The 41,909-nt window shown below is 65.8% G+C and carries 34 protein-coding genes, 1 tRNA gene and 1 pseudogene; 24 read left to right on the forward strand and 12 right to left on the reverse strand.

Annotated elements, in window-relative coordinates:
- The 6 genes and pseudogenes from LC066_RS21060 to LC066_RS21085 all read left to right on the forward strand — a co-directional run.
- A pseudogene (locus LC066_RS21060) lies at positions 1 to 106 on the forward strand (IS5/IS1182 family transposase); the annotation flags it as partial.
- Between the two features lie 461 nt (positions 107 to 567).
- Positions 568 to 1,521 (forward strand): ABC transporter substrate-binding protein, encoded by a 954-nt coding sequence (locus tag LC066_RS21065; RefSeq protein WP_224903413.1) that lies wholly within the window; start codon positions 568 to 570, stop codon positions 1,519 to 1,521.
- Between the two features lie 4 nt (positions 1,522 to 1,525).
- Positions 1,526 to 3,217 carry an ABC transporter permease gene (locus tag LC066_RS21070; RefSeq protein WP_224903416.1) on the forward strand — a complete coding sequence of 564 codons (1,692 nt, stop codon included), beginning with the start codon at positions 1,526 to 1,528 and terminating at the stop codon, positions 3,215 to 3,217.
- 3 nt (positions 3,218 to 3,220) lie between these two features.
- Positions 3,221 to 4,207 carry an ABC transporter ATP-binding protein gene (locus LC066_RS21075; protein ID WP_224903420.1) on the forward strand — a complete coding sequence of 329 codons (987 nt, stop codon included), beginning with the start codon at positions 3,221 to 3,223 and terminating at the stop codon, positions 4,205 to 4,207.
- Between the two features lie 12 nt (positions 4,208 to 4,219).
- Entirely contained in the window at positions 4,220 to 5,146 is a 927-nt protein-coding gene (locus LC066_RS21080) for a LysR family transcriptional regulator (protein ID WP_224903423.1), read from the forward strand.
- 93 nt (positions 5,147 to 5,239) lie between these two features.
- A complete protein-coding gene (locus LC066_RS21085; RefSeq protein WP_224903426.1) occupies positions 5,240 to 5,761 on the forward strand; it encodes a metallophosphoesterase in 522 nt (173 codons plus the stop codon).
- Positions 5,762 to 5,779: 18 nt separating this feature from the next.
- Here LC066_RS21085 and LC066_RS21090 read toward each other — a convergent pair whose 3' ends face one another.
- Positions 5,780 to 6,577, reverse strand: a complete 798-nt coding sequence (locus LC066_RS21090; protein ID WP_224903429.1) for a phosphodiesterase — start codon at positions 6,575 to 6,577, stop codon at positions 5,780 to 5,782.
- A 324-nt stretch (positions 6,578 to 6,901) separates the two neighbouring features.
- Here LC066_RS21090 and LC066_RS21095 point away from each other — a divergent pair, with 324 nt between their 5' ends.
- The 7 genes from LC066_RS21095 (at position 6,902) to LC066_RS21125 (ending at position 13,260) form a co-directional block, all read left to right on the forward strand.
- Positions 6,902 to 8,203, forward strand: a complete 1,302-nt coding sequence (locus LC066_RS21095; protein WP_224903432.1) for an ABC transporter substrate-binding protein — start codon at positions 6,902 to 6,904, stop codon at positions 8,201 to 8,203.
- A gap of 70 nt (positions 8,204 to 8,273) precedes the next feature.
- The gene (locus LC066_RS21100) at positions 8,274 to 9,176 is read left to right on the forward strand and encodes a carbohydrate ABC transporter permease (RefSeq protein ID WP_224903435.1); all 903 of its coding nucleotides are present in this window, start codon (positions 8,274 to 8,276) and stop codon (positions 9,174 to 9,176) included.
- On the forward strand, positions 9,176 to 10,066 hold the full coding sequence (locus LC066_RS21105; protein WP_224903438.1) for a carbohydrate ABC transporter permease: 891 nt from the start codon (positions 9,176 to 9,178) through the stop codon (positions 10,064 to 10,066). The genes LC066_RS21100 and LC066_RS21105 overlap by 1 nt, the downstream gene beginning before the upstream one ends.
- Before the next feature lie 22 nt (positions 10,067 to 10,088).
- Positions 10,089 to 11,150, forward strand: a complete 1,062-nt coding sequence (locus LC066_RS21110) for an ABC transporter ATP-binding protein (protein ID WP_224903440.1) — start codon at positions 10,089 to 10,091, stop codon at positions 11,148 to 11,150.
- A gap of 11 nt (positions 11,151 to 11,161) precedes the next feature.
- A complete protein-coding gene (locus LC066_RS21115) occupies positions 11,162 to 11,938 on the forward strand; it encodes a DeoR/GlpR family DNA-binding transcription regulator (RefSeq protein ID WP_224903443.1) in 777 nt (258 codons plus the stop codon).
- Positions 11,935 to 12,714, forward strand: a complete 780-nt coding sequence (gene hisN / locus LC066_RS21120) for a histidinol-phosphatase (RefSeq protein ID WP_224903446.1) — start codon at positions 11,935 to 11,937, stop codon at positions 12,712 to 12,714. Before LC066_RS21115 ends, hisN begins: the two co-directional genes overlap by 4 nt.
- Before the next feature lie 291 nt (positions 12,715 to 13,005).
- Complete coding sequence (locus LC066_RS21125; RefSeq protein WP_224903448.1) at positions 13,006 to 13,260, forward strand: hypothetical protein; 255 nt, start codon at positions 13,006 to 13,008, stop codon at positions 13,258 to 13,260.
- Here the strand turns inward: LC066_RS21125 and LC066_RS21130 are convergent.
- Positions 13,239 to 13,315 (reverse strand) — tRNA-Met (locus LC066_RS21130). The two genes, LC066_RS21125 and LC066_RS21130, sit on opposite strands and share 22 nt — an antisense overlap.
- Positions 13,316 to 13,683: 368 nt before the next feature.
- Between LC066_RS21130 and LC066_RS21135 the strand changes: the two genes are divergently transcribed.
- The 5 genes from LC066_RS21135 (at position 13,684) to LC066_RS21155 (ending at position 23,666) form a co-directional block, all read left to right on the forward strand.
- Positions 13,684 to 15,057, forward strand: a complete 1,374-nt coding sequence (locus tag LC066_RS21135; protein ID WP_224903451.1) for a sigma-54-dependent transcriptional regulator — start codon at positions 13,684 to 13,686, stop codon at positions 15,055 to 15,057.
- A gap of 33 nt (positions 15,058 to 15,090) precedes the next feature.
- Positions 15,091 to 17,019, forward strand: coding sequence for a cache domain-containing protein (locus LC066_RS21140; RefSeq protein WP_224903489.1), 1,929 nt, complete (start codon positions 15,091 to 15,093; stop codon positions 17,017 to 17,019).
- Between the two features lie 299 nt (positions 17,020 to 17,318).
- Positions 17,319 to 19,043, forward strand: a complete 1,725-nt coding sequence (locus LC066_RS21145) for an OFA family MFS transporter (RefSeq protein ID WP_224903454.1) — start codon at positions 17,319 to 17,321, stop codon at positions 19,041 to 19,043.
- 273 nt (positions 19,044 to 19,316) lie between these two features.
- Complete coding sequence (locus LC066_RS21150) at positions 19,317 to 20,558, forward strand: efflux RND transporter periplasmic adaptor subunit (protein ID WP_224903457.1); 1,242 nt, start codon at positions 19,317 to 19,319, stop codon at positions 20,556 to 20,558.
- A gap of 6 nt (positions 20,559 to 20,564) precedes the next feature.
- Complete coding sequence (locus LC066_RS21155) at positions 20,565 to 23,666, forward strand: efflux RND transporter permease subunit (RefSeq protein ID WP_224903458.1); 3,102 nt, start codon at positions 20,565 to 20,567, stop codon at positions 23,664 to 23,666.
- A gap of 88 nt (positions 23,667 to 23,754) precedes the next feature.
- Here the strand turns inward: LC066_RS21155 and LC066_RS21160 are convergent, their stop codons facing one another.
- Entirely contained in the window at positions 23,755 to 24,090 is a 336-nt protein-coding gene (locus LC066_RS21160; protein WP_224903460.1) for a zf-TFIIB domain-containing protein, read from the reverse strand.
- A gap of 346 nt (positions 24,091 to 24,436) precedes the next feature.
- Here LC066_RS21160 and LC066_RS21165 point away from each other — a divergent pair, with 346 nt between their 5' ends.
- The 3 genes from LC066_RS21165 (at position 24,437) to LC066_RS21175 (ending at position 26,555) form a co-directional block, all read left to right on the forward strand.
- On the forward strand, positions 24,437 to 25,138 hold the full coding sequence (locus LC066_RS21165) for a response regulator transcription factor (RefSeq protein WP_224903461.1): 702 nt from the start codon (positions 24,437 to 24,439) through the stop codon (positions 25,136 to 25,138).
- A 209-nt stretch (positions 25,139 to 25,347) separates the two neighbouring features.
- Entirely contained in the window at positions 25,348 to 26,004 is a 657-nt protein-coding gene (locus LC066_RS21170) for a hypothetical protein (RefSeq protein ID WP_224903463.1), read from the forward strand.
- Positions 26,005 to 26,060: 56 nt separating this feature from the next.
- Positions 26,061 to 26,555 carry a HugZ family protein gene (locus LC066_RS21175; RefSeq protein WP_224903464.1) on the forward strand — a complete coding sequence of 165 codons (495 nt, stop codon included), beginning with the start codon at positions 26,061 to 26,063 and terminating at the stop codon, positions 26,553 to 26,555.
- Positions 26,556 to 26,626: 71 nt separating this feature from the next.
- Here the strand turns inward: LC066_RS21175 and LC066_RS21180 are convergent, their stop codons facing one another.
- The 4 genes from LC066_RS21180 to LC066_RS21195 form a co-directional block, all read right to left on the reverse strand.
- Positions 26,627 to 28,918 carry a glycosyl hydrolase family 28-related protein gene (locus LC066_RS21180; RefSeq protein ID WP_224903466.1) on the reverse strand — a complete coding sequence of 764 codons (2,292 nt, stop codon included), beginning with the start codon at positions 28,916 to 28,918 and terminating at the stop codon, positions 26,627 to 26,629.
- 164 nt (positions 28,919 to 29,082) lie between these two features.
- Entirely contained in the window at positions 29,083 to 29,493 is a 411-nt protein-coding gene (locus LC066_RS21185; protein WP_222480584.1) for a DUF4864 domain-containing protein, read from the reverse strand.
- 44 nt (positions 29,494 to 29,537) lie between these two features.
- Positions 29,538 to 30,269 (reverse strand): DUF4336 domain-containing protein, encoded by a 732-nt coding sequence (locus LC066_RS21190; protein WP_224903468.1) that lies wholly within the window; start codon positions 30,267 to 30,269, stop codon positions 29,538 to 29,540.
- Between the two features lie 220 nt (positions 30,270 to 30,489).
- The gene (locus LC066_RS21195) at positions 30,490 to 32,070 is read right to left on the reverse strand and encodes a lysine--tRNA ligase (RefSeq protein ID WP_224903471.1); all 1,581 of its coding nucleotides are present in this window, start codon (positions 32,068 to 32,070) and stop codon (positions 30,490 to 30,492) included.
- Positions 32,071 to 32,193: 123 nt separating this feature from the next.
- Here LC066_RS21195 and LC066_RS21200 point away from each other — a divergent pair, with 123 nt between their 5' ends.
- Positions 32,194 to 32,619, forward strand: coding sequence for a tellurite resistance TerB family protein (locus LC066_RS21200; protein ID WP_222480579.1), 426 nt, complete (start codon positions 32,194 to 32,196; stop codon positions 32,617 to 32,619).
- Between the two features lie 259 nt (positions 32,620 to 32,878).
- The gene (locus LC066_RS21205; protein WP_224903473.1) at positions 32,879 to 33,058 is read left to right on the forward strand and encodes a hypothetical protein; all 180 of its coding nucleotides are present in this window, start codon (positions 32,879 to 32,881) and stop codon (positions 33,056 to 33,058) included.
- Between the two features lie 38 nt (positions 33,059 to 33,096).
- Here LC066_RS21205 and dacB read toward each other — a convergent pair whose 3' ends face one another.
- From dacB to LC066_RS21225, 4 genes are all read right to left on the reverse strand, one after another.
- Positions 33,097 to 34,581, reverse strand: a complete 1,485-nt coding sequence (dacB, locus tag LC066_RS21210; protein ID WP_224903476.1) for a D-alanyl-D-alanine carboxypeptidase/D-alanyl-D-alanine-endopeptidase — start codon at positions 34,579 to 34,581, stop codon at positions 33,097 to 33,099.
- A 117-nt stretch (positions 34,582 to 34,698) separates the two neighbouring features.
- Positions 34,699 to 35,313, reverse strand: coding sequence for a nicotinate-nucleotide adenylyltransferase (locus LC066_RS21215; protein WP_224903478.1), 615 nt, complete (start codon positions 35,311 to 35,313; stop codon positions 34,699 to 34,701).
- A 141-nt stretch (positions 35,314 to 35,454) separates the two neighbouring features.
- Positions 35,455 to 36,654 (reverse strand): AI-2E family transporter, encoded by a 1,200-nt coding sequence (locus LC066_RS21220; RefSeq protein ID WP_224903481.1) that lies wholly within the window; start codon positions 36,652 to 36,654, stop codon positions 35,455 to 35,457.
- Between the two features lie 422 nt (positions 36,655 to 37,076).
- A complete protein-coding gene (locus LC066_RS21225; protein ID WP_224903484.1) occupies positions 37,077 to 38,465 on the reverse strand; it encodes a methyl-accepting chemotaxis protein in 1,389 nt (462 codons plus the stop codon).
- 553 nt (positions 38,466 to 39,018) lie between these two features.
- Between LC066_RS21225 and ettA the strand changes: the two genes are divergently transcribed.
- Positions 39,019 to 40,674, forward strand: a complete 1,656-nt coding sequence (gene ettA, locus LC066_RS21230) for an energy-dependent translational throttle protein EttA (RefSeq protein WP_222480569.1) — start codon at positions 39,019 to 39,021, stop codon at positions 40,672 to 40,674.
- A gap of 28 nt (positions 40,675 to 40,702) precedes the next feature.
- On the opposite strand, the gene LC066_RS21235 is transcribed toward ettA, so the two are convergent.
- On the reverse strand, positions 40,703 to 41,647 hold the full coding sequence (locus tag LC066_RS21235; RefSeq protein ID WP_224903486.1) for an MrcB family domain-containing protein: 945 nt from the start codon (positions 41,645 to 41,647) through the stop codon (positions 40,703 to 40,705).
- Positions 41,648 to 41,909: the final 262 nt, after the last annotated feature.

The following is a 41,909-nucleotide window of genomic DNA, read 5'->3' on the forward strand; positions in this document are numbered from 1 at the left end:
CGGCAGGCTGAAGGATTGGCGGCGTGTGGCGACCCGATACGACAGATGCCCGAAAGTCTTCCTGTCAGCCATCGCCCTCGCAGCCCTCGTTATTTACTGGCTATGAGTCCTGACCCTAGGCGACCGGGGCTACGACTTGGACTGGCTCCGAGAAGCGGTGCAATACAAAGGCATCGCGCCTGAACTCCTGGCCGGAAGCGGCGCAAGACCCGGATCAAACACCCGGCCTCCGATCCAGCCCACATTCCCAGTGCCGTCGCCAAGCGGATTTACAAAACCGTCACATTAAATGGTACAGAACACGACTTACTCGCTTCAGGCGCTATACCTCCGACCCTCTCAACGTTCTATAAAATATACATTTTTTATGGCGCATCGGCGAGAGATGTTAATAATTCGTTACAATATCATGGTAATGCCGCGGCATCTTGTCCCGTAATTCGGGACGATTTCCCATGAATTGCCTGATGCCGCACATTGCCCGGGCCCACACCGTTTCGCATAGCAGAGGCGCGACGACCCCCTTTTCCGCTTTCACCTCTTCGAGTTCTCAAAGGAGATTCCAAAATGATCCGCAAGCTCGCGATCTCTGCCTTTGCCCTGATGGCCGCCTCTGCTGCCTCGGCCGATGATCTGACCGTCTACAGCGCCGGGCCGAAACCGCTGTCCGCCGCGCTGGCCGAAGCTTTCACCGCCAGGACCGGCATCACCGTGAATCTGTTCCAGTCCAATTCCGGCAAGGTCATGGCCCGCTACGAGGCGGAAAAGGCCAACCCGCAGGCCGATGTGCTGATCTCCGCCTCCTGGGGCCATGCGATCACCCTGAGCGGCGCTGGTGAGCTGATGCCCTACACCTCTCCCAATGCCGAGACCGTGCCCGGCTCGCTGAAGGCCGACGACTATGTGGCCCAGGGCGCCGCTGCCATCGCCATGGTCTATAACACCACCCTGGACATGCCGGCGCCCGCGGAATGGTCCGACCTGACCGATCCGGCCTACAAGGACCTTGTGACGATGCCCGACCCGACCGCATCGGGGGCCGCACTGTCTCTGGTGCAGGGTCTGGCCACCCAGGACGCCGAAGGCACCTGGAAACTGCTGGGCGATCTGGCCGACAACGGCATGATCGTGCCCGGCGCCAACGCTGCTGCGCTGAATCCCGTGCTGTCCGGCGCCCGCGGCGTCGTCTTCGGCGCCGTCGACTACATTGCCATCGGCCAGAAGGCCAAGGGTGAAGCGATCGAGGTGGTCTACCCGGAAAACGGCACTGTCCTGGCCCCGCGTCCGATGATGATCCCCGCCACCACCGACCAGCCCGACGAGGCCAGGCAGTTCGTCGATTTCGTGCTGTCCGACGAAGGTCAGGCCCTGGTCGCCGACCGCATGATCCTGCCGGCGCGCACCGATGTCGAAGCCAAGCGTCCCGGCTGGGATGCCCTGCCGCTGATCGAGTTCGACTATGCCAAGGCCGCGGCCGAGGCCGCCGAAACCCAGGCTGCCTTCAAAGCCGCCGTTGAGTAACGGCATGTTGTCCGCAACTGCCGCAAAACCCTCGGGAGGCGCGCTGCGCGCCTCCCTCTTCTTCGCGACAATGGGCCTGGCCTTTGTCATCGTCGTCCTGCCGATCCTGGCGATCCTCCTCTTCGCGATCTTCCCGAAGCTGAACGAGCTGTCCTTCACCGGGGCCTTCGGAAACCTCGCCCCGCACCTGGAAGACCCCCGCCTGGTGCAGGCGGTCGTCAACTCCGTCTCTCTCGGTGTCGCGGTCTGCGCCCTGTCGACCCTGCTGGCCGTCACTGCGGCGATCCTGCGGGCAAGAACTGGACGGCGCGGCGCGATCTGGGACGTCGCCTTCCTCGTGCCCTTCCTGATCCCGCCCTTCACCGGCTCCTTCGCCTGGATACAGCTGGGTCAGCGCAACGGTTTTCTCGAACAGATCCTCGGCTTCAACCTCGCCCCCGTCCTCTACAGCTTCTTCGGGATCGTGCTGGTGATGGCGCTGAACCTCTTCCCGATCATCTATTTCACCACCTCCAGCGCGCTGCAGATCGTCGGCCAGCGCTATGATGAAGTTGCCCGCGTCTTCGGCGGCTCCGCGCCCCGCCGGCTGTTCCGCATCCTGCTGCCGCTCGTCGGCACCGCGATCGTGTCGAGCAACCTGCTGGTCTTCATCATGACGGTGGAGGAGTTCGGCACCGCAGAGATCCTGGGCCGCCGCGTCGGCATCGACTTCGTCGTCACCTACATCCATGAGAAGCTGAGCGACTGGCCCATCGATCTCCCCGGTGCTTCGGTGCTGTCGCTGATCCTGATCGTCATCGCACTGGGCGCCTATACCCTGCACCTGCAAATGACCCGTCGGACCGCCACGGCGGTAGACGAGGTGCAGGCCCGGGCGGGACAGTCGCAGGGGACCCCCCTTGGCACCGCATTGTGTCATCTCGCCCTGGGCACCCTGGCCTTCGTCGGCGTTGCCCTGCCCCTGCTGTCGATCCTCATCAGCGCGCTGATGCAGCGGATGTCGGGCGGTCTCGTCTGGTCCAACCTGAACTTCGGCGCCTTCGTCGAGCTGTTCACCACCCACGAAGAGGCCCTGAGCGCCATCGGCACCAGCCTGCACCTGGCCACGATCACCGCGGTGGTAACGGTCGCCATCGGCGTGCTGGCGGCTTTCTTCATTGTGCGTTGGCAGTCCGTGCTGTCGGGGCCGCTGGATTTCCTGCTGACCCTGCCGAACGCCATTCCCGCGATGACCGTGGCCGTCGGCCTGATCCTGGTGTGGAATCAGGCGTTCTGGCCCTGGACGCCCTACAACACATGGTGGGTGATGCTTCTGGCCTACACCTGCATCATGCTGCCCTACCCGGTGCGGATGATCACCAGCACCCTGCGCCAGTTGCCGATGTCGATGCAGGACGCTGCCGTGGTCTACGGCGCCAGCGACCTTGGCGTGATCTGGCGGGTGAACGGCCCGGCCCTGCTGGGCGTTTCGGTCGCCTCGGGCTTCATTGTCTTCTCCATAGCCTCGCGGGAACTGGTCACCTCGCTGCTGTTGACCCCGCCGGGGTTCGAGACCGTCTCGACCTTCGTTTTCCACCAGTTCGACCAGGGCTCCGTCCGCACCGCCATGGCGATGAGCCTGGTGTCCGTCGTCATCTCCGGCAGCTTCATCGCTCTGGGCAATGCCCTTGCCGGGCTGCGCTCCTTGAAAGGTTAACCCGTGATCCAGATCCAGACCCTGCGCAAGAGCTTCGGCCCGACAGAGATCCTGAAGGGCATCGATCTGGACATTGCCGAGGGCGAGTTCGTCACCCTGCTGGGCCATTCAGGCTGCGGCAAGTCCACCCTGCTGCGTATCATCGCCGGGCTGGAGCGTGCGGATGCAGGGCAATTGTCCTGCGACGGCGCGGTGCTGGATGACCTCGCCCAAGGCCGTTTCGTGCCCACCCAGGCGCGGCGCTTCGGCTTCGTCTTCCAGGACCACGCGCTGTGGCCGCATATGAGCATCGACGACAACATCGCCTTTCCGCTGCGCAGCGCCGGCTGGCGGAAGTCCGAAATGGCCGCGCGCGTGCGCGAGGTGCTGGAACAGGTCCAGATGGCCGAACATGCGGGTAAGTCTCCGCGCCAGTTGTCCGGCGGCCAGCGCCAGCGCGTCGGCATCGCTCGCGCCCTGGCCCTTTCGCCCCGGGTGCTGCTGCTGGATGAGCCGCTGGCCAGCCTCGACAGCAACCTGCGCGACGACCTGGGCCACGAGATCCGCAAGCTGTCGAAACAGTTCGGCCTGACCTGCATCAACGTCACCCATGACAGGCGCGAGGCGCAGATCCTGTCGGATCGCATCGCCGTCATGGAGGGCGGCCGGATCCAACAGGTCGGCGCGCCGCTGGACGTGTTTACCCGCCCCGGCACCGTGGGGATCGCGCGCTTCGTCAACGCCGGGAACATCGTGCCCCGCGCCTTCCTGGATGACGGCCCCTGGACCGACGATTGGCTGCTTTTGCCCCGCAACGCCTTGCAGGTCGCCCCCGCGGGGGGCGACGTGACGGCAAAGGTGCAGGACATGGTTTTCATCGACGGCCGCTTCGAGGTGAAAGTCGAGGCGCGTGGCCAGGAACTGACCTTCTTCTCCGACGCCCGCCCCAGCGAAAGCGGCGAGATCGAACTGACCGTCCGGCGCGAGACCGTCGTGCCGCTCTCGGCCTGAGGCGCAAATTCCATGCAGAGCCTCAACGATCTCAAGATCCTCGATGCGATCGACCGCTTTCGCTCCATCCGCAAGGCGGCGGAGCACATGACCCTGACGCCCTCGGCGCTCAGCCGGAAGATCCTGGCGCTGGAGGCCCAGTTCGGGGTGGAACTGTTCGAACGCACGCCGAAAGGTCTGCGCCTGAACCCGTCCGGGCAATACCTGGCCGTCTATGCTCGCAGCCAGCTGGCTGAATTCGAGAAGGTCCGCGGCGAGTTGCAGGCGATCCGCAAGGCAACCAGCGGCCATGTCCGCATCTGCGCCAGCCAGTCGGTGCTGGAAAGCTTCCTGCCCGTGCACCTGGCGCGCTTCCAGTTGCAGAACCCCAAGGTCACGGTGTCGATCAACCACTCCTCCTCGGCCCGGGCACTGTCGGACCTCCAGGACTACCAGTCGGACATCGGTCTGTGCCTGAACCTGTCCGATCACGTGGACCTGTCGGTGCTGGGCGAGGCCGAGCAGCAAATCTACGCGGTGGTCTCTGCCAGCCACCCGCTTGCCGGGCGGGCAGAGATCAGCCTGGCGGAGGTCGCGCAGCACCAGTTCGTCCTGCCGCCCCAAGGCTCGGGCCTGCGCCTGATGCTGGACCAGCACGCCAGCCGGGAAAAGACCTTCCTGAACCCGGCGGTCGAAAGCAACACCTATGCCTCGATCGCCAGTGCCTGCCGCAGCGCGGGCCTGATCACCTTTGGCCTGTCCCTGTATGAGCAGACGGAGGATGAGGTGGCCAATGTCTCCCTCATCCGGATCAGCCGGATGAAACCCGCCAACATCCGCCTGGTGAAGTTGCATGGGCGCACCCTGGCGCCGGCTGCCGACAAGCTGGCGCGCTACCTGACGCGGCGCATGCGCGGCGGCGCAAGGCCCGAGGGCGACCAGTCCCTGGGCCGAGACTGACGCCGGCGCGTCCCGCCGCCCCTTACGCCCCCGAAGACCCTCGGCGCACGCCTGCCCGCGCACCGCCATCAGAAGACGACCAAGGAACAGACCATGACGACCTGGATCATCTCGGATACCCATTTCGGCGACACCAGCCTGGTCGGCGCCCGCCCGGCATCGGGGAAGGTCGCCCGCCCGTTCGAGACCGTGAGGCAGATGGACGATTGCCTGGCCGACCTGTGGAATGACCGCATCGCGGAGAATGATAGGGTGCTGCACCTTGGTGATGTCCACGCGGGGGAGGGCTGGCGTGTCCTGCCGCGGTTGCGGGGGCAGAAGCACCTCATTCTTGGCAATCACGACAACCCGCTGGATGACAGGCTGCGCGCGGCTTTCGCGACGATTTCGCTCTGGGACGTGACCGCGGCCGCGAAGCTTGCCCTGACGCACCTGCCGCTGGACCTGTCCCGTTGTAGCGGGATGGCCGACCGGTTCACCTTGAACATCCACGGGCACCTGCACACCCGGCCAGCGCCGACGGACCGGCACCTTTGCGTCAGCGTCGAACAGACCGGCTACAAGCCGGTGAACCTGGAGGATCTGCTGGCGCAGCGGGCCGCCTGCGCCGACTGACCCAGCCGGCGGGATAGCCTAGCCCGTCCGGTCTGCGCCTCGGTCCCCCAGGGTCACGACGTGGGACACCCGATCCCCGTCGGGCGCAAAGTGATGCATCATGTACTGCGGCGGCTCGTCGGAGAAACGGAAGGCGACGCCGCTGCGCAGATCGAAGGCGATCTGGTGCGAGGCAGACGGCGCAACCAGCACTGGCGCGCCACCGCAGCCGCCCGTGATCGCCCGGTGCATATGGCCGCAAAGGATCGCCCGTACCCGACCGTGGCGCGCGATCAACTCGGCCAGCCTGTCGCGCCCGACCAGCAACCCCATCCCGTCCATGTCCTGCAGCCCGGTGGTAATGGGTGGGTGATGCAGGATAAGGACCACGTCACGATCGGCGCAGCTTTGCAACGCCTGCTCCAGCCAGGTCAGACGCTCCGGGCATAGCTCGCCATGCGGCGCCCCCTCGACCAGCGTGTCGAGCCCGAGGAAGGTCAGCGCGCCGAACGCGCGCTGAACACACAGATGGCCCGAAGCGGTCTGTCCCGTCATGTCGCGCAGCGCGGCCAGCATCGGCGCGCGCTTGTCGTGGTTGCCCGGCACTGCCAGCACCGGAAGCCCCAGGCGGCGGAGGCCGGCTGCGACATGGGTGTATTCCTCCGCCGTCGCATCCTCCCCCAGGTCGCCGGAGAAGACGATCATGTCGGGCTGAACTGGCTCTGCCGCCAGGCTGGCCACGAGCCGATCGAAGGCAGCGCCGGTGTCGAAGCGGTCGGCCAGCAGGCGCCCCTCCGCCAGAACGTGGGAATCAGTGATATGCGCAACAAGCACCATGTGCACCTCTTGGGATTTGCGGGGGAATCCGCAGGGTTCGCCGGCTGATCTAACCGATTTCAGTCACAATAATATGCAGACTAGGCGCCTGACCGCAAAGATAAGCGTCAAGTACTCGCGCTATTCACTAGAATACCCACAATTCGGGCAATCAAACCCCACAGGAGTCAAAAGTACCGCTTATCCTGAGAGGAGCGGTGCGATGGTCATAAACCTGTGACTTTCTGCCCATAATGGAAGGTTCACGGCGCCAGGATCTGTGAGGTCACGGATGGCGCGGCACTGAAGTACGACCAGAAAACCACATTAAGGAGTTTTAAAGGCATGAAGTCCACAAAACCCAACATGATGCGCCGTCGCCTGCTGGCCACCGGTCTCGCGGCACCCTTCGTCAGCGCCATGCCCGGTATCCTGACCCCGGCACGCGCCAACGACACCGTCAAACTGCAGTTCATGTATCCCGTGGGCGTCTCCGGCGATATCAACACGATCATTTCCAACATGATCGCCGAGTTCAACGCGACCCACGATGGCGTCGAGGTCGAAGCGATCTACGCGGGCTCTTACGACAATACCGAGCAGAAGGTGATCACCTCGCTGGGTGTGGGCGAACCGCCGGCGCTGTGGCTGCCGATCAACTCGTCGCTGCAGACCTTCCTGGGTCTGGACGCGCTGGAAGACATCACCGAACAGGCCAAGGCCGACGATATCTATGACGATTTCATCGGTGGCTTCCTGGATACCGCCGTGTCCGACGGGCGCCTTTACGGCCTGTCCTACCAGCCCTCGACCCCGGTGCTGTACTACAACAAGGACGCCTTCGCCGAGGCAGGTCTGGGCGACGCCCCCGTCACCTGGGACGAGCTGATGACCGCCGCCCAGGCGCTGACCATCCGCGATGGTGACGCGCTGAAACGCTGGGGCCTGACCATCGGCGGCGGCTGGCACGACTGGATGTTCGAGGGCTATTGCCGTCAGAACGGCCTGGTGCCCTGGGAGGCCGACAAGGTGCTGTGGGATCGCCCCGAGGCGATCGAGGCGCTGGAGTTCTGGAAGAAGATGGTCGACGCGGGCTGCATGGCCCCGGCCTCGACCTGGCAGGGCTCGGCGAACGACTTCATGGCCGGCTCCACCGCGATGCTCTACCACTCGACCGGCTCGCTGACCAACCTGCGCACCTCCTCGCCCTTCGAGGTCGGCGTGGCCTTCATGCCGAAGCGCAAGCAGTTCGGCGCCTCGCAAGGGGGCGGCCCCATCATGATTGCCAAGAACCAGTCGGACGCCAAGAAAGAGGCCGCCTGGACCTTCGCACGCTGGATGACCAACACCGAGAACCAGGCCGCCTGGAGCCGCGCGACCGGCTATCTGGCCGTGCGCAAATCGTCGTGGCAGCAGCCCGAGATGCAGCAGTACCTTGCGGAGGTGCCGCAGGCCGAAGTGGCGATGAAACAGGCCGAATACTCGGGCGCCTTCCTTCAGGTTCCGGCCTATTCCCGCGCCCGCGACAACCTGAAAAGCGCCATCGACCGCACCCTGGCGGGCGAGATTGCCCCCGAGGCGGCGCTGACCACGGCCACTGCCGATACCAACCGCGAGATCCAGCGCGTCCAGCGTCGTCAGGGCTGATCCCGCTACATGACCTGGGGGAGGCGGGCCGCCTGGCTCGCCTCCTCGTACCTGTTTCCGAGGGTTCCAAATGTCGTCATCCTTCGCCCGCGCGCGCCGGAACGAGATGTTGCTGGCCTATGCGCTGCTGCTGCCATCGCTGATCTTCCTGGCCGTCTTCACCTACTGGCCGATCATCCGGTCGGTCTGGTTCAGCCTGCATGACGTCCTGCTGGGCGATCCCGAGATCTTCTGGCTGGGGGCGGAAAACTATCTGCGCCTGCTGGATGACCGGCTGTTCTGGAAGGTGCTGGGCAACACCGCCTTCTACACGCTGACGACAATCCCCCTGTCGATCATCGTGGCCTTGCTGCTGGCGGTGGCGATGGACAGCAAGCTGCGGGGGATGGCGATCTATCGCTCGGCCTTCTTCTATCCGGTGATGATCCCCTCGGTGGCCGCGGGCATGCTCTGGGTCTTCCTCTACGCGCCGGGCTACGGTCCCATCAACGCGGCGCTGACGACCCTGGGCTTGCCCCGGCTGGACTGGCTGTACGACAGCGACTGGGCGCTGCCCGCCATCGTCATAATGAGCATCTGGAAATACTCGGGCTACTTCATGCTGATCCTGCTGGCGGCGCTGAAACTGGTGCCTTCGGACCTTTACGAAGCGGCGCGGCTGGACGGGGTCAGCGGCTGGCACCGGCTGATCCACATCACCGTGCCGCTGGTCTCGCCCACCCTCTATTTCGTCATCATCATCGGCACGCTGCACAGCTACCAGATCTTCGACTACGTCTATGTCATGACGCAGGGCGGGCCTGCCGACAGCACCAACGTGCTGACCTATTACATCTACCAGAACGGCTTCCAGTATCAGGACATCGGTTATGCCTCGGCGCTGGCCAATGCGCTGCTGATCGCCGTGCTGGGCTTCATCGGGCTGGTGTCCGTCACCCTGGGCCGCCGGGTCCACTATCTGGGAGAGCGCTGATGTCCGACGCGACCCTGACTCCCGCCGCAGACCGCCCCGCCGCCACGGTGCCCGCGCGCCGACCGCGCTGGCGAAAGACGCTGCGCGAGAACTGGCTGCACGCCGTCATGCTGCCGCTGGCCCTGCTGTGGCTCAGCCCGCTGGTCTGGATCCTGGTGACCTCGCTGAAGACCCAGACCGAGGTTTTCGACCAAAGCGCGGGCTTTTGGCCCGCGTCGCTGACCTTCTCGAACTATCCCAGCACCCTGTCGGTGGCGCCCTTCGGGACCTATCTGGTGAACTCGGTCCTCGTGACCGGCTCGATCCTGGCGGGACAGCTGGTGACCATCACCCTGGCCGCCTATGCCTTTGCCCGGCTGAGTTTCCCGGGCAAGAACCTGCTGTTCACCCTGTTCCTGTTGCAGGTGATGTTCCCGATCTACGCGATCTTCCTGACCAACTTCGTCACCCTGCGCGAAATGGGGCTGGTGAACACCATCCCGGCGATGATCGTGCCGTTCGTCGCCTCGGGCTACGGCACCTTCATGCTGCGGCAAAGCTTCCGCCAGGTGCCGGCCGAGCTGTCGGACGCCGCGCGTTTGGATGGCTGCGGGCATCTGTCGATCCTCTGGCATGTCTACCTGCCGCTGGTGAAGCCGACGCTGATTGCCTTCGGCATCATCTCGGTCGTGACCCACTGGAACGACTACATGTGGCCCCTGCTGGTGACCAACTCCGAGGGCATCCGCACCCTGCCGATCGGGCTGGGCCTGCTGGCCAAGGCCGACAGCGGCGCCGACTGGCCCCGGCTGATGGCCGGGACCACCATCGTTGTCTCGCCGCTGCTGCTCTTGTTCGTGATCTTCCAGCGCCGCTTCATCGACAGCTTCATGCATACCGGCGTCAAGTGACGCCACAGACCGGAGGCCCCCAATGGCGACCGTCCAACTGAACCAGATCTGCAAGTCCTACGGCGACCGGAAGACCGTGCATGACATCGACCTGACCATCGAGGACCGCGAGTTCATGGTGCTTGTCGGCCCCTCGGGCTGTGGCAAGTCCACCACCCTGCGGATGATCGCCGGGCTGGAGGAAATCACCTCGGGCCAGTTGCTGATCGACGGGCAGGATGTGACCGATGCCCAGCCCCAGGCGCGCGACATCGCCATGGTATTCCAGTCCTACGCGCTTTACCCGCATATGACCGCCTACCGGAACATGGCCTTCGGCCTGCTGAAGACCACCAAGCTGTCCAAGGCAGAGATCGACGCCCGCATCCGCGAGGCGGCCGAGATCCTGTCGATCACCGACCTGCTGGACCGCCGCCCGAAAGAGCTGTCGGGGGGCGAGCGTCAGCGCGTCGCCATCGGCCGCGCCCTGGTGCGCCAGCCCAAGGTCTTCCTCTTTGACGAGCCACTGTCGAACCTGGACGCCAAGCTGCGGAACCGGATGCGGGCCGAGCTGAAGCGGCTGCATTCCGAGTTGGGGCTGACCGTCATCTACGTGACCCACGACCAGATCGAGGCGATGACCCTGGGCACCCGAGTGGCCATGATGTCGGACGGATACCTGCAACAGGTGGGCGCGCCGATGGACATCTACATGAACCCCGCCAACACCTTTGTCGCCACCTTCATTGGCTCGCCCGAAATGGCGCTGTTCCCGGCGCGGGCGGCGGGCGGCAAGCTGGGCCATGACGCCTTTGTCGCGGATCTGGCCCGTGGCGGCGACCTGCCCGCCGAGGTGCTGATCGGGCTGCGCCCCGAAGAGGTGACCCTGTCGGCCAGCGGCATGGCCCGCGCCACCGTCACCCACCGAGAGCTGATCGGCGCCGAGGCCCTGGTCGAGGTCGCCATGGGCGGCGACCGCATGGTGGTGAAAAGCCCGGTGCAGGGCGCGCCCCTGCCGGGCGACGAGGTGGGCCTGGATTTTGACATGAGCCGGATGCGCCTCTTCGATCGCGGCACCGGACGCGCTATCCTCGCGCAAGACTGAGCGGAGGGGACATGGCACGCAGTCACAGACAAGAGCAGATCCTCGCGCTGCTGAAGGCGCGGGGGAAGGCGGCGATCACCTTCCTGGCGGAGGAATTCGACGTCTCGGATGAAACCATCCGGCGCGACATGAAAAGCCTCTCGGCCGACGGGCTGGTGGAGAAATTCCACGGCGGTGTGCGTCTGTCGATGCCGCGCACCGAGCCACCCTTCCAGCGACGCCTGTCAGAGAATGCGTCAGCCAAGGCCGCAATTGCCGCCGAGACTGCCCGCCACATCCGCGAGGGCGCGACTCTGCTGCTGGACAACTCCACCACCGCCTGCTTCCTGGCGCGCGAGCTGACCCAACGGGAGCCGATGACCATCCTGACCATCTCGATGGAGATTGCACAGATCCTGAACGCCGGGGACGCGCAGCACCGGGTGATCCTGCCGGGCGGGGAGCTGCGCAAGGCCGACCGCACGCTGACCGGAGCGGCCACGATCAGCTATCTCGGCGGGTTCACACCCAGCTACTTCGTCATGTCGGTGGTCGCCGGCTCAGCGCGCGGCTGCCAGGATTTCGACTTGTTCGAAGTGGAGTTCAAGCGCGCGATGATCGAGCGCGCCGACGAGACGGTGGTGATGATGGACAGCGGCAAGTTCAGCAAATCGGGCCTGATCCATGTTTGCGACTGGGGCCAGGTGGATACGCTGGTCAGTGATGCCGTGCCGCCCGAGATCGCCGAGCAGATCGACCATGGCCATGTCCTGCTGGCCCCCGACCTGCCGGAGGGCCGCCCCGCATGACCGCTCCCCTTGGCCGATACGAAGCGGTGGCGCGCGACATGCTGGCCGCCGCCCGGCCGCTCGCCCGGCAGCATTTCCGCACCCCGCTAGCGGTGGAACGCAAAAGCGATCTCAGCCCCGTCACTCTGGCCGACCGTGCCATCGAACGCGCCATGAAACAGGTGCTGGACGAGGCCTGTCCCGGCCATGGCATCCTGGGTGAGGAGTTCGGCAGCCGCGATGCGGACGCGCGGCACCTGTGGGTGATAGACCCGATCGACGGCACGAAAAGCTACATCGCCGGCGTGCCGCTTTTCGGCACCCTCATTGCCCTGCTGGAGGACGGCGTTCCGATCCTGGGTGTGATCGACATGCCGATTCTGGGGGAGACCTGGATCGGACGCGCGGGCGAGGCCACCCACCTGAACGACAGCCCCTGCGCCACCACGCAGGGCTGCAGGCTGTCGCAGGCAACTCTCTTTGCCACTTCGCCGGACCAGTTCGCCCCTGACGGCCTTGCTGACTTCGACCGGTTGAGCCGCGCCTGCACCGCCCGCCGGTTCGGTGGCGATTGCTACAGTTACGGCCTGCTCGCCTCCGGCCACGTGGACCTGATCCTTGAGGACGGGCTGGAACCCTACGATTTCCTGCCTCTTGTCCCGGTGATTGAAGGGGCGGGCGGGGTCATCACCGACTGGTCGGGCGCACCACTGACGCTGGCGTCGACCGGGCGCGTCCTGGCCGCGGCAACCCCTGCGCTGCACCGAGAGGCGCTGGAGGTGCTCCGGCAAGCCTGACGGCGAAAGGCGTCCTGCCACTTGCCTGAACTGCCGCCCTGAAAGGATGCGCAGTCTGAAGTTATCCCTGCATGGTGGTCAGCGATAATGGGGCTGAACTGGCGTCGCATGCCGTTCTGGGAGCGCAGGGAGACCGGAAGATCGGTCGCAAGCAATAGACGTTGGTGGATCTCTGCCTCAAGGACGCCCTGTCAGCCGAAGCAGTGAAAGAGCGCGGCGGCCAATAGAGGCGCGAAAGGCAGAGCTCACGGCGTTCCTGCTGGCAGCCGCGGCCCCCTTCGGCATTCCTTGATGGCGAGGTTCTACCGCTCGCGTGTACAAGCGCACTACGATGTGCTGCGGGATGAGGGTGAGGAGAAGCGCGCAGAGGCCGCCGATGTCATCCGGACGCTGTTCGAAGATCTCGTGCTGACGCCGGTGGAGGGCAAGGTGGAGATCGACGTTCGCGGGGATCTTTCTGGACCCCTTAAGCGTTCGACGCAAACAAAACCCCGCCGGATGGGCGGGGTCACTGTAAGTAAAGTTGGTTGCGGGGGTAGGATTTGAACCTACGACCTTCAGGTTATGAGCCTGACGAGCTACCGGGCTGCTCCACCCCGCGCCAATCTCCGTTGGGGCGTCGCCCCGTCGGTGAAGCACGATCTATCGTCTCGACCGGGGAGGTGCAAGGGGCTGCGAGAGGATTTTTGACAAAAACGTAAAACGGTAGAGGCAAACCGCAGTCGCGCCGGGGGTTCCGGAAATATATACATGAAAACAAGGGGGTGCCGGGTCGCGATGCGTGGGGGCCTACGCCTTGTGTCACGCTCCGGGATCGCGAAACCTCTGAGTGCGGCGGCCCGTGCCCGCCTTTGTCACCGGAACGGCGCGACTCGCCCCGGCTGAGCCTTGCTGCCTTGCTCCCCAGGAAAGGGCTGGATCGCGCCCCGGCCTCTCTCCTATGCTGCCGGACGGAGAGGAGACCGGGGGATGCAGATCGTGGAGGAGCGACGGGAGGCGGGCCAGGGCACGCTGACGGATCATCTGCGCGAGGCGCGGGTGCTGGTCGTCGATGATGAACCGGGCATGCGCAATTTCCTGGTCAAGGTGCTGACCCCCTATTGCCGTGAGGTGGCCGAGGCCGCCGATGCGGCCCAGGCGGGCGCCTGCCTGGCGGAGCGGCATTTCGACATCATGATTCTCGACAACATGATGCCCGGCCAGACCGGCATCGACTGGCTGGCCGAACAGCGCGAGCGTGGCGGGTTCACCGACACCATCATGGTCACCGCCTATGCCGACCTGGAAACGGCGATCGAGGCGATGCGCGCGGGCGCGTCGGATTTCGTGCTGAAACCCTTCCGGTCCAACCAGCTGCTGAACGCCGTGCGGCGCTGCATGCAGATGGCGGCGCTGCGGCGCGAAAACACGCTGTTGCGCCGCGAGCTTGAGAACACCGACCTGGGGCGCCGGCGGCGGCATGAGCTGGTCGGCGCCTCCCGCGCGTTGGAGGAGGTGCGCGCCACGCTCGACCGGTTGAAGGATATCGACACGCCCGTCCTCATCACCGGCGCCTCGGGCACCGGCAAGGAGGTGGCGGCGCGTCATCTGCATCACATCTCCGACCGCGCCGGGCGGCCCTTCGTGCCGATTTCCTGCGGGGCGATTCCGGCCGAGATGATCGAGATGGAGCTCTTCGGCCATGCCCCGGGCGCTTTCCCGGGCGCGGGGGAGGGGCGCGAGGGGCTGCTGGCCTCCGCCCAGGGGGGCACGGTCTTCCTGGATGAGGTCGCGGGGTTGGGGCCCGCGGCGCAAACCGCGCTGCTGCGGGTGCTGGAGGACGGGATGATCCGCCCCGTCGGCACGGAACGCGACACGCAGCTGGACCTGCGGTTCGTCCTGGCCACCTCGAAGGACCTGGCCCGCGAGGTGGCCGAGGGACGGTTCCGCGAGGATCTGCTGTTCCGCATCAACGTGCTGGAGCTGCGCATGCCGCCCCTGTCGCGGCGCGAGACCGACGTGATCGAACTGGCGGAGCTGTTCCTGGAGGAGCTGGGCGCGCGCCTGCGCCTGGCGCCGCTGACCATCGACAGCGCCACCCGCGCCGCCATGCTGCGCCACGACTGGCCCGGCAACATCCGCGAGCTGCGCAACTTCATCGAACGCTCGCTTATCTTCGGGCGCTTCCCGCTGGAAACCCTGGCGCCCGCGCGCGGCGAGGAGATCGCGCCGCTGGACGAGGTGGAGCGGCGACAGATCCTGACCGCGCTGGAGGCCGTGGGCGGCAACCGGACCGAGGCGGCCCGGCGCCTGGGCGTGTCGCGCAAGACCATCGACCGCAAATGCGCGGCCTGGGGCCTCTGACCCGTGGCCGTGGGGATCCGCCGCTCGGTGCGGATGCGCCTGCTGGTGATCGCGTTGCTGCCCATGCTGGTGCTGCTGCCGATGATGCTGGGCTCCACCATGCTGCGCTGGTCGGGCAAGATCGACGACATCCTGATCACCAAGGTCAACGGTGACCTGACCATCGCCGATCAGTACCTGGGGCGGCTGCTGGAAAACTCCGGCGAGCGGCTGGAGGCACTGGCGGGCTCCGTGGCCTTCGACGCGGTGCTGGACGCGCCGGAGGCCCGCACGGCCCTGCTGGCGGAGGCGCGGGCGGCGCAGGATCTGGATTTCCTCTACCTCAGCACGGGTGAAACCGATGGCGATTGGCCGGTGGTCCGCCAGGCCCTGCAGGGGCGGGCGCAAAGCGCCGTCGATATCATGTCCGCCGCGGCGCTGGAGGCCCGCGCGCCCGGCCTGGCCGAGCGCGCCGCGATTCGCCTTGTGCCGACCCGCGCCGCCCGGCCGACGCAGCAGGAGGTCGAGACGCGCGGCATGGTCATCCACTCCGCCGCTCCCGTCACCCTGCCCGACGGGCGCGCCGCCGCCCTGGTGGGCGGGCGCCTGCTGAACCGCAACCTCGGCTTCATCGACACGATCAACGCGCTGGTCTACCGCGAACAGAGCCTGCCCGAGGGCAGCCAGGGCACCGCCACGCTGTTTCTGGATGACGTGCGCATCTCGACCAACGTGCGTCTGTTCGAGAACGTGCGCGCCCTGGGCACCCGGGTCTCGGCGGCGGTGCGGGACCGGGTGCTGGCCGAGGGGCAGACCTGGCTCGACCGGGCCTTCGTCGTCAACGACTGGTACATCTCGGCCTATGAACCTATCGTCGACAGCCGGGGCGAGCGGGTGGGGATGCTCTACGTGGGCTTCCTGGAGACCCCGTTTCGCCAGGCGAAGCTGACCTCGGCCCTGACCGTCGTCGCGCTGTTCCTGCTGATCGCCGCGCTGTCGGTGCCGATCTTCCTCAGCTGGGCCGGGCGCATCTTCCGCCCGCTGGAACGGATGACGCGCACCATCGCCCGGGTGGAGGCGGGGGACCTGTCGGCGCGCAACGGCCCGGCGGGCGACAGCGGCGAGATCGCCCAGGTCGCCGGGCATCTGGATGACCTGCTGGACCAGGTGCAGGAACGTGACCGCCAGCTGCGCGACTGGGGCGAGAGCCTGGAGCAGAAGGTGGAGGCGCGCACCGCCGACCTGCGCCGCGCCAAGGCGGAGCTGGAAAAGACCACCGAACGCCTGATCATGTCGGAAAAGCTGGCCGCCGTGGGGGAGATCACCGCCTCCGTCGCCCATGAGATCAACAATCCCATCGCCGTCATCCAGGGCAACCTGGAGGTCGCCCGCACCCTGCTGGAAGACGAGGCCGCGCGGGTGGAGACCGAGTTCCGCCTGATCGACGATCAGGTCTATCGCATCGGTGCCATCGTCTCGAAACTGCTGCAGTTCGCCCGGCCGGAGGAATATTCGGGCGCCGCCAACGTGATTTCCCCGGCGGAGGTGGTGCGCGATTGCCTGGTGCTGACCCGGCGCCAGTGCGAGGCCGCGCGGGTGACGGTAGAGACGGATCTCGACAGCGAGGCGCGGGTGCTGATGGCCCGGACCGAGCTGCAACAGGTGGTGGTGAACCTGGTGCTGAACGCGGTCCATGCCATGCCGCAGGGCGGTGTGCTGCGTCTCTCCGTGCGGGAGGACAGGGAGGAGGGGCAGGCGGGTCTCATCCTGCTGGTGGAGGACACCGGCACCGGCATTCCGCCCGAAATCCTGACACGGATCTTCGACCCGTTCTTCACCACCAAGCGGGCGGAGGGCACGGGGCTGGGCCTGTCGATCTGCCAGACCCTGGTGAGTCGCGCCGGCGGTCGGATCACCGCGCGATCAACCCCGGGGCAGGGCAGTGCCTTCCGGATTTTCCTGCCGCGTGCCGAAAACGCCTGATCGGGACAGAATGTCCCGATCATCGGGGGCGTGGTGAGTGTGGTCGGACAGAATGTCCCACTCTGCTTTCGATGCCCGCCTGCCCAGTGTCAATGTGTCCAGTGGGGATATTGCAAGCCATTGATCTAGTTAATTATTCCATTTGACTGTTCAAGGGAATTTCCGCCAAAACCATCCCGAGGCCGCCGCACAGGTGGCCCGCGCCGACCGTCCCGCCGGAGGAGGGGGACCGCCGGCGTGACGCATCAGGCCCGCCCCCCGGGGACCGGGCCGGACACGAAAGAACGGGAGGAAAAATCATGTCCAACGCGCGCGCGGGCAGCGCCCTGGGGTTCCTGTACAAGGACCACATCGTTGCCGAACCGGGATATAACCGCTGGCGGGTACCCCCCGCTTCCATCGCCATCCACCTGTGCATCGGCTCGGTCTATGCCTGGTCGGTGTTCAACCCGGCGCTGACCCGCCAGTTGGGCGTCGTGGCCCCGGCGGCGGATGACTGGAGCCTGGGGTCCGTTGTCTGGATCTTCTCGGTGGCCATCGTCTTCCTTGGCCTGGCGGCGGCCTTCGCCGGCAAGTGGCTGGAAGACGTGGGCCCGCGCATGGTGGGCGTCGTGGCGGCCTTCCTCTGGGGCGGCGGCTTCCTCATCGGCTCGGTCGGCATCACCTCGCATCAGCTGTGGCTGATCTACCTCGGCTACGGGGTGCTGGGGGGCTGTGGCCTGGGGCTGGGCTATGTCTCACCCGTTTCAACCCTGATCCGCTGGTTCCCGGACCGGCGCGGCATGGCCACCGGCATGGCCATCATGGGCTTCGGCGGCGGCGCGATGATCGCGGCCCCGGTGAAGGGCTGGCTGCTGGCGAAATACGCCACCCTGCCCACCTTCGTGGGCGCCCAGGACGCCATCGCCACGGTCACCGAGAACGGCCGCGTCTTCGCCGAAACGGCGACGGGCAAGATCGAGGTCGTGCTGGCCAATGCGGCGCAGGTCGCCGCAATGGGCGGCGAGGCCGGGTATTACGCGGTCGGCACCGGCGACACCGGCGCCTCGCAGACCTTCGTCACCCTGGGCGTGGTCTATTTCATCGTCATGATGATCGCCGCCTTCCAGTACCGCGTGCCGGCGGCCAACTGGAAGCCCGAGGGCTTCACCCCGAAACCCGTCGCCTCGGGCATGGTCAGCCAGAACCACGTGCATATCGACCAGGCGCTGAAGACGCCGCAGTTCTGGCAGCTGTGGCTGATGCTGTGCCTGAACGTGACCGCCGGGATCGGCGTGATCGGCGTGGCCAAGACCATGATGTCCGAGATTTTCGGCACCGTGATGCCGCTGGTGGTGACCGCCGGCTTCGCCTCGACCTACGTGCTGATGATCTCGGTTTTCAACATGGTGGGGCGGTTCTTCTGGGCCTCGACCTCGGACTACATCGGGCGCAAGGCGACCTACATGTGCTTCTTCGTGCTGGGCACGGTTCTGTACCTGTCGATCCCCTATTTCGCCTCTGCCGTGGCGACCAACCCGGCGCTGATCTACCTGATCGGTTTCTACGCGGCGACGATGATCATCTTCTCGATGTATGGCGGCGGCTTCGCCACGATCCCGGCCTACCTGGCGGATATGTTTGGCACCATGCATGTTGGCGGCATCCATGGCCGTCTGCTGACCGCCTGGTCCACCGCGGGTGTTCTGGGGCCGCTGGCCATCACCTCGCTGCGGCAGATGTCGGTGACCAGCGCCATCCAGGACCTGGCGGGCAAGGTCGATCCGGATGCCTTCGCCCAGGCCTTCGGCGCGCCGCTGGCGCAGCTGGATCAACTGGTGGCGGCCAAGACGGTGACCATCGCCCGGCTGATGGAGATCGCGCCGGCGGGCACCGTCGATCCCACACCCAGCCTCTACAACACGACCATGTACTGCATGGCCGCACTGCTGGTGGTCGCCTTCTTCGCCAACCTCTTCATGCGGCCGGTGAAGGAACATCACCACCATGACGAGCCGGGGCTGGAACCCGTGCCGGGCGAATGATCTGGCCCATCCGGGTCACGCGGCAGCGTGACCGGCGTTGAAAGAAAGGGGGGCGTCCTGCGGGGCGCCCCTTTGCCGTTGGCGCAGGGCCGACGATGGGCCCCCGCGCCTGTGGCCTGACGCGTGATCGGGCGAAACCTGCCTGTTCACGAAAATATTTCCTGTCCGGGGCAGTATCGGCGCGACGGAAAGGTCATTCTGCCGCGTAACACTCGTCACACGTATCTTCCTCCGGTGGTTCCGCCGGGACGCAATTCGAAGTTCGGAGATCTCATGCCCCGCCCTGCTTCCGGCACGTCCGCCGCCCCGATCCACTGCCCCCAGGGTGCCCGGCCGGTCCGGCGCCTGGGGGCCACGCTCCTCTCTCTTGGTCTGCTGCTGCACGCCGTGCCCGCCTGGGCGCAATTCGGCGGCGGCGGCCCGACCGAGGTGGGCGTGATCGCGCTGGAGATGGGCGCCGCCCCCTACCAGGTGGTCCTGCCGGGGCGCGCCGTGGCCCATGACCAGACCGAGATCCGCCCCCGCGTCGAGGGCCTCGTGGAGGAGATCCCCTATCGTGCCGGTACCCGGGTCGAGGCTGGCGAGCTGCTGTTCCGGCTGGAAACCGACACCTACGACGTGGCGCTGGCCGCGGCGGAGGCGCAACTGGCCAGCGCGCAGGCGACCGAGACCGCGGCCCAGGCCCAGGTCGACCGCTACGAGCGGCTGGAGGGCGTGGGGTCAACCCAGTCCGATCTGGATCAGGCGCGGGCGGAACTGGCCTCGGCCCGGGCCTCGGTGAAGGCTGCGGAATCGAGCCTGAAATCCGCCCGGCTGAATCTGGAACGCACCGAAATCCGCAGCCCGATTGCCGGCATCGTCGACCTGGCGCAGGTCTCCGAAGGGGCGCTGGTCACGGCCAACCAGTCCCAGGCGTTGACCACGGTCACCACCATCGATCCGATCTACGTCGATGTGCAGGAAAGCTCTGCCCGGATGCTGCGGGTCCGCAAGCGGCTGGAGGAGGGGTCCCTGACGCGGACGGATGACCTGGACATCGGGCTGGTGCTGGAAACCGGCGACACCTACGAAAGCACGGGCCGCATGGTCAGCCCCCGCAGCGAGGTTTCGACCACCACCGGCACCGTCGATTTCCGCATCGAGTTCGACAACCCAGAACGGGTTATCCTGCCCGGCCAGTTCCTGCGGGTGACGATCACCCTGGGTGAAACCCAGGCCATCCTGGTGCCGCAGCGCGCCACCTCGCGCGGCTCGGACGGGGCGTTGACGGCCTTCGTGGCCGAGGGCGACACGGCGCGGCAGGTCACCCTGACCGCCCAGGGCACCTGGCAGAACGCCTGGATCGTCACGGACGGGGTGGCGCCGGGGGACAGGCTGATCGTCGACGGATTGCAGAACCTGCGCGACGGGGCCGCGATCAATACGGTGCCGGTCACCATCAACGCCGCCGGCCTGGTCGAGGACCAGGCGCCGGCCGACGTGGATGCGGGCGCCGATACGGCGGCGGGCGAGTAACCTTCCATGGTCAATTTCTTCATTCACCGCCCCGTCTTCGCCTGGGTGCTGGCCATCGTCACCATGCTGGCCGGTGGCTTTGCCTTCACGCGCCTTCCCGTCTCCCAATACCCCGAGATCGCGCCGACCACCGTGCGCATCTCGGCCAGCTACAACGGCGCCACCGCCGATGCGGTGCAGAACTCCGTCACCACGGTGATCGAAGATGCGATGACCGCGCTCGACGGCCTGCTCTACATGGAATCCTCCTCGCGCGAGGGGTCCTCCTCCGTCACCCTGACCTTCGACGAAAGCGTCGAGCCGGTGGATGCCCAGAACGAGGTGCAATCGCGGGTCAGCCAGGTCGAAAGCCAGCTGCCGGACCGGGTGCAGGACAGCGGCGTGCGCGTCTCGCGGTCCTCGTCCTCGATCCTGATGGTGGGCGCGCTGGTCTCGCTCGACGGGCGCTATTCCACCGTTCAACTGGGCGACATCCTGGACAACCAGGTGACCGGCCCGGTGCAGCGGACCGAAGGGGTGGGGGGCATCAACGCCTTCGGGTCGGGCTATGCCATGCGCATCTGGCTGGACCCGCTGTCGCTGGCCCAATACCAGCTGACGCCGGCCAATGTGACCTCTGCCGTGCAGGCGCAGAACACCACCGTTTCCGTGGGCTCGCTGGGCGAGTTGCCCACCACCGAGGGCCAGCAGTTCACCGCGACGATCACCGCCCAAAGCCAGCTGACCACGGTGGAGGAGTTCGAGCAGATCCTGCTGAAGACCGAGGAGGACGGGTCGGCCGTCTTCCTCGGCGATGTGGCGCGGGTGGAGATCGGGCAGGAAAGCTATGGCTCCAACTCGATCTTCAACGGCATCAACGCCTCGGGCTTCGGGGTGAACCTGGCCACGGGGGCCAATGCCATCGACACCGCCGAGGCGGTGCGCGCCACGCTGGACCGGCTGGAAACGGCCCTGCCCGAGGGGGTGGAGATCCGCTATGCCTACGACACCTCACCCTTTGTCGAGCAGTCGATCGAGAAGGTCTATCACACGCTGATCGAGGCGGTGCTGCTGGTGCTGGGCGTCATCCTGATCTTCCTGCAGAAATGGCGCGCCACGCTGATCCCGATCATCGCCGTGCCGGTGGTCCTGCTGGGCACCTTCATCGTGCTGGCGGCCTTCGGATACACGATCAACACGCTGACCATGTTCGCCATGGTGCTGGCCATCGGCCTGCTGGTCGATGACGCCATCGTGGTGGTGGAAAACGTCGAACGGGTGATGGAGGAAGAGGGGCTGTCGCCCCTGGACGCCACGGTGAAAAGCATGGGCCAGATCACTGGCGCGCTGATCGGTATCGCTCTGGTGCTGTCGGCGGTCTTCCTGCCCATGGCCTTCATGGGCGGCTCGACCGGGGTGATCTATCAGCAGTTCTCGATCACCATCATCACCGCCATGGTGCTGTCGGCGCTGGTGGCGCTGATCCTGTCGCCCGCGCTGTGCGCCACGATGCTGAAGCCGTCCCACGGCGAGGGGCCGGGCGTCGCGCGCTGGTTCAACCGCAACTTCGACCGCATGGTCGGCGGCTATTCCGCAACCGTGTCGCGCGTGCTGAAGGCGCCGCTGCTGGTGCTTGTGGCGATGGTCGCCATCCTCGGCGCGGCCTGGTCGCTGTACCAGAAGATCCCCGGATCCTTCCTGCCGGCGGAGGACCAGGGCGTGATGATGATCATCGTGAACCTGACCGAGGGCTCGACCACCGCGCAGACCCGCGCCGTGGTGGAAGAGGTCGAGGACTGGCTGCTGAACGAGCAGTCGGAGACGGTCGAGTCGACCTTCACCTCGCTGGGCTTCGCCTTTGGCGGCTCGGGGCAGAACCGCGCCATGCTCTTTGTTAAACTGCGCGATTTCACCGAGCGGGAGGAAACCGGCCTTGGCGCCACCGAGCTGGTGGCGGCGGGCAATGCCCGCTTCACCGGCAACCGCGCCGGGCGGATCTTCTTCATCCAGCCGCCGGCGATCCCGGGGCTGGGCAATACCTCGGGCTTCTCCATGTACCTGATCGACCAGGGCGGCAACGGCACCGAGGCGCTGCGCGCCGCGGCCACCACGCTGGAGGACATGGTGAACCAAGACGACCGGGCGCAGAACCTGCGCATCCAGGGCAACGATGACGAGGCGGTGTTGCGCATCAATCTGGATCAGCAGAAGGCCGAAAGCCTGGGCGTGTCTATCACCTCGGTCAACGCGATGCTGTCGACGATCTTTTCGGGGTCGAACGTCAACGACTTCAACATGAACGGCAACCTGCGGCCCGTCATCGTCCAGGCCGACGCCCAGTACCGGATGCAGCCCGAGGACATCGAGAAATGGTACGCGGTCAATGCCAGCGGCGAGACGGTGCCCTTCTCCGCCTTCATGGAGACCGAATGGGTCGCGGCCTCACCCTCGCTGGCGCGGTACGGAGGCACGCGGGCCATGTCGATCTCCGGCGCGCCGGGCGAGGGCGTCAGCTCCGGCGCGGCGATGGACGCGATGGAGGAGATGGTGGCGGAGATCCCGGGCGGCTACGGCGTGGCCTGGACCGGCCTCAGCTTCCAGGAACAGCAGTCGGGCAACCAGGCGCCCTTCCTCTACGCCCTGTCGGTGCTGGTCGTCTTCCTGTCGCTGGCCGCGCTCTATGAAAGCTGGTCGATCCCGTTTTCGGTGATGTTGGCGGTGCCCGTGGGTGTGCTGGGCGCGCTGCTGGCCGCCTGGGCCACGGGCGGGTCGAACGATGTCTACTTCAAGGTGGGCATCCTGACGACCATCGGCCTGGCGGCCAAGAACGCCATCCTGATCGTCGAGTTCGCCAAGGACCTGGAGGAGCAGGGTCGCGGCCTGATCGAGGCCACGGTAGAGGCCGCCAAGCTGCGCCTGCGCCCGATCCTGATGACGTCCTTCGCCTTCATGCTGGGGGTGGTGCCGTTGGCCATCGCCTCGGGCGCGGGGGCGGCGGCGCAGAACGCCATCGGCGTGGGTGTGCTGGGAGGCATGGCCGCGGCCACCTTCCTGGGCGTCTTCGTCGTGCCCAGCTTCTACGTCATCGTCCGCAAGGTCACCGACAGGCGGGTGCGTCGGGCGTCCTGAGCGGGACGCAGGCAAGTGAAAGGCCGGGGTGGATCGCACCACCCCGGCCTTTGCTGTCTGCGCGGCGCCAGTGGTCCTGGCCTGTGCCTCAGTCAAAGTCGAAGATCTCGCTCAGCAGCGATTTCCGCTTCTTCTTCTTATAGTACTTCTTGTCATAGCGCGGCTCGCCGTAATGGGCGGCGCGCGGATCGTAGCGGCGATCGCGTTCCTCGGCCGGGTAGGGCTCACGGTACTCCCGCACGGGGGTGGCGCGACGTTGCGGCTGAGGCTGCGGCGCGGGCGCCAGTTCCTCGGCGCTGCGCTCGATGATCTTGTCCAGCTCGCCCCGGTCCAGCCAGACGCCCCGGCAGGTCGGGCAATAGTCGATCTCGACTCCCTGACGGTCGGTCATCAGCAATTCGGTTCCATCCACCGGGCAACGCATGCGCCATCTCCTCCTGTTTCAAGCTTCCCTTCCAGATGGGCGCGGGCGGGCAGGGACGCAACCTCTGACCCTGTCACGTTAACCAAGTATCTGGAAAACTTGAGACTTATCCTTTCGTATAGATGACCGGCGCGGGGTAAACAGGGTATGACTTTTCTTGCCGGACAGCAGGGCAACGTCCCACCCGGCAGCGCAGGCAGCGGGCGCCGCCCCTGCCGACAGATGGGCCGAAGGCCCTGTGCATGAAGATCCTGATCGACGGTGTGGGCCGCAGATGCCCTCCGTCGGCGGCCATCTCTCTCTTCACATCGTCGATCCTGATCGAAGGGATGAAAAGGAGAACGGGATGCGCCTTCTGGTTGCCGATACCACCTGGAATATTGCGGGCCTGGCCCATGCCCTGCGCAAGGAAGGGTTCTACATCACCGAGGCCGGATCGGGCGCGGAGCTGATGGAGTTCGCCTCCTCCGCGGAACAGAACGCCATCCTGATCGATCCCGACCTGCCCGACATGGACGCGGGTGACCTGATCGCCCGGCTGCGCGCGGATCACCCCCGCATGGTGATCGTCGTGGTCAGCCGCCGAGTGGAAGACGCGATGCGCACCCGGTTCATGGTGCGGGGCGCGGACGAGCTGTTCGAATGGCCCGCCAAGCCGGTGGAGATCGCGGCCCGTCTGCGCGCCTATGTGCGCCGGACCTGCGGTTTCGCCTCGCCACAGTTGACCTCTGGGGCGCTGACGCTGAACGTCGAGGATCGTTCCGTCCACTGGGGGCAGATGCCCCTGCATCTGACCCGGCTGGAGTACGAGCTGATCGAGATGCTGATGCTGCGCGCCGGCGGCATGGTCACCCGCGAACAGATCATGCTGCAGCTTTACGCCTGGCAGGATGAACCCGATCCCAAGATCATCGACGTCTACATCTGCCGCATCCGGTCCAAGTTGGCGGCGATCGGCGCGCCCGAGGATGTCCTGGTCACCGCCTTCGGCCAGGGGGTGCGCATCCCGATGCTGACCCTGTCCGAGCGGCAGGAGGCGGCTGCCTAATCCGGGTTGCGGCAGCCCGCCCTGGCGGAGCCCGCCGCCTGGGCGCGGTCCCGGTCGTTAACGAAATGGTAAGAATGGCGACGTCAATTCGCGTCACTTTTCCTTCCTTATCAATTCATTAACCTTGCCACCCCAGGCTGTTCCGGACCGTTTCGGACCGGGGAAGGCCGCAGCACAGCGCGCTGACCGCCCCGGGCAGGGAGGCGCCGGTGACTCTCCGTTTCATCTTCGCAGGGATCCTCTGGCTGGCCGGGCTGCACGGAGCAGAGGCCGGGGCCTGGCCGCGCGGCAAGGGTAATCATTTCGCCTTCGCCGCTCTGCGCGGCATCGGCAGCGAGGATGGTAGCCTGACGCCGAGCTTTTCCTACTACCATGAATACGGGCTGACCGACCGGCTGACCCTGTCCGCTGATCTGGGCGGGGCCATATCGGGCTTCGAGAAGACCGTCATTGCCCTGTCGATGCCGGTTCCGCTCCCCGAGTTTCTGGGGCTGAAGGCGTCGATGGACCTGGGCTATGGCGAGATTGATGGCCAGCAAGTGATGCGCCCGGGCCTGTCCATCGGGCGCGGGTTCGCGCGGCCCGAGGGCTGGGCCTCGGTCGATATGGCGGCCGAGATTTTCCCGGAACTCCTTCTGGGCGACTGGAAGGTCGACATGACCCTGGGGATGACGGCGCGAAGCGGGCACAAGTACTACCTTCAGGTGCAATCGGGGCAGCAGATGGGGGATCCCTTCTTCTCGCGTGTCGAGGCCTCGGTCGCCTGGCGGCTGCGCGACGGACTTTACCTGGATGTGGGGGCCGCGGCAGGGTTGGTCTCGACCGATCCATACCGGGTCAAGCTGGGGGTCTGGCGGGAATTCTGAGCCCTGGCATGCGGACCCGTCTGGCGCCCCGGCCCGAGCTGCGCTAGACCGGGCTCATGTCCGAGCAGACCCCCAAGACCGATCCGATCCGCCCCACCGATGACGAGGCCCGCGCCCTGGGCCGTGGCCTGATCGACGAGGCTCCCTTTGCTGCCCTGGCCACGGTGACCGATGGCGCGCCGATGGTCACCCGCATCGCGCTGACGTGTGATCCGGCGGGCGTACCCCTGACCCTGGTCAGCCAGCTGGCCGCCCACACCGCGCCGCTGATGGCCGGTCGACCCGCCTCGCTGATGGTGGGAGAACCGGGCGGCAAGGGCGATCCGCTGACCCATCCGCGCCTGACCATCCAGTGCCGGCCCGAGGTCATCGCCCGTGACAGCGACGCTTTCGAGGCGCTTTCGGCCCATTACGTGGCCGAACGTCCGAAATCGAAGCTCTACATCGGGTTTGCCGATTTTCTGCTGGTCCGCTTCCACCCCGAAGAGGCGTTGCTGAACGGCGGTTTCGGCAAGGCCTTCCGCCTGACCCCGGCTGATATGGGCCTCTGATTTCAGGGTAATCTGACACGAAAAGGCCCCGCATGGCGGGGCCTTCTGTTGTTTCGTATCTGTCTGTCGGATCAGGCCGGATCGTCCATCCGCACCCTCAGGCTGACCGTGCCCTTGACCGCTTCCTGCCAGTGCAGGGTCACCTGATCCTTGTCCGCCCCCTTCTCGATCTCGACATAGGGCATGCCGAAATGGGCCGCGTCGGAACCGTTGGTGATGCGGCCCCTTGCCACCACCGCGTCGACGTTTTGGGCCCAGCCCCCGAAGGGCAGCTGCGGGGCGCAATCCACTGTCCAGGTGGCGGCGGCGCTGGCCTCCGTATGGGTCAGCGGCAGCGGGTTCACCGTGCTGACGGAGACGGCGTTGTACATGTTGCCCTCGAAGGTGACGTTCTTGTTGCGCCCGTAGTCGAGATCCGCGTGCGTGGTATCCACCCGTTCCACCCGGTCTATGGCGCCCTGGATGGTGCGGAAGATGTTGCCGTTGACGTTCATGCCGTTCAGGTAATGCCCCGGCCCGTAGGGCTTCACCACGATGAAGCTGAACCAGGGCGCGACCGAACTGCACAGGCAGATGTTGTCGGTGATGTTAAGCCCGGAGAAGCTGTACTCGCTGGAAAACTCCGGCGCCTGGTCGTGCTCGTTGCCCCATTCGATGAAGAAGTTATCGATGTAGTTGCCGTTGATCGTCGCCCGCGCGTTGGTCCGGCTGAGGACGATGCCAGGCACCCGGATGCCCGCGTCGGCGGTGTCGCCGCCGAAAAAGTGGTTGCCGGTGACGATGGTGCCGGTGCCGGCCAGGATGGCGAAATGGCGCATCTGCTGGACGCGGTTGTTGCGCAGCTTCACGTCATTGGCGTTGACGTTCAGTGCGATCGACACGCGGTCTTGGCTCAGCGTGCCGCTTTCGTCGGTGATGAACTGGCAGCGGTCGATCAGCATCCCCTGGCAGCCGGTGCCATGGCTGGTGATGCCGCGATCCTTGGGGCGGGTGATGAAACAGTCGCGCAGGTGGAAGATCAGCCCGGTCTGCGCCAGAAGGATGGCGCTGCAGTCGCCGGAACACTGGAACTCGATATCCGACATGGAGAACTTGTCGAGATAGTCGAAGCCGCTGAAATCCAGCAGGTACTTGAACCGCTTGAAGGTGAAGTTCTGCGTTCCGGCAGCGTCGTAGAGGGGCAGGGACAGCTCGATCTTCTGCTGCGCCACATCGACCGAGGTCACATAGACCTCGCGCCCCACGCCGCTGCCCTCGATCAAGGACCCGGGCTGGATGTTGGCCACGTTGGTCACCCCCGACAGCTCGGTCGGTTTTTCCGGGTCGTAGGTGCCCTGGCTGGCGGTGATGTCGGTGTCCCAGGCGCTGCCGCCGTTGCAATCGAACTGGCCATTGCAGATATGGCGGCGCTGCGCATAGCTGGTCTTGTTGGCCACAGCCGCCTGCATGTCGATGGGCTCGGTCACCTTGATGCGCCGCCCGCCCAGGTCCAGGCTCTCATGATCGGCGTTGTTCAGCAGTGACTGGAAGGCCTTCTTGAAGGCCAGTTCCTCGTCGCCGAAGGCGTCGATATAGGCGGGGAGGTGGAAGTTCTGGGTCAGCGACAGCATGGCGCTGGCGGGCATGGTGACGTGGCCGTCGAACTGCACGCGATTGTCGAAGGTCATGCTGTCGGACAGATAATAGGTTCCCTCGGGCACCTTGACCAGCCGCCCGTCGGCGGCGGCGTCGGCCGCCTCGAACGCGGCCAAATCGTCGGTCACCCCGTCGCCCGTGGCGCCGAAATCGCGCACGTCGACCCAGGCCAGCATGTCGCGCAGGAAGACATCCGTCACATCCTCGATGCGGATGTCGTCGATCCTCACGATGCCGCCGTTGGCGCCGGTCAGATCCAGGCCGAAATGGCCGTAGACCGGCTGCGTGCCCCAGGGCATGTCCACCCCGTCGCGGTCACCGGTGCCGACGATGGCGCTGACCTCGACCACCTCGCCATAGCTTGACAGGACCACCTCGGGGCCGGTTTCCACCAGGCCGGCCACATGGGTGTCGCCCACGTCCCCCGCCCAGCCGGCAATCCGCACGATGGGAAAGTTGCCGCTGACGGCCTTCACCCGCGCCGAGATGCGCAGGTAGCACCCCGGCAGGATCGGGGTTTCCCCCATGTGGCGCAGCTTCTGCGTCGACGATCCCTTCAGCAGTTCAAGGCAACCGGCGAAATCCTGATCGGCGGCGATGATCGCGGCGTTGGGGTCGCCGACATAGGTGTCGGAGCCCGGTGTCCCATCCCCCTTCGACCATTGCGCCAGACCGTTCTCGAATGCCGGCGGCATGAAATTGATGCCGTCCGTGATCGCCTTGTTCATGCCCAATCCCTTTCCTCTCGCGGCCCGGGCGGCGGCCCGCGGCGTCGGAGGGAAGAGGTATCAATGGCTGGTTAACGGCTCACGAGAGGACCGCGCGGCCCTTGATCGGGCGACGATAGGGAAACGAGGGTCAGCGGCGCGCGACGCGCGACGCTCGAGCCGGATCAGACGGAGGGTTTGGCGACGTCCATCAGGCGCACCGCGTCAATCTTCCAACCGGCCTCGGTGCGCAGCATGAAATACTCCAGCGTGAAGAGGCGGCCGCCCTGGTCCTCGACCTGCACGGGCTGCACCTGGCGCCGCTCGGTTTCAGGACGATCGGCGAGGAAGAAATACTCCCGCGGGCCGATCACCATCGGATAGCCGCCGCGCAGCATGGTCTCGAAATTCTCCACGGACCCGAAATAATTGCGGATCCCCGGGGAGGCGTGATCGAAGGCGCTGGCGAAATCGCCTTGTCGCAGGTCTTCCATCTGGGCGCCGATGGTGTCGCGAATGTCCTGGCTGGCCTGCGCGGGCAGAGCGAAGGTAAGGGTCAGGGATAGTGCCGTGAGAATTGCTGCAAGGGTTCGCATCGCGCCGCCTCCTCTCGTCCGATCACAAGAAGGATAGGTCGCCTTTACGATGCGTCAAGAAGCTTGCGGAAAACGCGGCGGATCCGCGCCGAGGCCCGGGCGTCGTAGGGTGCACCATGTGCCAGCACCGCACGTTCCGGCGCCCAGGCCAGGATCGCCTCGACCGAGCGGCGCAGCTCCGCCTTGTCGAAGGTGGCGTACATATCCGGCGGCATCCGTCCGTCGGGGGTGGTCATCCCCAGAAGGCGCACCAGTCGACCGAAGAGCCAGGGGAGTTTTCCCGGTTCGAAGTTCTCGATGAAGTCGGTCAGCACGACGGTGCGAGACGGGGCATGGAAAAAGACCGCTTCCTGAAGGACCTTGCTGCCGCGCACCAGGTAGCTGTCGATCACGCCTTCCCAGCCGGCGCCGGCCGACAGCTCTTCCGCCGGGCCCAACTCGACCTTGTGGGCTATGGCGCGGGCCCGGACGCCCGGCGCGACCCAGGCCCGGGCCTCGGGGAAACGGGCCTGCCAGTCGCCCAGGTAGGCGTAGTGGATGGCATTGGGCGCGATCAGGTGCGCAACCGGGCCCAGTTCCTCGACCCGCGCCAGCAGTCTCTCTTCGGGCTTGATCGGCGAATGAACCCAGAGGCCACCCGAGGGCAGGCGCACCAGGGTCATCCGGGTGGAAAAGGGCAGGCCGTAGAAGCGGATATGCGGCCCGTCGACGATCCAGATATCCGGCCCGAAAGGCTTCGGCACGTTCAGCGGTTCGTATCCCGTGGTTCTGCTCATGACGGCCCCTCCCTGCGGGTCCCCGGGTCAGAATGCCCAGTGGGGCGGGCTGGCGCAACCGCCGGGATCGCCCGGCCAGGCGAGGCCTCCGGCGCAGAGGCTTGGGGAAAAGGGAAGGAGGCATGGTGCCCTTTGCGCATTCCGGTCCAAGAGGGCAGGGAACAAGAAAAAAGGAGGGCCGGGGCCCTCCTTTCCGATTTCTGGCACGTGAGGCCCGGCCTCAGCCCTCGGCGAAGTCACCGGCGAGCGCCCGGTCGATCAGGTCGGCCGTTTCGGTCACGCCGTAAAGCGCGATGAAGCCGCCGAAGCGCGGGCCCTGGCTGGCGCCCAGCAGAACCTCGTAGAGGCAGGAGAACCAGGCCTTCATCGGATCGAACCGTTCGCGGCCCACGGTATAAACCACCGATTGCAGCGCCTCGTCGGTCATCTCGCCGTCATAGGCGCGAAGCGCGTCGCGCAGGGTTTCCAGCGCCTCGCGCTCCTGCTCGGTGGGCAGGCGGAAGACCTTCGTCGGCTTCACGAAGTCGTTGTAATAGGCCACGGCGAAACTGGCCGCCTGGTCCATCTGCGGGTTGCCCTCGGGGCTGGCCTCGGGCGCATAGCGGCGGATGAAGCCCCAGAGCGTTTCCTTGTTCTCGGCCCCGGAGACCGAGGCCAGGTTCAGCAGCATCGAGAAGGGCACCACCAGATCGGAGGCAGGCACATCGCCGTTGTGGATGTGGAACACCGGGTTCGCCGCCTTGCCCTTGGCATCCTGGTCGGGATAGGCGCGCAGCTGCTGGTGGTATTCGTCCATCGCCCGCGGGATCACGTCGAAATACAGGCGCTTTGCCGTCTTCGGCTTCTGGTACATGAAGTACGACAGGCTCTCGGTCGAGGCATAGGTCAGCCATTCGTCGATCGAGATCCCGTTGCCCGAGGATTTCGAGATCTTCTGGCCCTGATCATCCAGGAACAGCTCGTAGGTGAAGTGCTCGGGCTTCTTGCCGCCCAGGATTTCGCAGATGCGGTCGTAGATCGGCGTGTTGGTGCTGTGGTCCTTGCCGTACATCTCGAAGTCGACGCCAAGCGCGGCCCAGCGGGCGCCGAAGTCAGGCTTCCACTGCAGTTTCACGTTACCGCCGGTGACGGGCAGGGTCCACTCGCGGCCCTCTTCGTCGTCGAAGGTGATCGTGTAATCCTGCGCGTTCACCTCCTTCATCGGCACGTAGAGGACGCGGCCGGTTTCGGGGTGGATCGGCAGGAAGATCGAATAGGTCGCCGCGCGTTCCTCGCGCAGGGACTTCAGCATGACCTTCATCACGTCGTCGTACTTCTCGACCGCGCGTTTCAGCACCTCGTCGAACTGGCCCGACTTGTAGAAGTCGGTGGCGGAGTAGAATTCATACTCGAACCCGAAGGTGTCGAGGAACCGGCGCAGCATGGCGTTGTTGTGGTGGCCAAAGCTCTCATGCGTCTCGAAGGGGTCGTAGACGCTGGTCAGCGGCTTCTGGATGTCCTCCTTCAGGCGCTCCTGGTTCGGCACGTTGCCGGGGATCTTGCGCATGCCGTCCATGTCATCGCTGAAGCAGATGAGGCGGGTGGGGATGTCGCTGATCACCTCGAAGGCGCGGCGGATCATCGTGGTGCGCAGCACCTCGCCGAAGGTGCCGATATGGGGCAGGCCGGAGGGGCCATAGCCCGTCTCGAACAGGACATAGCCCTTTTCCGGCGCCTTCTTTTCGTACCGTTTGGCAAGGCGGCGGGCCTCTTCGAAAGGCCAGGCTTTCGACTCCAATGCGGCTTGGCGCAACTCGGACATTGTTCTCTCCTTCGGGATTCGCCCCCGGACGGGACCCGGGCTTCCTATTGTGCGGATGCGGCAGGGTCAATAATGTGGCCCTGCTGCCCCGCAAAACAACGACTTCGCGAAGGACCGCCGCCGATGGCCACCGACATCCCCCATTCCCTTACGGCGCAGGATTGCCTGGTCCTGCTTATGATTTCCGTTTCGGCCTCGGACGAGACGATGCGTACCTCCGAACTGATCAAGATCGAGAACCAGGTGAACACCCTGCCGATCTTTGCCAGCTACGATGACACGCGGATCAAGCTGATGTCGTCGATCGTCTTCGATCTCTTCACCGAGGAGGATGGGCTGGACGCGCTCTTTGGCCTGGTGCGGAACAACCTGCCGGAGCGGCTCTATGAAACCGCCTACGCCCTGTGCTGCGACGTGGCGGCCGCCGACGGGACCCTGCGAGAGAGTGAGCTGCGCCTGCTGGAGGAAATGCGTTACGAGCTGGATCTCGATCGCCTTCATGCCGCCGCCATCGAACGCGGCGCCCGGGCCCGGCACCTGACGGCGTGACGCGGCGCCGGCGCGGATCCGGCGGACGGGCGTGCCACCGGGGCAGTTCGGGCCACCGCATGGCTGTGGCTGCTCCGATCCGCCGTGGCCAAGGGCCAGCTGGTCTTGCCCCTCTGTTCAGCTGCACTGAGGGGCCTTCATTTCCGCGCTGAAACAGGGATCGGCGGAGGGGCGCCAGCCTCGGGCGGACGGACGCCCATGGGCTGCGGGTCCGGAATACCCGCATTGATCGGGACGGGGTCTGCCCCATATCTTACCTATGACCTTGTTTCAGAAGTTTACCGGAATGCGCCGCTTCGTTCTCATCCTGGGCCTTGCCCTTCTCTGCCTCGTGCCCGTTCTGGGCGCCGCGCTGCAGCCCTCGGGCCTTTCGGCCCACACCCTGCCGGCCTCTGCAGAGACAACCACCCGTCTGCCGGGTCCGAGCGAGAGCCGCTAAGGCGTCGCTTCGACAGGGCCGGGGCCGTCCAATGCGACTCAGCCCTGCGCCTTGAGCGCCCCCCACCGTTTCAGGCAGTCCTGCTGAAGCCCCCGCGCCCGTGCGGTCCAGGCCCGGCCACCCCGGGGACGTTCCCGTTCGGCACGGCTGAGCGAGGCGCGTCTGGGCAGGTCGCCCGACACCACCGCAAACGCCAAGTCGTCGCCATCTGGGCGCACGACATAGCCCGCCAGCCCGCTGACGAAATTCAGGGTGCCTGTCTTGGCCGCCACCTCGAAGCCGGGCGCGGACATGGGGCGCCCCTGGTCATCCCTCACGTCGATGTCCTTCAGCAAGGGCTTCAACGTGGCATGCACCTGGCGGTCTGCCAGCATGCGCACCAAGTCGGCGGCGGGAAAGCGCGAGGCATCGCCCAGCCCGGAATGATCCACCATCGCCACGTCGCGCAGGCCATGGGTGGCGCGGGCCCAGTCGCTCATGGCCTGGGCCGAGGCGCGGATCGAGGCCGGTTTGCCGCCGCGCGCGGCACTGGCCGACAGGCCCAGCAGTTCCGCCGTCAGGTTGTTGGAATAATAGAGCATCAGCTTGGCGATCTCGACCAGCGGCCGGCTTTCGTGGCGCGCCAGTTCCGAGGCGGCGGGCAGGCTGCGCGTCTCCTCCGGCGTGTCCAGGACGATGCCGTTGGCCCGGGCCATGGTGGCGAAGACCTCGGCCGCGTAGGCCGCGGGCCGCCGCACGGGCAGCCAGCGCGCGCCGCCGTTGCCAAGCGCGCCCTGGGCCACGGTCCAGTCGTCGCGCCCCTGGCGGTCGGCGTAGGTGTAGACCGGCGCACTGCGGTCGACGACCTGCATGCGCGCGATCGTCACGTCGGGCCTGTAGTCGCGGGTGCGGGCATCCATGGTGACGGCCCATTTGCCGGCCTGCCGTTTCCACTCGAAATGCACCCGGTTGTAGTTCAGGCTCAGGGCCGAGACGCCGGGGTTGTACCCCACGTGGTCGGGCTGATCGGCGTCAATCAGGCGCGCCTCGGGCAGGGCGCCCCCGTAGTAGAGAAAGCGCCCGCGCACTTCACGCAGCCCAGCGGCCTTCAGCTCGCCCGCAAGGTCGGCCAGGTTGGTCGTGTCGAGGCCGGGATCGCCACCGCCGACCAGGATCAGATCCCCGTCCAGCCGGCCGTTGGCCAGGGTGCCGGTGCCCAGGACGCGGGTCGCGAAGCGATGTTGCGGCCCGAGGACAGCCAGCGCGTAGAGCGCGGTCAGGGTCTTGCCCACGCTTGCAGGCGGCAGCGGGGCATCGGCGGCGGCGCTTTCCAGCGGCTCGCTCGATCCCAGGCGCGCAACGGCCAGGCTGGAGACGCCGCTGACCCCGGCCGCATCGACCAGGTCCTGAACGGTCGGCGGCTCGTCCACGCCGTCAGGGCGCAGGCGCGGGCGCAGCGATGTGGCAGGGGCCGAGGCCTGCAGCGGCAGCGCGAAACTGGACAGCATCGCGCCCAGCAAGGCGCGGCGGGACAAGGACGTCATTGCAAATCGGGCTGTGTTGTCAAATCCATGGCTCCTGTCTAGCCGCGGCCCGGCGCGCGGGGCAAGGGAAAGGGCGTCACAGGGGCGTGGGTTTGTCGTCAGACAGCCCGTCCGGCGTCAACTGCTCCGGGGCGTCCAGCCGCCTCGCGCACGGATCTCTGTCGAGGAGATATCGACCATCGGCATGTCGATGAAACACCAGGCTGGCGGGGGGGAACCTGCCAGGCGGTGGCTCTCCGCGTCGCGCAGGCGCGCCGTGCGGGCGATCCGCGCGGCGCGGGAATTGCGCGCCGCCATCCGCTCGCCGGGGCGCGACAGCACGCCGATGGTCACGTTGTCCAGGATCCAGCGCCATTCCTGCCAGCGGTCGAACTGTGCCAGGTTGTCGGCGCCCATCAACCAGGTGAAGGCGACGCCGGGATAGCGGGCCTGCAACCCGCGCAGGGTCCGCGCGGTATACCGCGTGCCCATTTGTGCCTCGATGTCCGTCACCTCGACCCGGGGATGATCCATCACGCTACGGGTTGCGGCCAGGCGCTGCGCCATCGGCGCGGGGCCGTCGGATTTCAGCGGGTTGCCGGGGCTGACCAACCACCACACCCGATCCAGATCGAACCGTTTCAGCGCCTCGCGCGTGATATGCGCATGGCCCTCGTGCGGCGGGTCGAAGGATCCGCCCAGCAGGCCAATCCGCTGGCCGGGGCGCGCAAGGGGGCGTCGGGAGCTGGGCATCGGCGCTTCGTCGTCCTTCGTGTCGATGCGGCGCCGGGCCGGCGGAGCCGGGGCGCCCGCGGGCGGTTGCGCGATTTGCGCCGGAAGCGGGGGTAAAGTCAAATGGCGGCAAGGTGGCGCGGCCTGTGGTCAGGTGCGCGGCTAGACCGCCGCCGCGCCTTCCTCTGCATGGCGTGCCTTTGCCTCGCGCGCGCGGCGGCGGCGCCCGCGTTTGCGCTGAGGCCGTCCCTCCAGGAAGGCGCCCAGCAGGGAGAGCCCGGGCAGGTGGTCGGCCAGCACCTTGATCACCACCAAGATCGGCACCGCCAGCAGGGCCCCCGCTGCCCCCCACAGCCAGGCCCAGAAGACCACCGCGATGAAGACCGCCGCCGCGTTCAGGCGCAGGTGGCGGCCGACCAGCCAGGGCGTCACCATCTGTCCCTCGATCGAGGTCAGGCCGAGGTAGACCAGCGGAACCAGAAACGCGGCGCCAAGGCTGTCGTAGGTGACCACGGCCACCGCACCCGACACCACGACACCCACCATGGCGCCCAGGTAGGGCAGGTAGTTCAGCAGGAAGGCCGCCACGCCCCAGAGCAGGGCATAGGGCATGCCCATCAGGTGCAAGGCCACGCCAATGCACAGCCCCAGCCCCGCATTGATGACCGTGATCGCCCCCAGGTAGCGGGAAATCTGCTGTTCCACGTCGCGGCTGATCCGGGCGGCCCGTCGTTTGCGTCGGAAATCCGGGAAGGCATCCACCAGCCGGGCCCGGAAGGCATCCCCCATGGAGAGCAGGAACATCGCGAAGAGCAAGGACACCACCAGCACCGTGCCCGACGTGACAAGGGAGCCGAGCGCGGCCTGCAGGAACCCGGTGGCCGGGGTGACCACCACGCGGTCCTCCTCGTCGTCGCCGGCCTCGCCGCCGGCGGCCATCTGCTGCATCTGCTCGGAGGCGTCTTGAAGTCGCTCCACGTTCTGCATGACGTCCCAGAGCTTGAGGCGCAGTTCCTGCTGGATCTGCGGGGCCTCGGCGATCAGGCTCTGGGCCGGCAGTCGCAGCATGTAGAGGCCGGCGGTCGAGGTCAGCCCGATGGTCAGGATGATCGTCACAGCCGACAGCCCCTCGGCGACGCCCTTGCGCGCCAGCCAGCGCACCAGAGGCGACAGGGTCAGGGCGATGAGAAAGCCCAGCACCACGGGCAGGGCGACCGTCTTGGCGACATAGACCGACCACAGCAGGAACAGGATGAAAAGGCCGGTGAGCAGATACTGGATGTGGCTCAAGTGCTTGCGGATGCCCCGCATCTGGTCTGCCCGGCGCAGGGGGGGCGCGGGGGTATCGGGGTCCTGGGGCATTGGGGAGGCCGGCGCCGCCCCCTCGGCTACGCCCGTCCGGTCTGCCGAAGGATCGGAAGGCCCTGTTGACTGGCGCCTGACCGGGGCCGCGCTGTGATCATCTCCATCGGCACCTTGCGCCGCCTCTGCGGGCGGCGTGCCGGAAGTCTTGTCGGGCTGTTCGTTCTGCGAGCGATCTTTCGATCCGCCCTGCCGCCGCTCTGATGTCATGCCGCTCCCGCCCGACTTGTCCGGTGGGTCAACGCGGCGCCGCGCCCTGCGGTTCCCGTTCTGCGCGAGTTACCGGAGTGGCAGGTCGGAGAGGTCGGGCGGGCGTGGATCCTGGCCTTCTGCTGTGCCATGAGGATGAAAGGGCTGCCCGCCGGCACGGGCAACTGGTCAAGTCTCCTCCGCAGGGCCGTACGGAGTGTGACGCGCAAACCCTACCCGTGCCGACGGGCCAGAGGCGGCGCTGCGTGCTCCGCGGGCGACAGTTGGAACTGGTCCACCAGCCCGTTCAGCGCCTGGGACTGGTCGCGCAGGCGCATCGCCTCCGCGTTGGTCTCCTCCGCCATCGAGGCATTCTGCTGGGTCAGGTCGCTGCTGTGCGACACCTCCTGGCTGACTGACCCGATGCTCTTGGCCTGAGCCTCTGCCGACTTGGTGATTTCGGCCAGAAGGGTGTCGATCTCCGTCACCTTCTGCCGGGCCGTGGCCAGCGCCGTGCTGGTTTCATCCACCAGCTTCTCGCCCCGCTGCACCTGGGTCACCGACTGGTCGATCAGGTCACGGATGGTCTTCGCCGCTTCGGCAGAGCGCTGCGCCAGGCTACGCACTTCGGTCGCCACCACGGCAAAGCCACGCCCGGCCTCGCCGGCGCGGGCAGCCTCGACACCCGCATTCAACGCCAGCAGGTTGGTCTGCATGGCGATCGTGTCGATGACCGAGACGATCTGGCTGATCTCGCGCGACGACCCCGAGATTTCCTGCATCGCGGCCTGGGTCTGCTGCATGACCTCGGTCGATCGGGTGACCATGCCACGGGCCTCGGAGGCCGCGCCTGCCGCCTGTCCCGCACCGGTATTGGTCGCCTGAACCGTCTCGCTGATTCCGCGCAGGGCGCCGGTGGAACGGTCCAGCGCCGCAGCCTGCTCTTCGGTGCGCCGCGACAGGGCCTCGATGGCCGAGGCGATATGTTCGCTGCCGCCGCGCACGTCGCCGGAGGCGCCGCGGATCTCTTGCAGGGCCGCGTGCAGGGTCTCGGTCGCCTCGTTGAAATCCTGCCGGGCGCGGGCGATCTTGGCGGGTGCGTCCTCGCCGATGCGATAGGTCAGGTCGCCGCGCGCCAGGCTGGTCAGTGCCTGGGTCAACGCCTCCATCCCCTTGCGGTCATTCTCGGCCTCGACGTCGAAGAAGTGATGCATGGCCACGGCCACATCGGCGAAGATCGCCACCATCAGCTGTTTCGTCAGGGCCGCGCGCTTGCCCGCGCCCTTGCTCTCAGCCGCCTCCTGCAGGGCGACCAGCAGCTCTCCGGCATAGGTCGCATAGCCCTGAAGGTACTTCGGAAAGGAGATGTCGCGGGCGATATTCTCGGCCAGTTCCGACTGTTCGGCGAAATAGGCGGGGCTGAAGTCGCCGGTGGAGATGCGGTTGAACTTGCGCAGCTCCTTTTCATATAGATCGGGCGGCACCGCGCGCATGGTCGGATCGACCACAGAGTAGGCCTTCAGCAGAACGTCGCGCAGCTGCGCCGTGAGCATGGCGTTCAATTCCTGGCCCAGGCGCTTTTCCTCCGCGCTCCACGGGCGGGTTTCCTGTGCGATATCCAACCGACACTCCTTTCCGGGCGCTGCCCGCTGACCTGACCTGCCGTCCCGGGCACATCGAGGGCGACCCGCGTCGAGACGACGGGGGGAGACTCACCCGAAGTGTCTGAGGATGAGGTAAACGCCCGCACACTGCGGGGCGGCCCCTGCCCGCGGATTGGGCGATTTTCGCCGCCTAGGTGCCCTTAGGGCGCGCGTTTCCTCGAATTTTCCGCAATTCGCGCGGCCTTTGCCCGTGACGGGGGCCCCCGACCCGAAAGTGTTTTGACCCTGCGTCAACCTGGAGTACCGTCAAGTCACCCCATCCGCCTCCCGTCCCGGAGCCGGAACCCCAGGACCGCTGCTCTCGCCTCGCGGTCCCCCTCCGCCGGACGGTGCCGTGCCCGCATCGTCCGGCACACCTGTCCTCTCATGCCCACGATCCCAAACCCCGAACCTCGTCCGAGCGACCGCGGGGTTTCCGTCCTGCATCACGGCACGTCTGGGCGATTGCTCCTTGCCTCCGCTTTCTGTATCCAGCGCCAAACCCTTTTTCCCAGAGTCACGGAGTTCCCCCATGGCCGCCTACCAATACGTCTACCACATGTCCGGCGTCTCCAAGACCTACCCGGGTGGCAAGAAATGCTTCGAGAACATCCACCTGAACTTCCTCCCCGGCGTGAAGATCGGCGTGGTCGGCGTCAACGGCGCCGGTAAATCCACCCTGCTGAAGATCATGGCCGGCTGGGACAAGGACTTCCAGGGTGAGGCCTGGCACGCCGAGGGCGCCAAGGTCGGCTACCTGCCACAGGAGCCCGAGCTGGACCCGAACCTGACCGTGCGTGAAAACGTCATGCTGGGCGTGAAGGAAAAGCAGGACATCCTGACCCGCTACAACGACCTGGCGATGAACTATTCCGACGAGACGGCCGAAGAGATGGCCAAGCTCCAGGATGAGATCGACGCCCAGAACCTGTGGGACCTCGACAGCCAGATCGACATCTCGATGGAGGCGCTGCGCTGCCCCCCCGACGATGCCGACGTCACCACCCTGTCGGGCGGCGAGAAGCGCCGCGTCGCGCTGTGCAAGCTGCTGCTCGAAGCGCCCGACATGCTGCTGCTGGACGAACCGACCAACCACCTGGACGCGGAAACCATCGCCTGGCTGCAGAACCACCTGATCGAGTACAAGGGCACCATCCTGATCGTCACCCACGACCGTTACTTCCTGGATGACATCACCGGCTGGATCCTCGAACTCGACCGCGGCCAGGGCATCCCCTACGAAGGCAACTACTCCTCCTGGCTGGAACAGAAGGCCAAGCGGCTGGAGCAGGAAGCGCGCGAGGACAAGTCGAAGCAGAAGACCCTGGCCCGCGAACTGGAATGGATGCGCCAGGGCCAGAAGGCCCGTCAGGCGAAGTCCAAGGCGCGGATCAAGTCCTACAACGAGATGGCCAACCAGTCCGAACGCGAGAAGCTGGCCAATGCTCAGATCGTCATCCCGAACGGGCCGCGCCTGGGGTCCAAGGTGATCGAGGTCGAGGGGCTGAAGAAGGCCATGGGCGACAAGCTCCTGATCGACGGCCTCGACTTCTCCCTGCCGCCCGGTGGCATCGTCGGCGTCATCGGCCCGAACGGCGCCGGCAAGACGACGCTGTTCAAGATGCTGACCGGCCAGGAACAGCCCGACGAGGGCTCGGTCGAATACGGCGACACGGTGAAGCTCAGCTACGTGGACCAGTCCCGCGACGATCTGGACCCGAACGAGAACGTCTGGGAAGCCATCGCCGACGGCCAGGACATCATCAAGCTGGGCGATGCCGAGGTGAACGCACGGGCCTATTGCTCGGCCTTCAACTTCAAGGGCGGCGACCAGCAGAAGAAGGTCTCGCTGCTGTCGGGCGGGGAACGCAACCGGGTGCACATGGCGCGCCTGCTGCGCTCGGGTGGCAACGTCCTGCTGCTCGACGAACCGACCAACGACCTGGACGTGGAAACCCTGCGCGCGCTGGAAGACGCCCTGACCGATTTCGCCGGCTGCGCCGTGGTCATCTCGCACGACCGTTTCTTCCTCGACCGGATCTGTACCCACATCCTGGCGTTTGAAGGTGAGGGCCACGTGGAATGGTTCGAGGGCAACTTCGAGGACTACGAGGAAGACAAGAAACGTCGCCTGGGTCCCGATGCGCTGGAGCCGAAGCGGCTGAAGTACAAGAAGTTCTCGCGGTAAGTGGGGCGCCGTTAGAGGGTCGGGAATGTCATTTCCGACCCTTTTTAATCGCGGCAATAAGTGCCTGAAGGTCGGAGGGGTCTTCTTGGCGGTGGATCATACGGTGGCAGTTTGCACATAGCACTGCAAAGTCTTCAATCGGGTCTAGGTACCGTACGTCTTCAGGGACAAGGTCCTTGAAGGGTTTCAGGTGATGTGCCTCGATGTAATGGCTTCCAAGCTCGCCGTATGTTTGCTCGAAGTCAAAGCTGCAAGCTTCGCAGATGTATCCTTTTCGGTCTTTGACAATTTCCGGAACATTCCCCATCCGGTCATATCTTTGGTGTAAAGACATCTTCTTACGTTCCACGATGCTGCCCTCGTCACGGCCTTCAAATTCGACAAGGGCAGCTTGTCCTCCATTCCTTATTATTTCGTTGTAGGCTTGGATCATTATACTCAGATCGGCGAGCATCTGTTCTCCGTCTAGAGGGCGGGCTGTATCATAGGTTCTACCGTAGGCGTGGGCAGCAGTGTACTGACGAGCTTTCTTTGATCTCTTGTTGTGAAGATCGATCTTAGCTTGAGAGAGCCTATGTGGTAGCTTCCCGCATCTGTCACGCATGACTTGCGCACGTGTGGAGAGCTCAGAGAAAACTGCCTTTCCAGAACTGAAACCCCGCTCGACCTCTGTGACGCCCTGGTTCAGAGAAAGAACGACCGATCGCGCCTCTGGGTCGATCAGGTAGACCGGGTAGAATCCTTCTTGAGGAGTGCTTGTGACGAGCGGGTGGAGTAGAGCAAGCCAAGGAATGTCTGCCCAATTTCCCTTCCCTATGCTTCCTGTGATCATTAAGTCTGGAAACTCAAGCTTCAGAGCTTCTGGCAAGTCGATGACGAGGCGCTTGTGTAGAGAGTGTCCGGCAATTTTCTCCTTCTTGTAATCCAGGTAATTTGAAGCTGCGTCGAATAGAGTTTCTGAAATGATTCTCAAAATTCTTCCCTTTTATGAGATGTGCGCCTCGCTCGAGATCTCCTGGGTTTCCATATTATGCGTCCTTCTTAGCATCTAGACGTCTTTAGCTGAAATTAAATTGCTCTTTCTCTTGGCGATGCCTGCAGAGCTTGATCCCCTGACTAGGGTCAGGACCCATTGTTTTCCGCAGGTTGGCGTGATTCACGGCTCGAAAAACGAGCGGTGACATGTCTGACCTTTTCTGGCTGACCGACGTGCAGATGGCGCGTCTTGAGCCCTA

The organism is Pseudooceanicola marinus, assembly GCF_020177265.1.
GTDB classification, from domain to species: domain Bacteria; phylum Pseudomonadota; class Alphaproteobacteria; order Rhodobacterales; family Rhodobacteraceae; genus Pseudooceanicola; species Pseudooceanicola marinus_A.

What these genes read in the sequence shown, in the direction of transcription:
- LC066_RS21065 (WP_224903413.1), top strand. Translation starts at nt 568, where the DNA reads ATGATCCGCAAGCTCGCGATCTCTGCCTTTGCCCTGATGGCCGCCTCT.
- LC066_RS21070 (WP_224903416.1), top strand. Translation starts at nt 1,526, where the DNA reads ATGTTGTCCGCAACTGCCGCAAAACCCTCGGGAGGCGCGCTGCGCGCC.
- LC066_RS21080 (WP_224903423.1), top strand. Translation starts at nt 4,220, where the DNA reads ATGCAGAGCCTCAACGATCTCAAGATCCTCGATGCGATCGACCGCTTT.
- LC066_RS21085 (WP_224903426.1), top strand. Translation starts at nt 5,240, where the DNA reads ATGACGACCTGGATCATCTCGGATACCCATTTCGGCGACACCAGCCTG.
- LC066_RS21090 (WP_224903429.1), bottom strand. Translation starts at nt 6,577, where the DNA reads ATGGTGCTTGTTGCGCATATCACTGATTCCCACGTTCTGGCGGAGGGG.
- LC066_RS21095 (WP_224903432.1), top strand. Translation starts at nt 6,902, where the DNA reads ATGAAGTCCACAAAACCCAACATGATGCGCCGTCGCCTGCTGGCCACC.
- LC066_RS21100 (WP_224903435.1), top strand. Translation starts at nt 8,274, where the DNA reads ATGTCGTCATCCTTCGCCCGCGCGCGCCGGAACGAGATGTTGCTGGCC.
- LC066_RS21105 (WP_224903438.1), top strand. Translation starts at nt 9,176, where the DNA reads ATGTCCGACGCGACCCTGACTCCCGCCGCAGACCGCCCCGCCGCCACG.
- LC066_RS21110 (WP_224903440.1), top strand. Translation starts at nt 10,089, where the DNA reads ATGGCGACCGTCCAACTGAACCAGATCTGCAAGTCCTACGGCGACCGG.
- LC066_RS21115 (WP_224903443.1), top strand. Translation starts at nt 11,162, where the DNA reads ATGGCACGCAGTCACAGACAAGAGCAGATCCTCGCGCTGCTGAAGGCG.
- hisN (WP_224903446.1), top strand. Translation starts at nt 11,935, where the DNA reads ATGACCGCTCCCCTTGGCCGATACGAAGCGGTGGCGCGCGACATGCTG.
- LC066_RS21125 (WP_224903448.1), top strand. Translation starts at nt 13,006, where the DNA reads ATGGCGAGGTTCTACCGCTCGCGTGTACAAGCGCACTACGATGTGCTG.
- LC066_RS21135 (WP_224903451.1), top strand. Translation starts at nt 13,684, where the DNA reads ATGCAGATCGTGGAGGAGCGACGGGAGGCGGGCCAGGGCACGCTGACG.
- LC066_RS21140 (WP_224903489.1), top strand. Translation starts at nt 15,091, where the DNA reads ATGCGCCTGCTGGTGATCGCGTTGCTGCCCATGCTGGTGCTGCTGCCG.
- LC066_RS21145 (WP_224903454.1), top strand. Translation starts at nt 17,319, where the DNA reads ATGTCCAACGCGCGCGCGGGCAGCGCCCTGGGGTTCCTGTACAAGGAC.
- LC066_RS21150 (WP_224903457.1), top strand. Translation starts at nt 19,317, where the DNA reads ATGCCCCGCCCTGCTTCCGGCACGTCCGCCGCCCCGATCCACTGCCCC.
- LC066_RS21155 (WP_224903458.1), top strand. Translation starts at nt 20,565, where the DNA reads ATGGTCAATTTCTTCATTCACCGCCCCGTCTTCGCCTGGGTGCTGGCC.
- LC066_RS21160 (WP_224903460.1), bottom strand. Translation starts at nt 24,090, where the DNA reads ATGCGTTGCCCGGTGGATGGAACCGAATTGCTGATGACCGACCGTCAG.
- LC066_RS21165 (WP_224903461.1), top strand. Translation starts at nt 24,437, where the DNA reads ATGCGCCTTCTGGTTGCCGATACCACCTGGAATATTGCGGGCCTGGCC.
- LC066_RS21175 (WP_224903464.1), top strand. Translation starts at nt 26,061, where the DNA reads ATGTCCGAGCAGACCCCCAAGACCGATCCGATCCGCCCCACCGATGAC.
- LC066_RS21180 (WP_224903466.1), bottom strand. Translation starts at nt 28,918, where the DNA reads ATGAACAAGGCGATCACGGACGGCATCAATTTCATGCCGCCGGCATTC.
- LC066_RS21185 (WP_222480584.1), bottom strand. Translation starts at nt 29,493, where the DNA reads ATGCGAACCCTTGCAGCAATTCTCACGGCACTATCCCTGACCCTTACC.
- LC066_RS21190 (WP_224903468.1), bottom strand. Translation starts at nt 30,269, where the DNA reads ATGAGCAGAACCACGGGATACGAACCGCTGAACGTGCCGAAGCCTTTC.
- LC066_RS21195 (WP_224903471.1), bottom strand. Translation starts at nt 32,070, where the DNA reads ATGTCCGAGTTGCGCCAAGCCGCATTGGAGTCGAAAGCCTGGCCTTTC.
- LC066_RS21200 (WP_222480579.1), top strand. Translation starts at nt 32,194, where the DNA reads ATGGCCACCGACATCCCCCATTCCCTTACGGCGCAGGATTGCCTGGTC.
- LC066_RS21205 (WP_224903473.1), top strand. Translation starts at nt 32,879, where the DNA reads ATGACCTTGTTTCAGAAGTTTACCGGAATGCGCCGCTTCGTTCTCATC.
- dacB (WP_224903476.1), bottom strand. Translation starts at nt 34,581, where the DNA reads ATGACGTCCTTGTCCCGCCGCGCCTTGCTGGGCGCGATGCTGTCCAGT.
- LC066_RS21215 (WP_224903478.1), bottom strand. Translation starts at nt 35,313, where the DNA reads ATGCCCAGCTCCCGACGCCCCCTTGCGCGCCCCGGCCAGCGGATTGGC.
- LC066_RS21220 (WP_224903481.1), bottom strand. Translation starts at nt 36,654, where the DNA reads ATGCCCCAGGACCCCGATACCCCCGCGCCCCCCCTGCGCCGGGCAGAC.
- ettA (WP_222480569.1), top strand. Translation starts at nt 39,019, where the DNA reads ATGGCCGCCTACCAATACGTCTACCACATGTCCGGCGTCTCCAAGACC.